Origin of the sequence: Streptomyces sp. CG4, assembly GCF_041080655.1 — a bacterium.
Classification (GTDB): domain Bacteria; phylum Actinomycetota; class Actinomycetes; order Streptomycetales; family Streptomycetaceae; genus Streptomyces.
In genome coordinates this window covers 2,807,299-2,864,969 of the sequence record NZ_CP163525.1, presented here as the reverse complement: position 1 = coordinate 2,864,969, position 57,671 = coordinate 2,807,299, and the positions used below count along the sequence as shown (strand labels likewise).

At 71.6% G+C, this 57,671-nt stretch carries 43 protein-coding genes and 2 pseudogenes (2 of these 45 only partly in view); 31 read left to right on the top strand and 14 right to left on the bottom strand.

Translation table 11 applies throughout. The features are described 5' to 3' along the window. Positions 1–816: the 5' portion of an SLC13 family permease gene (locus AB5L52_RS12860; protein ID WP_351024578.1), read on the bottom strand. Its footprint begins 465 nt before the window's first position; only the first 816 of its 1,281 coding nucleotides appear in the window; it begins with the start codon at positions 814–816; its stop codon lies beyond the left edge, outside the window. A 114-nt stretch (positions 817–930) separates the two neighbouring features. Here AB5L52_RS12860 and AB5L52_RS12855 point away from each other — a divergent pair, with 114 nt between their 5' ends. The 4 genes from AB5L52_RS12855 (at position 931) to AB5L52_RS12840 (ending at position 8,091) form a co-directional block, all read left to right on the top strand. Beyond that, positions 931–6,762 carry a TIR domain-containing protein gene (locus AB5L52_RS12855; protein WP_369364091.1) on the top strand — a complete coding sequence of 1,944 codons (5,832 nt, stop codon included), beginning with the start codon at positions 931–933 and terminating at the stop codon, positions 6,760–6,762. 55 nt (positions 6,763–6,817) lie between these two features. Next, on the top strand, positions 6,818–7,330 hold the full coding sequence (locus AB5L52_RS12850; RefSeq protein WP_369364089.1) for a hypothetical protein: 513 nt from the start codon (positions 6,818–6,820) through the stop codon (positions 7,328–7,330). Positions 7,331–7,402: 72 nt separating this feature from the next. Further along, on the top strand, positions 7,403–7,672 hold the full coding sequence (locus tag AB5L52_RS12845) for a hypothetical protein (protein WP_369364087.1): 270 nt from the start codon (positions 7,403–7,405) through the stop codon (positions 7,670–7,672). A 50-nt stretch (positions 7,673–7,722) separates the two neighbouring features. After that, the gene (locus AB5L52_RS12840; protein ID WP_369364085.1) at positions 7,723–8,091 is read left to right on the top strand and encodes a hypothetical protein; all 369 of its coding nucleotides are present in this window, start codon (positions 7,723–7,725) and stop codon (positions 8,089–8,091) included. Positions 8,092–8,266: 175 nt separating this feature from the next. Here the strand turns inward: AB5L52_RS12840 and AB5L52_RS12835 are convergent, their stop codons facing one another. Both AB5L52_RS12835 and AB5L52_RS12830 read right to left on the bottom strand, forming a co-directional pair. Then, positions 8,267–8,953 carry a glycerophosphodiester phosphodiesterase gene (locus tag AB5L52_RS12835; protein ID WP_369364084.1) on the bottom strand — a complete coding sequence of 229 codons (687 nt, stop codon included), beginning with the start codon at positions 8,951–8,953 and terminating at the stop codon, positions 8,267–8,269. 31 nt (positions 8,954–8,984) lie between these two features. After that, a complete protein-coding gene (locus AB5L52_RS12830; protein WP_369364082.1) occupies positions 8,985–10,052 on the bottom strand; it encodes an adenosine deaminase in 1,068 nt (355 codons plus the stop codon). A 155-nt stretch (positions 10,053–10,207) separates the two neighbouring features. On the opposite strand from AB5L52_RS12830, the gene AB5L52_RS12825 reads away from it, so the two are divergent. Next, positions 10,208–10,987, top strand: a complete 780-nt coding sequence (locus AB5L52_RS12825; protein ID WP_369364080.1) for a DUF4190 domain-containing protein — start codon at positions 10,208–10,210, stop codon at positions 10,985–10,987. Between the two features lie 42 nt (positions 10,988–11,029). Here AB5L52_RS12825 and AB5L52_RS12820 read toward each other — a convergent pair whose 3' ends face one another. Next, the gene (locus AB5L52_RS12820) at positions 11,030–11,596 is read right to left on the bottom strand and encodes an NADAR family protein (protein WP_369364078.1); all 567 of its coding nucleotides are present in this window, start codon (positions 11,594–11,596) and stop codon (positions 11,030–11,032) included. 209 nt (positions 11,597–11,805) lie between these two features. Here AB5L52_RS12820 and AB5L52_RS12815 point away from each other — a divergent pair, with 209 nt between their 5' ends. From AB5L52_RS12815 to AB5L52_RS12780, 8 genes are all read left to right on the top strand, one after another. Further along, positions 11,806–13,341: a gamma-aminobutyraldehyde dehydrogenase gene (locus tag AB5L52_RS12815; RefSeq protein WP_369364076.1), complete on the top strand. Its 1,536-nt coding sequence runs from the start codon at positions 11,806–11,808 to the stop codon at positions 13,339–13,341. Between the two features lie 105 nt (positions 13,342–13,446). Next, positions 13,447–14,694 carry a spermidine/putrescine ABC transporter substrate-binding protein gene (locus tag AB5L52_RS12810; protein ID WP_351766395.1) on the top strand — a complete coding sequence of 416 codons (1,248 nt, stop codon included), beginning with the start codon at positions 13,447–13,449 and terminating at the stop codon, positions 14,692–14,694. An 8-nt stretch (positions 14,695–14,702) separates the two neighbouring features. Continuing rightward, complete coding sequence (locus AB5L52_RS12805) at positions 14,703–15,872, top strand: ABC transporter ATP-binding protein (RefSeq protein WP_351024603.1); 1,170 nt, start codon at positions 14,703–14,705, stop codon at positions 15,870–15,872. Next, positions 15,872–16,801, top strand: coding sequence for an ABC transporter permease (locus AB5L52_RS12800; protein WP_351024606.1), 930 nt, complete (start codon positions 15,872–15,874; stop codon positions 16,799–16,801). Before AB5L52_RS12805 ends, AB5L52_RS12800 begins: the two co-directional genes overlap by 1 nt. Then, complete coding sequence (locus AB5L52_RS12795; RefSeq protein WP_351024609.1) at positions 16,802–17,602, top strand: ABC transporter permease; 801 nt, start codon at positions 16,802–16,804, stop codon at positions 17,600–17,602. It abuts the gene before it with no gap. A gap of 35 nt (positions 17,603–17,637) precedes the next feature. Next, positions 17,638–19,068 carry an NAD(P)/FAD-dependent oxidoreductase gene (locus tag AB5L52_RS12790; RefSeq protein WP_369364073.1) on the top strand — a complete coding sequence of 477 codons (1,431 nt, stop codon included), beginning with the start codon at positions 17,638–17,640 and terminating at the stop codon, positions 19,066–19,068. A 166-nt stretch (positions 19,069–19,234) separates the two neighbouring features. Then, positions 19,235–19,528 (top strand): hypothetical protein, encoded by a 294-nt coding sequence (locus AB5L52_RS12785; RefSeq protein ID WP_369364071.1) that lies wholly within the window; start codon positions 19,235–19,237, stop codon positions 19,526–19,528. 136 nt (positions 19,529–19,664) lie between these two features. Beyond that, entirely contained in the window at positions 19,665–20,111 is a 447-nt protein-coding gene (locus AB5L52_RS12780) for a hypothetical protein (RefSeq protein ID WP_351766403.1), read from the top strand. Positions 20,112–20,141: 30 nt separating this feature from the next. Here AB5L52_RS12780 and AB5L52_RS12775 read toward each other — a convergent pair whose 3' ends face one another. Together AB5L52_RS12775 and gabT are read right to left on the bottom strand one after the other, a co-directional pair. Then, positions 20,142–20,825 (bottom strand): phosphatase PAP2 family protein, encoded by a 684-nt coding sequence (locus AB5L52_RS12775; RefSeq protein WP_369368863.1) that lies wholly within the window; start codon positions 20,823–20,825, stop codon positions 20,142–20,144. A gap of 454 nt (positions 20,826–21,279) precedes the next feature. Continuing rightward, positions 21,280–22,614 (bottom strand): 4-aminobutyrate--2-oxoglutarate transaminase, encoded by a 1,335-nt coding sequence (gabT, locus tag AB5L52_RS12770; RefSeq protein ID WP_351024620.1) that lies wholly within the window; start codon positions 22,612–22,614, stop codon positions 21,280–21,282. 312 nt (positions 22,615–22,926) lie between these two features. On the opposite strand from gabT, the gene AB5L52_RS12765 reads away from it, so the two are divergent. From AB5L52_RS12765 to AB5L52_RS12750, 4 genes are all read left to right on the top strand, one after another. After that, positions 22,927–25,437, top strand: a complete 2,511-nt coding sequence (locus AB5L52_RS12765; protein ID WP_369364068.1) for an ATP/GTP-binding protein — start codon at positions 22,927–22,929, stop codon at positions 25,435–25,437. Positions 25,438–25,590: 153 nt separating this feature from the next. After that, the gene (locus AB5L52_RS12760) at positions 25,591–27,249 is read left to right on the top strand and encodes a PucR family transcriptional regulator (RefSeq protein WP_369364066.1); all 1,659 of its coding nucleotides are present in this window, start codon (positions 25,591–25,593) and stop codon (positions 27,247–27,249) included. Between the two features lie 138 nt (positions 27,250–27,387). Further along, the gene (locus AB5L52_RS12755; protein WP_351024629.1) at positions 27,388–28,836 is read left to right on the top strand and encodes an aldehyde dehydrogenase family protein; all 1,449 of its coding nucleotides are present in this window, start codon (positions 27,388–27,390) and stop codon (positions 28,834–28,836) included. Between the two features lie 256 nt (positions 28,837–29,092). Next, the gene (locus AB5L52_RS12750) at positions 29,093–30,460 is read left to right on the top strand and encodes a S8 family serine peptidase (protein ID WP_369364064.1); all 1,368 of its coding nucleotides are present in this window, start codon (positions 29,093–29,095) and stop codon (positions 30,458–30,460) included. 137 nt (positions 30,461–30,597) lie between these two features. On the opposite strand, the gene AB5L52_RS12745 is transcribed toward AB5L52_RS12750, so the two are convergent. Then, positions 30,598–33,441, bottom strand: coding sequence for a glycoside hydrolase family 3 C-terminal domain-containing protein (locus AB5L52_RS12745; protein WP_369364062.1), 2,844 nt, complete (start codon positions 33,439–33,441; stop codon positions 30,598–30,600). 300 nt (positions 33,442–33,741) lie between these two features. Here AB5L52_RS12745 and AB5L52_RS12740 point away from each other — a divergent pair. Further along, positions 33,742–33,867, top strand: a pseudogene (locus tag AB5L52_RS12740) (glycoside hydrolase family 95-like protein); the annotation flags it as partial. Between the two features lie 160 nt (positions 33,868–34,027). Here AB5L52_RS12740 and AB5L52_RS12735 read toward each other — a convergent pair. After that, a pseudogene (locus AB5L52_RS12735) lies at positions 34,028–36,077 on the bottom strand (TIM-barrel domain-containing protein). A gap of 85 nt (positions 36,078–36,162) precedes the next feature. Beyond that, positions 36,163–37,176, bottom strand: a complete 1,014-nt coding sequence (locus AB5L52_RS12730; protein ID WP_369364060.1) for a LacI family DNA-binding transcriptional regulator — start codon at positions 37,174–37,176, stop codon at positions 36,163–36,165. A gap of 332 nt (positions 37,177–37,508) precedes the next feature. Here AB5L52_RS12730 and AB5L52_RS12725 point away from each other — a divergent pair, with 332 nt between their 5' ends. Further along, entirely contained in the window at positions 37,509–39,446 is a 1,938-nt protein-coding gene (locus AB5L52_RS12725; protein ID WP_369364058.1) for an acyl-CoA dehydrogenase family protein, read from the top strand. Between the two features lie 33 nt (positions 39,447–39,479). Here AB5L52_RS12725 and AB5L52_RS12720 read toward each other — a convergent pair whose 3' ends face one another. After that, positions 39,480–39,956: a hypothetical protein gene (locus AB5L52_RS12720; protein WP_351766415.1), complete on the bottom strand. Its 477-nt coding sequence runs from the start codon at positions 39,954–39,956 to the stop codon at positions 39,480–39,482. 257 nt (positions 39,957–40,213) lie between these two features. Between AB5L52_RS12720 and dxr the strand changes: the two genes are divergently transcribed. The 4 genes from dxr to AB5L52_RS12700 all read left to right on the top strand — a co-directional run bounded on the left by dxr (position 40,214) and on the right by AB5L52_RS12700 (position 45,852). Beyond that, positions 40,214–41,485, top strand: a complete 1,272-nt coding sequence (gene dxr, locus AB5L52_RS12715; RefSeq protein ID WP_351024648.1) for a 1-deoxy-D-xylulose-5-phosphate reductoisomerase — start codon at positions 40,214–40,216, stop codon at positions 41,483–41,485. A gap of 8 nt (positions 41,486–41,493) precedes the next feature. Beyond that, complete coding sequence (locus AB5L52_RS12710) at positions 41,494–42,786, top strand: site-2 protease family protein (protein ID WP_351565102.1); 1,293 nt, start codon at positions 41,494–41,496, stop codon at positions 42,784–42,786. A gap of 169 nt (positions 42,787–42,955) precedes the next feature. After that, positions 42,956–44,113 carry a flavodoxin-dependent (E)-4-hydroxy-3-methylbut-2-enyl-diphosphate synthase gene (gene ispG, locus AB5L52_RS12705; protein ID WP_351024653.1) on the top strand — a complete coding sequence of 386 codons (1,158 nt, stop codon included), beginning with the start codon at positions 42,956–42,958 and terminating at the stop codon, positions 44,111–44,113. A gap of 890 nt (positions 44,114–45,003) precedes the next feature. Then, positions 45,004–45,852, top strand: coding sequence for a GNAT family N-acetyltransferase (locus AB5L52_RS12700; protein ID WP_369364055.1), 849 nt, complete (start codon positions 45,004–45,006; stop codon positions 45,850–45,852). 71 nt (positions 45,853–45,923) lie between these two features. On the opposite strand, the gene AB5L52_RS12695 is transcribed toward AB5L52_RS12700, so the two are convergent. Continuing rightward, entirely contained in the window at positions 45,924–46,967 is a 1,044-nt protein-coding gene (locus AB5L52_RS12695; protein ID WP_369364053.1) for a questin oxidase family protein, read from the bottom strand. Positions 46,968–47,097: 130 nt separating this feature from the next. Between AB5L52_RS12695 and AB5L52_RS12690 the strand changes: the two genes are divergently transcribed. Together AB5L52_RS12690 and AB5L52_RS12685 are read left to right on the top strand one after the other, a co-directional pair. Next, a complete protein-coding gene (locus AB5L52_RS12690; RefSeq protein WP_351024659.1) occupies positions 47,098–47,628 on the top strand; it encodes a GNAT family N-acetyltransferase in 531 nt (176 codons plus the stop codon). A 124-nt stretch (positions 47,629–47,752) separates the two neighbouring features. Next, the gene (locus AB5L52_RS12685) at positions 47,753–49,456 is read left to right on the top strand and encodes a proline--tRNA ligase (protein WP_351024662.1); all 1,704 of its coding nucleotides are present in this window, start codon (positions 47,753–47,755) and stop codon (positions 49,454–49,456) included. Positions 49,457–49,589: 133 nt separating this feature from the next. Here AB5L52_RS12685 and AB5L52_RS12680 read toward each other — a convergent pair whose 3' ends face one another. The 3 genes from AB5L52_RS12680 to AB5L52_RS12670 form a co-directional block, all read right to left on the bottom strand. Next, positions 49,590–50,489, bottom strand: coding sequence for an aminoglycoside phosphotransferase family protein (locus AB5L52_RS12680; protein ID WP_369364050.1), 900 nt, complete (start codon positions 50,487–50,489; stop codon positions 49,590–49,592). A 61-nt stretch (positions 50,490–50,550) separates the two neighbouring features. Further along, positions 50,551–51,054 carry a ferritin-like domain-containing protein gene (locus AB5L52_RS12675; protein ID WP_351024666.1) on the bottom strand — a complete coding sequence of 168 codons (504 nt, stop codon included), beginning with the start codon at positions 51,052–51,054 and terminating at the stop codon, positions 50,551–50,553. Further along, the gene (locus tag AB5L52_RS12670; protein WP_369364048.1) at positions 51,051–51,605 is read right to left on the bottom strand and encodes a hypothetical protein; all 555 of its coding nucleotides are present in this window, start codon (positions 51,603–51,605) and stop codon (positions 51,051–51,053) included. The genes AB5L52_RS12675 and AB5L52_RS12670 overlap by 4 nt, the downstream gene beginning before the upstream one ends. Positions 51,606–51,864: 259 nt before the next feature. Here AB5L52_RS12670 and rimP point away from each other — a divergent pair, with 259 nt between their 5' ends. The 6 genes from rimP to rbfA form a co-directional block, all read left to right on the top strand. Then, on the top strand, positions 51,865–52,383 hold the full coding sequence (gene rimP, locus AB5L52_RS12665) for a ribosome maturation factor RimP (protein ID WP_369364046.1): 519 nt from the start codon (positions 51,865–51,867) through the stop codon (positions 52,381–52,383). A 2-nt stretch (positions 52,384–52,385) separates the two neighbouring features. Further along, the gene (nusA, locus tag AB5L52_RS12660) at positions 52,386–53,372 is read left to right on the top strand and encodes a transcription termination factor NusA (protein ID WP_270081351.1); all 987 of its coding nucleotides are present in this window, start codon (positions 52,386–52,388) and stop codon (positions 53,370–53,372) included. Between the two features lie 101 nt (positions 53,373–53,473). Then, the gene (locus AB5L52_RS12655; protein ID WP_351024675.1) at positions 53,474–53,755 is read left to right on the top strand and encodes a YlxR family protein; all 282 of its coding nucleotides are present in this window, start codon (positions 53,474–53,476) and stop codon (positions 53,753–53,755) included. Positions 53,756–53,918: 163 nt separating this feature from the next. Then, positions 53,919–56,990, top strand: a complete 3,072-nt coding sequence (gene infB, locus AB5L52_RS12650; RefSeq protein ID WP_351024678.1) for a translation initiation factor IF-2 — start codon at positions 53,919–53,921, stop codon at positions 56,988–56,990. Positions 56,991–57,200: 210 nt separating this feature from the next. Then, positions 57,201–57,494 carry a DUF503 domain-containing protein gene (locus AB5L52_RS12645; RefSeq protein WP_067008837.1) on the top strand — a complete coding sequence of 98 codons (294 nt, stop codon included), beginning with the start codon at positions 57,201–57,203 and terminating at the stop codon, positions 57,492–57,494. A 40-nt stretch (positions 57,495–57,534) separates the two neighbouring features. Further along, positions 57,535–57,671 carry the start of a 30S ribosome-binding factor RbfA gene (gene rbfA / locus AB5L52_RS12640; protein ID WP_351024681.1) on the top strand. It continues 325 nt past the right edge of the window, so the window shows 137 of its 462 coding nt (coding positions 1–137); its start codon is at positions 57,535–57,537; the stop codon falls past the right edge of the window.

Genomic DNA, 57,671 nt, shown 5'->3' with positions numbered 1-57,671 from the left:
CACGGCGACCAGCGCGGCCGTCGCGGAGGCCATCCACAGCGGGACGTCGGCCACCAGGATGGCGATCAGGAAGCCGGCGCAGGCGAGCGCGCAGGCGCGGAAGAGCACCGGGTCGACGGGGCGGTGCACGGCGGGCGGCGCGTAGCGGTCGGCCGCGCCGGGGCGGACGTCCGCCGCGCGCGCCGCACCGGGGCCCGACACCGGCACGGCGGCCGGCAGACCGGACTCGTCGGCAACAGGCCCCCCACGCCTGCCCCGCCGCCAGAAGAACAGCCACAAACAAGCCATGGTCACGGCCAGCGCGGCGAGTTGCGGCGCCCACATGCGGCCCGCCAGGCCCAGCGGGGACAGGGCGACCCGGTTGGCGGCCAGCAGGTTCGTCAGGTTGGACACGGGCAGCAGGAGGCTCGCCGTGTTGGCCAGCCACACCGTGGTCATCGCCAGGGGTACCGGCGCGATGCCCACCCGGGAGGCGAGCGCCAGCATCACCGGGGTCAGCAGGACGGCCGTGGTGTCCAGGTTCAGGGCGATCGTCGTGACGGAAGCGAAGGCCACGCAGAGGAGGAACAGGAGCGGATAACTGCCCCGGCCCGCCCGCGCCACCCGGGCCGCCAGCACGTCGAACACCTCGGCCCTGCTGGTCAGTTCGGCCAGCACGATCACCGTGCCCAGGAAGCCCAGGAGCGGTGCGATGCGGGTCATCGCGGCGGAAGCGGAACCGGTGGGCAGCAACCCCGTGGCCACACACAGCAGTCCGGTCGCCAGCAGACCGATCGCCACCCGGTCGAGGACATGCAGACGCAAGAAGGCACGCACGGTGGGAAGGGTCGCACAGTTGTGCTCTTCTGTGACCGGGCCGCCACTCGGGAGGCTGTCGAACGCCTGGAAACGGCGGGTATCGGTCTCTCTTCTCACGGCATCATGAATACTATGGTGGCTCGACAGAACGCCCCGGGGGACACCGGGCCATTGGACTTCTTCATCAGCTACTCACCCGCCGACGAACGCTGGGCGTCCTGGATCGCCTGGACCCTGGAAGAGGCCGGGTACCGGACGGTTCTGCAGGCCTGGGACTTCGTGCCGGGCACGAACTTCGTCGACTTCATGGACCGCGGCGTGAGCGAGTCCGCCGCCGTCATCGCCGTACTCTCACGCAACTACGAACGCTCCCGGTACGGGCGCATGGAATGGCAGGCCGCGCTGCGCGCCGATCCGGACGCGCCGGAGCGGCGGCTGCTCACCGTACGGGTCGAGGACATCCCGGTGGAGGGGCTGCTGGCCACCATCACCTACGTCGACCTGGTGCCGGTCGCCGATCCGGCGGCGGCCCGTGAGCTGCTGCTCGCCCGGGTCCGGCAGGCCCTCGACGGGCGGGCCCGGCCCAGCCTCGCGCCCGGATATCCGGGCGGCGCGAACGGGCAGCCCGCCCCGGCCACCGCCCCGGCCGTCCCGAGTCCCGGGCGGCCGCTCGGCGGGCCCGGCTGGGCCGGGCGGCGCAGACCGGCCGCGGCGCCGTCGTATCCGCGGGTGTCCGCGGAGGTCCGGGAGCGGGAGGCGGTCACCGTGCTCCAGCTGGCCGGGCCCGCCTTCGGGCGGGGGCAGGACCCCGCCGAACTGCAGGCCGCGATCTGGGGCGACCTGGTCGAGCTGACCGACGCGGGGGCGCCCTCGCCCGACCTGCTGGTCGTCACCGGGGATCTCACCGCCTCGGGCAGCCGGCGCGAGTTCGAGCAGGCCCTCGCCTTTCTCACCGGGCTGCGGGCCCTGCTCGGGCTCGAACCGCACCGGGTCGCCCTCGTCCCCGGCGGTCAGGACGTCAACCAGGCCGCCTGTCAGGCCTACTTCAGCACCTGCGAGGCCGACGAGATGCCGCCCCGGCCGCCCTACTGGCCCAAGTGGCGGCACTTCGCCCGGCTGTTCCAGGAGCTGTACCAGGGGCTGGACGTCGTCTTCGACAGCGATCAGCCGTGGACCCTCTTTCCCGTGCCCGAACTGCACACCGTCGTCGCGGGGTTGAACTCGTCCATGGCCTACAGCCATCGGCCCGACGACCAGTACGGGGTGATCGGCCGGGAACAGGCCGCCTGGTTCGCGCAGGCGCTGCGGCCGCACGAGACCGAGGGATGGCTGCGGATCGGCGTCGTACGGCATGCGCCCGGTGCCGGCCGGCCCGCCGCCTCCGGCGTCCGCCGGGGCGGAGCGCCGGGCACCGCCGCCCTGGACGGCAGCGGTCCGCTGCGCGACACCGATGTGCTGACCCGGCTGACCGCGCCCCGGCTCCATCTGCTGCTGCACGGCCCGGCCGACGCCGGCGCGGCGCAGCCCGACCTGGCCACCGCCGCCGGCGAGGTGCCGGTGATCGGCACGGTCCGGCCCGGCGCGCACCAGCTGGTGCGGGTCAGCAGGGACGGGCTCGCCGTCTGGCAGGGGCCGGGGGAGCCGCGGCGGCGGCCGGCCCAGTGGCAACGGTCCGACCGGGCCTTCGCGCCCCTGCCGGGGGAAGCCCCCGATCCGGACCCCGTCGCCCCCGACCCCGAACCCCGCGCCGTACAGACCCCCGCCGAGATACTGCTCGCACGGGTCGCCGAAGTGTGCCGCACCCGGCACGAGGGCGCCCAGCTGCGCCCGGTGGACGGTCCGGTGCCCCAACTGCTCGTCACCTGGAGCCAGTCCGGCTTCGTCCGCCAGCAGCGCGTGGCCGTGCACACCGGCACCCCGACCGGCGAGGACGTCGACCGGTTCGTGGCCCTCGTGCACGCCGCCGACGCCGAGACCGAGGCCGAACTCGTCCACGACGGCCCGCCGCCCGCCCGCGAGCTGCGCGACGCGGCCCGCCGCCGGGGCGTCCGGGTGCGCAGCTTCACCGAGTTCCAGGGCCTGCTCGACCTGCGCGGCTACGTCCTGGCGCAGAGCGAGCGGCTGCGCACCGACTTCCGCTATCCCCCGGGCATGTACCTGCCGCAGCGGTACCGCGAGGTGGAACGCCTCGACGCCGAGGACCGCGACGGGCTCGTCGACGAGATGCTGCGGCTGCTCGACTCCGACCAGGGGCGCTTCCTGCTGCTCCTCGGCGACTTCGGGCACGGCAAGACCTTCGCGCTGCGCGAGCTGGCCCGTCGTATCCCCGGCGAACTGCCGCACCTCGTACCGCTGTTGATCGAGCTGAACGCCCTGGACCGGGCCTACTCGTTCGAAGGGCTCGTGGCCGGCCACCTCGCCGCCCACGGCGTCGACAACATCGACCTGCGTGCCTTCCGGTACATGCTCCAGCAGGGCCGGATCGTGCTGCTCTTCGACGGCTTCGACGAACTCGTCAACCAGGTCACCTACGACCGCGCCGCCGAACGCCTCCAGGTGCTGCTGGACTCCGCCGTGGACAGCGCCAAGATCGTGGTCTCCAGCCGCACCCAGCACTTCCGCTCCCAGGGCCAGGTGCTCACCGCGCTCGGCGAACGCGTCGGCCTGCTCCCGCACCGCCGGGTGCTGGCCGTCCAGGAGTTCACCCCGCAGCAGATCCGCGCCTACCTGGTCAACCGCTACGACGGCGACGAACGCGCCGCCGACCACCGGCTCCGGCTCCTCGACGCCATCCCCGACCTGCTCGCCCTGTGCCGCAACCCCCGGCTGCTCGGCTTCGTCGCCGACCTCGACGACGACCAGCTGCGCGCGGTCGCCGGCGCCGGTCGCGCCCTCAGCCCCGCCGGGCTGTACCAGGAAGTGCTCACCGCCTGGCTGAGCTTCGAGGCGCAGCGCGCCGGCGGCGGCCCCGGCCGGGCGCCCGGACTCTCCCTGGAGCAGCTGTGGGACGCGGTCACCGCACTCGCCCTGCGGCTGTGGGAGAGCGGCCAGGACTCACTGCGCCTGGACGAGCTGACCGACGTCGCCGAGACCCTCACCGGGCTCGCCGACACCCGGCTGTCGGCGCCGCAGACCGCACACGCCATCGGCTCCGGCAGCCTGCTGGTGCGCAGCGACGACGGCGTGTTCCGGTTCATCCACGGCTCGGTGGTGGAGTGGCTCGTCGCCCGCGAGTGCGCCCGCAGGCTCACCGACGGCGACAGCAGCCTGCTCGGCCGCCGCCAACTCAGCCAGCTGGCCGTCGAGTTCCTGTGCGACCTCGCCGACCACCGGATCTGCCAGGCCTGGGCCGAGCGGGAACTGTCCGGCCCGCCCGGGGACGGCTCACTGGACGCCGCCCACGCCAACGCGGTGAAGATCCTCAGCCGGCTCCGGGTGCCCGCCCACACCGATCTGCGCGGCGCCGCCCTCGCCGGGGAGGACCTGTCCCACCGCGACTTCTCCGGCGTCGACCTCACCCGCGCCGACCTCACCGACGCCCGGCTCGTCGGCGCCGGCCTCTCCGGCGCCGTCCTGCGCGGCGCCCGGCTGGTCGGCGCCCGGCTCGACGGCGCGGACCTCACCGGCGCCGACCTGCGCGGCGCCGACCTCAGACGGGCCCGGCTGATCGGCACCGACCTCACCGGCGCCCGCGTCGACGGCGGCCGGTGGCAGCGGGCCGCGCTGATCGCGGCGACCACCGGAGCCGTGGCGCGCGCTCCGGAACTGGCCGGTGCGGCCGTCGCCCCCGGCATGTCCGTCGACGCCGGCTTCCGGCCCTCCACCGTCGGTGTCCCCTACGGCTACGAGGCCCGCATCCGACTGCCCGAGCCCATCTCCTACAGCCCCGACGGGGAACTGCTCGCCGTGGGCAGCGAGGACGGCGGCGTCCTGGTCTGCGACGCCGGCACCGGCCTCCCGCTGCGCACCCTGCAGGGCCACACCGGCCGGGTCTACGCGGTCAAGTTCCGCGAACGCGTGCTGGCCACCGGCAGCTCCGACGGCACCGTACGGCTGTGGGACCCGGTCTCGGGCCGCTGCCTGCACCGGCTGGAGATCCACCGGAACGGCGTGTGGCCGGTGGCCCTCGACACCGACGGCGCACGCCTGGCCACCGGCGACGCCGACGGCGTCGTCACCGTCTGGGACACCGCCACGGGCACCCCGCTGCACCGGCTGCCCGGACACTCCGCGCCCGTCTACACCGTGGCGTTCGGGCCCGGCGACACCACTCTGGTCACCGGGGACGCCTCCACCGTCGTACGCCTGTGGGACCTGGCCACCGGGCGGCAGACCGGCGAGCTGCCCGGTCACCACGGCGTGGTGTACCGGGCGCGGTTCAGTCCGGACGGCACCCTGCTGGCCACCGCCGACCGGGGCGACGACGAGCGCGGCGGCACGGTGCGGGTGTGGGACTTCTCCACTGGGGCACTGCGCCACGAGCTGCCCGGACACTCCGGCCGCGTCTACACCCTGGACTTCCACCCCGGCGGCACCCTGCTGGTCAGCGGTGACACCCAGGGCGAGGTACGGCTGTGGGACCTGGCCACCGGCGGCTCCGCCGGGCTCCTCGGCGGCTGCCAAGGAGCCGTGTACCAGGTGCTGTTCGACCTCGACGGGGCCCTGCTCGCCGCCGGGGACAGCGCCGGGGTGGTCCGGCTGTGGCGGATCGACCCGGCGGCCGACCCGGTCGCCGTACCACTGAACCGGCAGCCCGCTGAGCACCGCGGCTCGGTGTGGGTGTGCAAGTTCCGCCCGCACGGCGACACACCCGCCCAGGGCCCCGGCGCGCTGCTGGTGACCGGCGGCAACGACGGCGTCGTACGGCTGTGGGAGCCCGCCACCGGACAGGGCAGGCGCATCCTGCGCGGCCACGGCCGGCGCATCGGCACCCTGTCCTTCAGCCCCGACGGCGCGATGCTGGCGGCCGGCGGCAACGACGGTGTCGTCCGGGTGTGGCACGCCGCCTCCGGCCGGCGGCTGCGCGAACTCACCGGCCAGAGCGACCGCCTGGTCTCCGCGGCCTTCGGCCCCGTCGGCCCCCTGCTGGCCACCGCCAGCAGCGACGGCGACATCTACCTGTGGAACGCGGCCACCGGCGAGTACCAGCGCGAACTCGACGTCGAGACCGACCATGTGTGGGCGGAGGCGTTCAGCGCCGACGGCAAACTCCTGGCCACCGCCAACGACGACGACACGGTACGGCTGTGGTACCGGACCACCGGAGCGCATGTCGCCACCATCACCGAGCACTTCGGGCGGGTGCGCGCGATCGCCTTCCGGCCCGACGGCGCGGTGCTGGCCACCGGCTGCGACGATCGCAAGGTGCGGATCGTGGAGATGGACGGCCACGGCATCACCGCCGAGCTCGACGGCCACTCCGACCGGGTGTACGCCGTCGCCTTCGCCCCCGACGGCTCCTGGCTGGCCAGCGCCTCCTGGGACGGTACGGCGGTGATCTGGCGGGACGGCGAGATCGACCACCGGCTGACCGGCCACACCGGCAAGCTCTGGACGGCGGCGGTGCATCCGTCAAGGGCCTTGCTGGCGACGGCGGGCGACGACCGTACCGTTCGTCTCTGGAACCCCGACACCGGTGAGGAGACGGCTCTTCTGACGGGCCACACCGGCCGAATCCTGGCCGTGGCCTTCAGCCCCGACGGCTCCCTGCTGGCCAGCGGCGGCGAAGACGGAACGGTACGGCTGTGGAACGTCCCCGCCGACACCCCGGCCACCCTGCGGGTCACCCTGGTCGGCATGCCCGGCGGCTGGGCAGCACTGTCCCCGTCCGGCGGCTACAAGCACGAGGGAGACGTCACCGGCGAGTTCTGGCACGCGGTCGGCATGTGCCGCTTCGAGCCCGGCGAGCTGGACGGGCATCTGCCCGGGGTGTGGCAGGTGCCGCTGGACGCTCCCCTGGGGTGAAGAGTGGGAGAGGGGTGGTTTTGAACGCGTTCAATTGTCGGCGTACGCTCATCCCATGAGCGACAGAGCCGCCCTGCTCAAGGGCATTCGCGTCTGGTTGGTCCTCTTTGTCGTGTGCCTCGTGCTCAGCGGGGCCACCGCCTTCCCCCTGGTCCACGAACTGCGCTGGACCGAGAGCGCGTTGGCCGCGCTGCACGTGCCCGACCACCTGCCGGGACTGACGGACTGGATCTCACGGGTGCGCGACGGGCTGGACACCGCCGACTCCGACTACCCCTTCCTCCTCTACGGCACCGACTGGCTGGCCTTCGCCCACATCGTCATCGCGGTCGCCTTCTACGGGCCGTACCGCGACCCCGTCCGCAACATCTGGGTCGTCGAGTTCGGGATGATCGCCTGCGCCGGCATCATCCCGCTCGCCCTCGTCTGCGGACCGATCCGGGGAATCCCGTTCTGGTGGAGCCTGATCGGCATGTCCTTCGGGGTCTTCGGCGTCGTCCCGCTGTATGTCGTACGGAAGAAGATCAAGCGGCTGGAGTCGCTGGGCTCCCCGGCTCTCGCCGCGTAAGAAACTGTTATCGGTGCCCCCTCCGCCCCGTCTCCTTGCGTCACCGGTTCCTCACGCACGGAGTCACCCCGCATGCCCAGCCCTGCCCACGAGCACGTCAACAAGCACCGTCCGAGCCGCCGGGGGCTCTTCACGCTCGGCGGCTCACTCGCGGCGGCCGGAGCGCTCGGGGGCGGGATCGCCGCGTTCACCGGTGCCGGGGCGGATGCCGCACCGGCCGGCTCGAAGAGGGCGAGCCGGGCCTTCGCCCACCCCGGGCTCCTGCACAACGCCGCCGACCTGCACCGCGCCAAGGTCCGGGTCGCCGCGGGCCGGGACCCCTGGCCGGCCGGCGGCGGCTGACCGCCAACCCGCACGCGCAGAGCACCTGGCAGGCCCGCCCGCAGGCCACCGTGTACCGCGGAGCGGGTTCCGGCCAGAACTACCGCACCCTCTACAACGACATCCACGCCGCCTTCGCCCGCTACAACCTCGGCAAGGACGTGCCCTTCACCCCGTACGGCCGGCGGTCCGGCACCGGACACGGCCGGTGGCGGGAGCAGAGCGTGCTCTCCGCCACGGCCCGTGGCGAGATCCGCCCGGTCTCGGAGATTCTGCACAACCACTACGCCCGCCGCCGCAGGCTCAGCCCCCCCGTATGTCACGGCCATGGCCGAGAAGGTGCGCGCGGAAGGCGGGGGCGGCGACTACGGGCCCCACAGCGGCGGCTACGACCAACTGGGCTTCGGCACGCTGCTCTACAGCAGGTGACGTACACGTGAGACACACACGGGAGACGGGAGCGATGGTGGCCGGGGGGGCGAACGGGACGGGCGGCACTGGCGCGACACCATCGCGGCGCGGATGTAGCGCTCCTGCGCGGCCCTCACCTCGTCGCCGGGCGGGAGAGGGCGCGGATGCCCAGGCCGGCGCGCCCCCGCCGGAGTCCGCCGGTTCCTAACGGCCGTTGCGCAGGGCGTGCAGGGTGTCGACCCGGTTGGTCGTGATCGAGTCGACGCCCAGGCCGAGCAGGCGGCTCATCGAGCGGCGGGTGTCCGGGGTCCAGACGGAGAGCAGGTGGCCGCCGTGCTGGACGCGGGCCGCGAGGTCCCGGTCGACCAGGGAGAAGCGGTAGTTGAGCCAGTGGGGGCGCACCGCGGCCAGCAGGGCGGGCCGGGGCGGGGCGAGGGTCGTCCAGGTCAGGGCGATCTCGGCGGCCGGGTCGGCGGCGCGGACGGCGAGCATGGCCTCGGCGCCCGCGCAGTAGTAGACCCGGTCGCCGGCCCCGCTCTGCCGGATCACGTCCACCACCCGGTCCGCCATGCGCCGGTCGACCCGCCCGCACAGGTCCACCATCACCCGGCTGTCTCCGATGGCCGCCAGCGCCTCCGCCAGCGTCGGCACGCCGCCCGCCGTGAGCCCGCGCACCTCCTCGGCGGACAGCGCGGCCAGCGGCCGGTCGACGTCCCACAGCCGCCGCAGCGTGTCGTCGTGCAGCAGCACGGGGATGCCGTCGCAAGTGAGCCGTACGTCGATCTCGACCGCGTCCGCGCCCCGGTCGAGCGCGGAACGCAGCGAGTCGATGGTGTTCTCACGGAAGCGGTAGGGGTCGCCGCGGTGGGCCACGGCGGTCACGGTCTGCATGACCCCCATTGTGGTGGGCGTACCGCCCGGGTCAGGAAGCGAGCCAGGTGCTGGTGTACGTGTCGATCTCCGCCGCGATCCGCGTCTTGCCGGCCGGGTCCAGGAACGAGGCCTCGACAGCGTTCTTGGCGAGGCCGGCGACGCCGCGTTCGTCCAGGCCGAGCAGCCGGGCGGCCACCGCGTACTCGTTGTTCAGGTCGGTGCCGAACATCGGCGGGTCGTCGGAGTTGATCGTGACCAGCACCCCGGCCCGCACGAACTCCTTGATCGGGTGCTCGTCCAGAGTGCGTACCGCGCGGGTGGCGATGTTAGAGGTCGGGCAGACCTCCAGCGGGATGCGCTGCTCGGCGAGGTGGGCGAGCAGCCTGGGGTCCCGCGCCGAGCTGGTGCCGTGCCCGATGCGCTCCGCGCGCAGCTCGTTCAGCGCGTCCCAGACCGTCTCCGGGCCGGTCGTCTCGCCGGCGTGCGGCACGGAGTGCAGACCGGCGGCGATGGCCCGGTCGAAGTACGGCTTGAACTGCGGTCGGGGCACGCCGATCTCGGGCCCGCCGAGTCCGAAGGAGACGAGTCCCTCCGGGCGGATCCGGTCGTCGGTGGCGAGCCGGGCCGTCTCCTCGGCGGACTCCAGGCCGGCCTCGCCCGGGATATCGAAGCACCAGCGCAGCACGGTCCCGAACTCGGCCTCGGCCGCCTTGCGGGCGTCCTCGATCGCCGCCATGAAGGCCAGCTCGTCGATGCCGCGCCGGGTGGAGGAGAACGGCGTGACGGTCAGCTCGGCGTAGCGCACCTGCTGCCGGGCCAGGTCGCGGGCCACCTCGAACGTCAGCAGCCGGATGTCCTCCGGGGTGCGGATCAGGTCGACGACCGACAGATACACGTCGATGAAGTGGGCGAAGTCGGTGAAGGTGAAGAACTCGGCCAGGGCCTCGGGGTCGGCGGGGACCTTGGAGTCGGGGTGGCGGGCGGCCAGCTCCGAGACGATGCGGGGGGAGGCGGAGCCGACATGGTGGACGTGCAGTTCCGCCTTGGGCAGCCCGGCGATGAAGGTCCGCAGATCGCGGTCGGCCGAGCCGCCGGCGGATACGGAACTGTCGGTCATGGGGTCCTCCCCGGGAAGGGCGCCCGCGGAGCGGGGTCCGTGGTGCGGGCGCGGTGATCGGCTGATCGGTTGCGCGAGATCATCGTAGGCCCCGACTCGCGCCGCCTTTGCCTGCCCTTAGCATGGCGACACAGTCAGCAGAGGGGTCCATCACCATGTCCGACCACGTGCCGCAGTCCACGCCACAGGAGAACCGGCCTGCCGGCACGAGCCCGACGGCACCGCCGGTGTCCCTGGACAAGGGGGCGGGGGAGCAGCCCGGCGCGGTGCAGGACGCGATACCCGGGTCCCGCCCGGACGCCGGCACGCGTGCCGACTCCGTCCACTACCAGCAGACCCTGACCTCGCTGCCCGCGACCCCGGCCGAACCCGCCGACGCCGTACGGCCGTCCTGGGCCCCGCCGACCGCCCACGCCACACCCCCGGCGGCGAACCCCTTCGCACCCCCGCCGGCCATGCCTCCCGCGGCCACGCCCCCCGCGAACCCGTACGCCCCGCCGGCCACGCAGCACGCGGGACCGGAGCCGGTGCCCCCGCCGCCCATCGCCCCGACCGGCCCCGGCCAGGTGCCGTACGGCTACCCGGGCACTGCGTCGGCGTACGCCTACCCGGGCCTGCAGCAGCAGCCGCCGTACGGCACCCCTTATCCGTCCGCCAACGGCTACGGCTGGCCCGGCATGCCGCTCATGCCGAGCAACGGCATGGGCACGGCCTCACTGGTGCTGGGCATCCTGTCGGCCGTCCTCTTCGTGCTCTGGCCGCTGGCCCTGATCATGGGCGTCCTCGCCATCATCTTCGGCATCCTGGGCCGCGCAAAGGCGAAGCGAGGCGAGGCCACCAACCCCGGCATGGCCCTGGCGGGCCTCATCTGCGGCGGCGCGGGCATCGCCATCGTCGCGGGCTTCATCGGCATCATCATCGCGGTCAACACCTGAAACAGCGGGCGCTGCAGCAAGCCCAAGGGCTGGACCGCTTCTCTAGACCGCTTCTTTCGCGGCCAAGATCTCACGCGCCTCCATGAGGGCGAACCCCAGCAGATTCGGCCCTCTCCACCGCTCCGGATCCGAAGCAGCCGCGTCGTCCGCCGCCAGCCCGATCCCCCACACCCGGTCGAGCGGGCTGGCCTCGACCAGCACACGATCGCCCGTGCTCAGCAGAAACGCGCGGAGCGCCCCGTCGGCCGCGAACTTCGCCACGCTGCCCTCGACCACGATCCCGAAGCGCTCCCGCTCCCATATCGCCTCGTCGAGGCCGCGCACCAGCCGCCCCGCCTTCTTCGCCTGGGCGGGATCCTTCGCGGCCAGGATCCGCCGCTCCGCCTCCGCGTCCTCGAAGAGCCGCGCCTTGCCCGCCATCATCCAGTGCTCGGCCGTCGCGTATTCCACCCCGTCGACCACGAAGGGCGACGGCCACCACTGGCTCAGACAGCTCGCGCCGATCCTGCCGTCCGGCCTCGGCCGGTGCCCCCAGAAGTGCAGGTACTTCACCTTCGCCCCGGCCCGGACCTCGCTGATCAGCGCTTCCACCCCGTCGATCTTTCCCATGCACGCGAGTCTGGCACGCACCACTGACACTCCGTCCGCCCTTTTCCGTCTCCACTCGACATCTGGTCGACAGATTCCGTCGCGTAACCAAAAGGCAACAACGGAATCACTTGTTGGAGTCCTATTGCTCTGTCAGGATCGGCACTCAAATCGAGCTGGAGCTACGCCACCCACCCCCCGGGACGGGGCGAACGGCGGAGGAGAGCGACATGCACAACCCGGGCACCGCCACCCCGGAACGATTTCCCGCCGAGGAGCGATTCGCCGACGGCGCGCAGTTCATCGCCGGCCGGCCGGCCAAGGGCACCTCGGGACGCACCCACGCCGTGGTCGACCCCGCCACCGGCGCCGAGGTGTACACCTATGAGCTGGCCGGCGCCGACGACGTCGACGCGGCCGTCACCGCCGCGCGCGAGGCCTTCCCGGGCTGGTCCTCGGCCACCCCGGGCGAGCGCTCCGACGCCCTGCACCGGTTCGCCGGCGTGCTCGCCGAGCGCGCCGAGGACTTCGCCCGCGCCGAGTCCCTGCAGTGCGGCAAGCCGCTGAAGCTGACCCGCGAGTTCGACGTACCGGGGACCGTCGACAACACCGCCTTCTTCGCGGGCGCCGCCCGGCATCTGCAGGGGCAGTCCGCCGGCGAGTACTCGGGCGACCACACGTCGTACATCCGGCGCGAGCCGATCGGTGTCGTCGGGTCCGTCGCGCCGTGGAACTACCCGCTGCAGATGGCGGCTTGGAAGATCCTCCCGGCGATCGCCGCGGGCAACACCATCGTGCTGAAGCCCGCCGAGCTGACCCCGCTCACCTCGCTGCTCTTCGCGCAGGCCGCCACGGACGCCGGTATCCCGGACGGGGTCGTCAACATCGTCACCGGGACCGGGAGGGAGGTCGGGGAGCGCCTCGTCGGGCACCCCGACGTGGCCATGACCTCCTTCACCGGGTCCACCGCCGTCGGCAAGCGCGTCGCCGAGGTCGCCACCGCCACCGTCAAGCGGCTGCATCTGGAGCTGGGTGGCAAGGCGCCCTTCGTCGTCTTCGACGACGCCGATCTGGAAGCCGCCGTCCACGGCGCGGTCGCCGGCGCGCTCATCAACACCGGCCAGGACTGCACGGCCGCCACGCGCGCGTACGTACAGCGACCGCTCTACGAGGCGTTCGTGGAGCGGACCGCCGCGCTGATGGAGACCGTGCGGCTCGGCGACCCGTTCGCTGACGGAACCGACCTCGGCCCGCTCATCTCGCACGTCCAGCGGGACCGGGTGGCGGGGTTCGTGGACCGGGCGCGCCGCTACGCGCGCGTGGTGACCGGCGGCGAGGCGCCCCGGGGCGACCTGGCGAAGGGCGCCTACTACCGGCCGACCCTGATCGCCGACGCCGCCCAGGACAGCGAGATCGTCCAGTCCGAGATCTTCGGCCCGGTACTGGTCGTACTGCCGTTCGGCGATGATGATGAGGGCATCCGGCTGGCCAACGACACCCCGTACGGCCTCGCCGCCTCCGCCTGGAGCAGCGATGTCTACCGGGCGAACCGCGCCACCCGCGACATCAAGGCGGGCTGTGTGTGGATCAACGACCACATCCCGATCATCAGCGAGATGCCGCACGGCGGGTACAAGGCCTCCGGCTTCGGCAAGGACATGTCGGCGTACTCCTTCGAGGAGTACACGCAGGTCAAGCACGTAATGTTCGACAATACGGCGGTGGCCCGGAAGGACTGGCACCGCACGATCTTCGGGGACCGGTAGCAACCGTCGTCCGGTGATGCCGGACATCTCGCACAGACGGCTGCTGCCGGGTCGACGATCCGGCCCCGACCAGGCCGACCCTCCCTCCGAAAGGGCACCACGCGCATGGAGCAGTACGAGCCCGACCGCCTGACGCCGGTCGAAGCCGCCGCCGTACGGCGCAGTCTCCGTAACGGCCGGGCCGCCATGACCCGTCGCTCGCTGCTGCGCGCCTCCGCGGGCGGCGCGCTGGCGGTCGGCGGCCTCGGGGCGCTCAGCGCCTGCGGGATCCCCGCGGCGAACAAGTCCCAGGGCGGCGTCTCCGCCGACGACCACTCGGCCACGGAGAAGGTCGTCAACTTCTCCAACTGGCCCGAGTACATCGACGTGGACGACAAGACCAAGCGTCACCCCACGCTCGACGGGTTCGCCCGGCGGTCCGGCATCCAGGTCAAGTACACCGAGGACATCAACGACAACGACGAGTTCTTCGGCAAGATCCAGCCGCAGCTCGCCGCCGGCCAGGACACCGGCCGTGACCTCATCGTCCTCACGGACTGGCTGGCCGCCCGCATGATCCGGCTGGGGTACGTCCAGAAACTGGACACCTCCGTCCTGCCGCACGCCTTCGCCAACCTGTCGGACCAGTTCCGCGCCCCCGACTGGGACCCGGGCCGCGCCTACTCGTACCCCTGGCAGGGCATCTCGACCGTCATCGCCTACAACAAGAAGGCGCTCGACGGCATCGAGGTGAAGTCGGTCTCCGACCTGCTCGACAACCCCAGGCTGAAGGGCCGTGTCGGCTTCCTGACCGAGATGCGCGACAGCATCGGCATGACCATGCTCGACATGGGCAAGGACCCGGCGAAGTTCACCGGCGACGACTTCGACGCGGTGATCGCCCGCCTGCAGAAGGCCGTCGACAAGGGCCAGATCCGCCGCTTCACCGGCAACGACTACACCTCGGACCTCGCCAAGGGCGACTTCGCCGCGTGCATAGCGTGGGGCGGCGACATCGTCCAGCTCCAGGCGGACAGCCCGGACGTCGGCTATGTCATCCCCGACAGCGGCTACATGACCTCGACCGACAACATGCTGATCCCCAACAAGGCGCGCCACAAGACGAACGCCGAGCGGCTCATCGACTACTTCTACGAGCCCGAGCCGGCCGCCGAGCTGGCCGCGTACATCAACTACGTGAGCCCCGTCGCGGGAGTGCAGCCCTTCCTTGCGAAGATCGACAAATCGGCGGCGAGCAACCCGCTGATCATTCCCGACAAGGCCATGCAGGCGAAGTCCCATGCCTTCCGCGCGCTGACGCAGCAGGAAGAGACCGCCTTCCAGCAGAAGTTCTCGAAGCTCACAGGGGCGTGACGACGACGATGACGACACCAGACAACAGCGGCGACGTCCGCCTCTCCGGTATCAGCAAGACCTACGCCAACGGCTTCACCGCCGTACAGCCGCTGGACCTGACCGTGCCGCAGGGCTCCTTCTTCGCCCTGCTCGGCGCCTCCGGATGCGGCAAGACCACCACCCTGCGCATGATCGCCGGTCTGGAGGAGCCCACGACGGGCGCCGTCCACCTCGGCGACCAGGAAGTGACCCACCTGCCGCCGTACAAGCGGCCGGTGAACACGGTCTTCCAGTCCTACGCCCTCTTCCCGCACCTCGACATCTTCGAGAACGTCGCCTTCGGCCTGCGCCGGCGCGGCATCAAGAGCGTGAAGAAGCAGGTGGAGGACATGCTGGAGCTGGTCCAGCTCGGCGAGCAGGCGCGCAAGAAGCCGCACCAGCTCTCCGGCGGCCAGCAGCAGCGTGTCGCCGTCGCCCGCGCCCTCATCAACCACCCGAAGGTGCTGCTGCTCGACGAGCCGCTCGGCGCCCTCGACCTCAAGCTGCGCCGTCAGATGCAGCTGGAGCTCAAGCGCATCCAGACCGAGGTCGGCATCACGTTCGTCCACGTCACGCACGACCAGGAGGAGGCCATGACCATGGCCGACACGGTCGCCGTGATGAACGCGGGCAGCGTCGAACAGCTCGGCTCGCCCACCGATCTGTACGAGAACCCGAACACCACCTTCGTCGCGAACTTCCTCGGCACCTCCAACCTCATCGAGGCCGAGGTCGACACGGAGAACGGCGCCGACATCGTCCTCAAGGCGGCCGGCGGCAAGCTCGTGCTGCCAAAGGCGCGATGTTCGGCGCCCACGAAGGCCGGGGGCAAGGTGCTGGTCGGCATCCGCCCCGAGAAGATCTCCCTCACCCACGCCGACGACGCCGGCGACATCCCCGAGGGCCGCAACCGACTCACCGGCAAGATCGCCGACGCGAGTTTCATCGGCGTCTCCACCCAGTACGTGATCGACAGCCCGGTCTGCGACGAGCTGGCGGTGTACGTCCAGAACATCGAGCGCGACGGCCGGCTGGTGCCCGGCGCCGACGTCGTCCTGCACTGGAGCCCGGCGCACACCTTCGGTCTGGACGCGACCCAGTCCCTGCTTGCTGGGACAGTGGGCTCCGCGGGCACCGAGGAAGAGGCGGCCGCCTGATGTCGACGCTCGCCGAGGCGCCCCCGCCGCTCGCTCCTCCCGCCGAGGAGAAGAAGCCGCCACGCAAGCGCGGCCGGTTCACGCCGTACTGGCTGCTGCTGCCCGGCATCCTGTGGCTGATCATCTTCTTCGCGCTGCCGATGATCTACCAGGCCTCCACCTCCGTACAGCAGGGCTCCCTGGAGCAGGGCTACAAGGTCACCTGGCACTTCGCGACCTACTGGGACGCGCTGTCCCAGTACTGGCCGCAGTTCCTGCGGTCCGTGTTCTACGCCGCCGCCGCGACCGTCCTGTGTCTGCTGCTCGGCTATCCGCTGGCCTATCTGATCGCCTTCCGCGCGGGCCGCTGGCGGAACCTGATCATGATCCTGGTGATCGCGCCGTTCTTCACCAGCTTCCTGATCCGCACCCTCGCCTGGAAGACGATCCTCGCCGACAACGGCCCGGTCGTGCACGCCCTGAACTCGCTGCACGTCCTGGACCTCACCAACTGGCTCGGCTGGACGGCCGGCGACCGCGTCCTCGCCACCCCGCTCGCGGTGGTGTGCGGACTGACGTACAACTTCCTGCCGTTCATGATCCTGCCGCTGTACACCTCGCTGGAGCGGATCGACGGACGGCTGCACGAGGCGGCCGGCGACCTGTACGCCAGGCCCTGGACCACCTTCCGCAAGGTGACCTTCCCGCTGTCCATGCCGGGCGTGGTCTCCGGCACGCTGCTGACCTTCATCCCGGCGGCCGGCGACTACGTCAACTCCGAACTCCTCGGCTCCACCGACACCCGCATGATCGGCAACGTCATCCAGACGCAGTTCCTGCGCATTCTGGACTATCCCACGGCCGCGGCCCTGTCCTTCATCCTCATGGCCGCCATCCTGGCCATGGTCACGATCTACATCCGCCGGTCCGGGACGGAGGATCTGGTCTAAATGCCCTTCGTCAACTGGCTCAAGCGCCATCTCGTCGTCATCGCGGGAATTCTGACACTCGCGTATCTGCTCCTGCCGAACGTCATCGTGACGGTGTTCTCCTTCAACAAGCCGAAGGGGCGCTTCAATTACGAGTGGCAGCAGTTCTCCCTGGACGCCTGGAAGCGGCCGTGCGGCGTCGCCGACATGTGCGGCTCACTGTCCATCAGCCTGCAGATCGCCGTCTGGGCGACGATCGGCGCCACGATCCTCGGCACGATGATCGCGTTCGCGCTGGTCCGCTACCGCTTCCGCGCCCGCGGTGCCGTCAACTCGCTGATCTTCCTGCCGATGGCGATGCCCGAGGTCGTCATGGCCGCCTCGCTGCTCACCCTGTTCCTCAACATGGGCGCCCAGCTGGGCTTCTACACGATCCTGATCGCCCACATCATGTTCTGCCTCAGCTTCGTCGTCACCGCGGTCAAGGCGCGTGTGATGTCGATGGACCCGCGCCTGGAGGAGGCCGCCCGGGACCTGTACGCCGGTCCCGTGCAGACCTTCCTGCGGGTCACCCTGCCGATCGCGGCACCCGGGATCGCCGCGGGCGCGCTGCTGTCCTTCGCGCTCTCCTTCGACGATTTCATCATCACCAATTTCAACGCGGGTTCGACCGTCACCTTCCCCATGTTCGTGTGGGGCTCGGCGCAGCGCGGCACACCCGTTCAGATCAATGTCATCGGTACGGCCATGTTCCTCGTCGCCGTCCTGTTCGTGCTGAGCTCGATGCTCATCAACAATCGCCGTAACAACCAAAAGGCATAAGCCTTTCAAGAAAGCCCTCGTAGGGAGTTGAAATCATGGCCCCAAGCGCCATGAGCCGTGGCAAAGACAACTGGATCGCCTCTCTCTCCGAAGCCCAGCCGGTCCCGTACTGGCTGGAAGACCCCGGCAAGCCCACCGCCGAGCCCGCCCTCACCGGCACCGACACCTGCGACCTGCTGGTCGTCGGCGGCGGCTACAGCGGGCTGTGGACCGCCCTGGGCGCCAAGGAGCGTGACCCGGGGCGCGACGTGGTGCTGCTGGAAGGCCGCGAGGTGGGCTGGGCCGCCTCCGGCCGCAACGGCGGCTTCTGTGCCGCCTCCCTCACTCACGGCCTGCCCAACGGCCTCGCCCGCTGGCCCGACGAGATCCAGCGACTGGAGGAGCTGGGCCGGCGCAACCTCGACGAGATCGAGGCCGCGATCGCCCGGCACGACATCGACTGCGACTTCGAGCGCACCGGTGAGATCGACGTCGCCACCGAGACCTACCAGGCCTGGGAACTGCGCGACTGGCACCGGGAGTTGACGGAGAAGGGGCTCGCGGACGGCATCGAGTTCCTGGACGCCGACGCGGTGCGCGCGCAGGTGAACTCGCCGACGTTCGAGGCGGGCCTGTGGGACCGCAGGGGCGTCGCCATGCTGCACCCCGCGAAGCTCGCCTGGGGCCTGAAGAAGGCCTGCCTGAAGCTCGGAGTGCGCGTCTACGAGCACACGCCCGCGCTGACCCTGAAGAACTACGGCGCCGGCATGTCCGTACGCACCCCGTACGGCTCGGTCCGCGCCCGCAGGGTCGCGCTCGGCACGAACATCTTCCCGAACCTGCTGCGCCGCGTGCGCTCCTACACCGTCCCGGTCTACGACTACGCGCTGATGACCGAGCCGCTGACCGCCGGGCAGCTGTCGGACATCGGCTGGAAGAACCGCCAGGGGCTCGGCGACTCGGCCAACCAGTTCCACTACTTCCGGCTGTCCGCCGACAACCGGATCCTGTGGGGCGGCTACGACGCGATCCACCACTACGGCGGCCGGGTGCGCGCCGAGTACGACGACCGGCCGGAGACGTACGCCAAGCTCGCGGGGCACTTCTTCACCTGCTTCCCGCAGCTGGAGGGCGTCCGCTTCACCCACGCCTGGGGCGGCGCGATCGACACCTGCTCACGCTTCTCGGCGTTCTTCGGCACGGCCCACCAGGGAAAGGTCGCGTACGCGGCCGGTTACACCGGCCTCGGCGTGGGCGCGACCCGCTTCGGCGCGGACGTGATGCTCGACCTGCTGGACGGGGAGCGCACCGAGCGGACGGAGCTGGAGATGGTCCGCAAGAAGCCGCTGCCGTTCCCGCCCGAGCCGTTCGCCTGGACCGGGATCGCCCTCACCAAGTGGTCCCTGGCCCGTGCGGACGCGCAGGGCGGCCGGCGCAATCTGTGGCTGCGCGCGATGGACCGGCTGGGGCTGGGTTTCGACAGCTGAGTCCCTTTCACGGGCTTTGCTGGATTTCGCGGCATTTACCCGACGCTTATGGCCGCGTCAAGCCACGAGATCTCGGAGCATGACCCCGCTCCCGCATTCCGGCGTACTGGAAGCACGGGCCTCACCGGGAGGCACCGGCTTCCACACGGAGTAGCAGGAGAAGATCATGACTCGCATCACCCGTAAGTGTGACGAATCCCGTTCCAAGCGCCGCAGGGCCCTGGCGACGGCGGTGGCCTCCGCCGCGGTCGTCGCCGGAGGCGTCATGCTCCCGGCCGCGGCCGCCTCGGCGGCGCCGCTGCACCAGGCGTCGACGGTGACCATGGCTCCCCGTCATGACCACCATGACCACGACCACGACCACTGGGGTCACCACCACAAGCACTATTACTGGGACGACTACCACCACTGCTGGGACTACTACTGGGACTACTACTGGGACTGGGACTACCAGTGGTAATCCGTAGCCGACACCGAAATGTGACCCAGGTCACCTGAAAGGCGGCGCGAAACTCGCGTAATGCCTCCGGAAGGCCTCCCTCTCTCCACCTGACGCGACCGCGCCGGACGGTCGGGTGAGAGAGGGAGGCCTTCTCATGACTGGGGCGAAGACGGCCGTCGAGTGGCTGGCATCCGTCGCACCGGATCCCGAGGCCTGCCGCTGGGAATGGGAGCGCAACCCCCTGGGGATCGCGCTGCTGCCCGTCGGCAGGGCCTGGGACGTACTGATCCTGCCGGGCGACCTCGGCCATCCGACCCTGGACGTGCTCGTCCGGGTGCTCGGCCAACCCGGCCCGGTACTCGTCGACTTCGGCGACAACCGGGTCGGCTTCTTCGTGCCGCCGGGCACCGCGGCCCGCTGGGTCGGCACCGGCATCCGTACCGCGGGACCCGGCACCTGGATCGTCGTACCGTATCCCGGCCGGGTGACCCGGGGGGTGCGCTGGCTGGTGCCACCGGACGGCTCGGGCACGCTGACCGATCCCGCGTTGCTGGAGCTGGCGATGCACGAGGCGGCGGCGCGGCTGGCCGGGGGCGGCTGAAGCCTCTTTGCCACGTGCCGCCCTGCGAGGTCACGAAGCCCCTGGACTGCCTGACGAAGAAGACGGACTGCGGCTCGTATCCGGCCCATGGGACCTGGCCGGCGCCGCGCGGTCCGATGACGCGGCCGGTGAACCGGGACCGCTGCGCGAACGGGGAGTTCCGGAAGAACCTCGACGCGTACTTCGGCCGATCACCAGGGACAGGCTGGTCAGCAGCACGGTGCACAGACACCAGCTGGCCGCCACGTCCAGCGGCCAGTGATAGCCGTGCCGGACCAGGCCGTACGACACCCCGAGGACCAGGGCCGTACAGACGGTGACCAGGCTTCGGCGGGCGGCGGTGGAGCGCAGCCACGGGAGCAGGAGCAGAGTCGCGGAGCCGTAGGCGACGGCCGCCGTGGCCGTGTGGCCGGAGGGGAAATAGCCGACGGCCGGGGGCACCACGGGGGTCCCCGGCCGGGCGGTCCAGTCCTTGAGCGGTACGACGATCGCCGGGACCAGCGCCATCAGGACGAACGCGGCGAGCGGTGGCAGCCACCAGCGGGGCGTGCCGCTGCTGCGGCCCCGCCACAGGACGTAGCCGAGGGCGACGAGGAGCACCGGCACGGCGACCTGGCCGTTCCCGAGGTCGGAGAGGAGCCCGGAGAACCGGTCCGGATGGACGAGGGCGCGGCTGAGGCGGGCGTCCAGGCGCAGCAGCGGGCCATGGGCCATGACCTGCCAGGTGCACAGGGCGAACAGCAGGGCCGGGAGAATCAGCAGCGGGGCGCGGCGGACAACGGTCGACACGGCGCCCAGCTTCGCAGACTTGCGGGGAGGGAAGGAGGTCGGCCGCCCCGGAACAGGGGGGGGTGGTTCCGAGGCGGCCGTCCGGATCGGAACGTCGCGCGCCCCGGGGGGTTTGGGGCGGCGACCGTCCGATCGGTGAGGAGATCCCGGAGCCGTCAGGCGCCGGTGATGTGCGCGAGGGCACGACCAGGTCGAAGCTGGGGAGGCCTCGCCCTGAAATCGCCCACAGTCCCCTGTGGACGGGGTGTATCTCTCATCTGGGTAGAACCTACGGCAGGCCGAGGCGCTTGGGCAGACGGAATCGCGTCCCGTCATCCACCTCCCACACGTTCTTCACACGGCCTGCCGTCGGTGCCGTTCAGAGGTGCGGATCGCTCGCTCAGATGCGCGCGAAGGCCTGCTCGATGATGTCGAGCCCCTCGCTCAGGAGGTCCTCGCCGATCACCAGCGGGGGCAGGAAGCGCAGCACGTTGCCGTAGGTGCCGCAGGTCAGGACCAGCACGCCCTCGGCGTGGCAGGCCTTGGCGAGCGCCGCGGTGGCCTCGGGGTTCGGCTCCTTGGTCGTACGGTCCTTGACCAGCTCGATGGCGATCATGGCGCCGCGCCCACGGACGTCGCCGATGATGTCGAACTTCTCGGCCATGGCGGTGAGGCGACCCTTCATGATCTCCTCGATGCGCTTGGCCTTGCCGTTGAGGTCGAGCTCCTTCATCGTCTCGATGGAACCGAGCGCGCCCGCGCAGGCGACCGGGTTACCGCCGTAGGTACCACCCAGGCCACCGGCGTGCGCGGCGTCCATGATCTCGGCGCGCCCGGTGACGGCGGCGAGCGGAAGCCCACCGGCGATGCCCTTGGCGGTCGTGATCAGGTCGGGCACGATCCCCTCGTCCTCGCAGGCGAACCACTGGCCCGTCCGGCAGAAGCCGGACTGGATCTCATCCGCCACGAAGACGATGCCGTTGTCGTTGGCGAACTTCACGATCTCCGGCAGGAAGCCCTTGGCCGGCTCGATGAAGCCGCCCTCGCCGAGCACGGGCTCGATGATGATCGCGGCGATGTTGTCCGCGCCGACCTGCTTGCTCATCTGGTCGATGGCCTGCTTGGCGGCCTCGGGACCGGCGTTCTCCGCCCCGGTCGGCCAGCGGTAGCCGTACGCCACCGGCACCCGGTACACCTCGGGCGCGAACGGCCCGAACCCGTGCTTGTACGGCATGTTCTTGGCGGTGAGCGCCATGGTGAGGTTGGTCCGCCCGTGGTACCCGTGGTCGAACACCACCACGGCCTGCCGCTTGGTGTAGGCACGAGCGATCTTGACGGCGTTCTCGACGGCCTCGGCGCCGGAGTTGAACAGCGCGGACTTCTTGGCGTGGTCACCCGGGGTCAGCTCGGCGAGCGCCTCCGCGACCTCCACGTACCCCTCGTACGGGGTGACCATGAAACAGGTGTGGGTGAAGTCGGCGAGCTGGGCGGCGGCGCGCCGTACGACGGCCTCGGCGGAGGCGCCGACGGAGGTCACGGCGATGCCGGAACCGAAGTCGATGAGCCGGTTGCCGTCGACGTCCTCGATGATCCCGCCACCGGCGCGCGCGGTGAAGACCGGCAGCACCGAGCCCACGCCCTGCGCGACCGCCGCGGTACGGCGGGCCTGCAGCTCCTGCGACTTCGGACCGGGGATGGCGGTGACGACGCGGCGCTCCTGCGGAAGTGCGGTCATGGGGGCTCCCTGATGATCTTGCGTACCGGGCGGTGATCTGGCGTCCCGGACGATTCCGGGCAGTGCGTTTTCGGCCGCATACCTATCTTTCTTCGCAGGCTAGGGCCGGGGGCGGGGGGTGGGCATGCTCCATGTGGGCGTTGTCGGGGAGAACGGTTGTCCGGAGTGGATATAGAGGAATCGGGAGGGCAGCGCGCCGGCGTGCGCACATCTCATCGTGCGCCTGGCCACGCAATCGCTGAACTCCCCTTGCGAGGGCATTAGATTGACTCGCTGATGGTGGACGGAGCGGCTGGTCAGGGGGCAAGGGCGATGGACAGCGACGGGACGCAGGACGCGCGGGGCACGCATGCTCACCCGGTGCCGCGCCCAGCGGAGCCGACGGACGTGCCCACGGCACCCCGGAACGGTCCCGCGACGCCGTACGGCGGCAAAGCGACGTCCTATGACGGCGGGGCGACGCCGTACGAGGCTCCCGCCGTGCCGCCACGGCCGACGCGGGCGCCGGAGGTGCCGCCGTCGGCCACACACCCCGGGTTCGCTCCCCACCCGTCGCATCCCCGCTCGCCCGTCGCCGACTGGCTCGATCAGCCGCGCCCGGCCGTCGAGCCCGGTATCTGGCGCTACGGCTACAGCGCGCCCAAGGCGGCACGCCAAGGCCAGCGCCTGGCGCCCGTCACCATCGTCGGCTTCGTCGTCCCGCTCGTGGCCGGACTCCTCCTGTGGTCACTGTGGCGGCACGGCAGCCTCCCCTACCAGTGGACCGTCCTCAAGCTGCTCACCCCCGACGGCTGGTGGTGGGCCGGCACCACGTCGCCCAAGGGGTACCAGGGCGCCGAGGTCAAGACGGTCGCCGACGGCGTGTTCTTCGCGATCCTCGTGTTCGCCATGGCACGCCTGGGCAGCTGGTCCGACGTCATCCGGCACCTCGTCACCCGACGCGCACAGCCCGCTGGGGCCCTCATCGCCGCCCTCGGTGCGCTGATCGCGCTGGCCTTCGTCTTCCCGAGTGCGTTCGGACTCGGCTGGGACGCGCTGCCCGTTCAGGACCCGTTGTTCTCGCTGATCGTCCTGCTCAACGGCGGCGACTACGGAGTGTTCGCGTCGAAGCTGGTCACGGACGGGCTGTACGCGCTCATCACCCTGCTGGTGCTGTGGCCGTTCGCCCGCGTCGGCGGCTGGTGGCCCCTGGCGAAGGAGGCGCTCGCCGCGCGGGCGCGGGCCAGGACGGCCGAGGCCGCACAACCTGCCGTCGACCGGCGGCCCTCGCAGTGGCCCGAGCTGCGCGAGGCCGGTCAGCATCAGGCGGCGGACGTGCTCGCCGCGGAGGTACACGCCGGCCGGATGAACGACGTGGACTGCGCCAGGGTCGGGCACATGTGGACCGTGGCGCGTGCCCGGGCCCGGCTCTCCTCCTTCACAGACACCGTCCTGCGCGAGGGCGGGGCCGCCTGGACCCATCCCTCCGGTGCGCGTGACCTGCCCGGCCGGGCCGCCCGGCACGACCTGGCCGCCGGGCAGGTGCGCGTCGGGCAGTGGGTGGCGGCGGAGCGCACCCCGCTCGCCTACGGTGGCGCCGGAGCGGCTCTCGCGCCGGACACCCTGGGCACCTCTCTGCTGGCCGTCGGGCCGTCGGGCTCCGGCAAGACACGCCACCTGATCCAGCCCGTCGTCGAGTCGCTCGGCCTGCAGGCGCTCGCCGGGCAGTGCGCCGTGGTCGCCGTGTGCGGGGCCGGCACTCCGCTCGGTCCCGATTCGGCCTACGACGTGGTCGTACGCCTCGGCGACCCGGCATCCGTGTACGACCTCGACCCGTACGCGGACACGGACGACCCTGACGAGGCGGCCGCCTTCCTGGCGGAGGGGCTGGTCGGCGACCTGGACACGGTGAGCGGTCAGCGAGCCGTCACCGCGCTCGCCCAGCTCCTCGGGCCCTACCGGGCGGCCTACGGAGGCTTCCCGACGCTGCCCGTACTGCGGGAGCTCCTGGAAGGAGAGTCCTCGGCGCTGGCCGCGTTGCGCGGTGCGCTCGCCGGGGACGAGTACGCCGCTCAGCGCCGCGAACTCGACGCGCGTGCCCGGCAGTCGGGTACTGCGGGCGATCCCGGGCCGGTCCTCGCCGACCGGCTCGCGGTGCTGGACCGGCCGGCGTTCGCCGAGTTCTTCGGCGGGGACGGCGGGAGCGCGCGGCCGTTCTCCCTGCGCGCCGTCGCCCACCATCCGCTGCGTGTCCGTATCGAGCTGCCCGACCGCGGCCACGAAGAGGCGGGCCGGATCATCACCCGGCTGGTGCTCGCTCAGTTCGGCGCCGTGGCGCAGACGGACGAACGGACGCACTTCACCTGCCTCGTCCTGGACGACGCCACCGGCGCGGTGACGACCGAGTCCGTCCGCCGCATCCAGCGCATGCGTTCCCGCAACGCGGGCGTGGTGCTGGCCCTGCGTACGGTCGGCGACGTCCCCGAGGCGCTGCACGGGCCGCTGTACGCGGCCGTCGGCTGCCGTATGGCGTTCTCCGGGGTGACCACGTGGGACGGCGGCAGGTTCGCGGAGGCCTGGGGCACGCAGTGGGTGGAGACCCGGGACGTGGCCCGGCACACCGTCTTCGCCGACCAGCCCATGACACGCGCCATCCATGCCCTGCGCAAGCTGGTGACCGGCAAGGCGGTGACGACGGAGGCCGTCACCGTCCGTCAGGTGGAGCGGGAGCGTTGGTCGGCTTCGGAGTTGGCTCATGGGGTGCCGGCCGGGCATGCGGTGTTGTCGTTGACGAGTGTGCGGGGGGAGCATGCGCCGCCGTTGCTGGTGGATTTGCGGGGGTGAGGGGCGGGCGCGGGGACCGTACGGTGAGGCAGAATCGGTGTAGGTCGTTCATACGGTTCGGCCAAAGATTGCAGTGATTGTCAGTGATTGTTTCGATCGCCACGGTCACCAAAGTCACCACGGTCACCGGAATTCCCTCGTCCTGAAGGCCTCATGCCCCCTACCCTCGCCTCGCTCGTCCACCACTCCGCGCTCAAGCTGACCGTGCGCGCGGGCGAGGATCGTCTCGACGTGCCCGTCCGCTGGGCCCATGTCAGCGAGCTGGCCGACCCCGTGCCGTACATGGAGGGCGGCGAGCTGCTGCTGATCACCGCGCTGAAGCTGGACGCGGAGGACCGGGAGGCCATGCGGCGGTATGTGAAGCGGCTGGTCGGGGCCGGTGTCGTCGGGCTCGGGTTCGCCGTGGGGGTGAATTACGAGGACATCCCCGAGGCGCTTGTGGAGGCTGCGCGGGAGGAAGGGCTGCCTCTGCTGGAGGTGCCGCGCCGCACGCCCTTCCTCGCCATCAGCAAGGCTGTCTCCGCCGCCATCGCCGCCGACCAGTACCGGGCCGTCACCGCGGGCTTCGCCGCCCAGCGCGAGCTGACCAAACAGGCCCTGAACGCCGGTCCCGAGGGGCTGCTCGGCGCGCTCGCCGCGCAGGTCGACGGATGGGCCGCCCTCTACGACGCCTCCGGCGCCGTCGTCGCCGCCGCGCCGGACTGGGCGGGGCGGCGTGCCGCCCGGCTGACCGCCGACGTCGAGCGGCTGTGGGAGCGGCCCGCACCCGCCTCCTCCGTCGTCGGCGGGCCCGAGCACGAAGACCGCGTCGAGCTGCACTCCCTCGGGACGGGACGACGGCCGCGCGCCGCGCTCGCCGTCGGCACGGCCGCTGCCCTCGGCACCGCCGAGCGGTACGCCGTGCACTCCGCCATCGCCCTGCTCACCCTCACCACCGAACGCTCCCGCTCCCTGCACGCGGCCGAACAGCGCCTCGGTACGGCGGTGCTGCGCATGCTGCTCGCCGGCGAGCCCGACCATGCCCGCGCCGTCGCCGGTGACCTGTACGGCGGGCTGCTCGACGCGCCGTTCCGGATGATCGTCGCCGAGTCGGTGTCCGGAACCGCCGCCCGGGTGCACGCGGACGCCCACGGCCACGTCGCCCAGCCGGTGTCCGGGGGAGCCGCCCTCGTCGCCGACGCCGGCGGTGATCCGCTGGGCGGGCTGGCGGAGAGTCTGGAGTCCGCCGCCGCGCGCTCCGGGGAGGCCGTGCTGGTCGTGCCGGACGGGGAGCGGCTGGTGGTGCTCGCCGCCGACGGGGGAGCGGCGGTGGCCGCCTGCACGCAGTACGCGGCGGCGCTGGAGGCGGCACGGGCGGCGCCCGAGCAAGCGGCGGGGGGCGAAGAGGAGGAGCTGGTCGTGGGGCTGTCCGCGCCGGCCGGGCCGATCGCCGCCGCGGCCGCCTACAAGCAGGCCGAGCAGGCGCTCTCCGTGGCGCGCCGGCGCGGGCGGGTGCTCGTGGAGCACGAGCAGCTGGCCGCGGGCTCCGTGCTGCCGTTGCTGGCCGACGACGCCGTGAAGGCGTTCGCCGACGGGTTGCTGCGGGCGCTGCACGAGCACGACGCGACGGGGCGGGGGGACCTGGTCGCCTCGCTGCGGGCGTGGCTGTCCCGGCACGGGCAGTGGGACGCGGCCGCCGCGGACCTCGGGGTGCACCGGCACACGCTGCGCTATCGGATGCGGCGCGTCGAGGAGATCCTGGGGCGCTCGCTGGACGATCCCGACGTACGGATGGAGCTGTGGCTCGCCCTGAAGGCGACCAGCGCCGAGTAGTCCAAGCCGAGTAGTCCAAACAGTAGTGCCTGGGCCGACTACTGCTACGACTCGGACAAACGACCCCCGGCCGCCCCCGCCCTACCGTGGACCACGAAAGCCAAGCACCCCCAACGCGGAAAGGCCGGGACTCACAAGATGACTTCCACCCACGCCTTCTGGCTCGCCGGCCGCCAGGTCACCGGCGAGGACACCTTCGACGTCACCTCCCCGTGGGACGGCCGGCTCGTCGGCAAGGCCAGTGTGCCGACCGACGCCCAGGTCGAGGAGGCCGTGGCCGCCGCGTACGCCGTGCGGGACGAGTTCGCCGCCACCCCGGCGCACGTGCGCGCCGCCGCGCTCGACCACGTCAGCAAGCGGCTGGTCGAGCGCACCGAGGAGATCGCCCAGCTGATCTCCGCCGAGAACGGCAAGCCGATCAAGTGGGCTCGAGGGGAAGTCGGCCGCGCCGTCTCCGTGTTCCGGTTCGCCGCCGAGGAGGCCCGCCGGTTCAACGGCGGTGAGGCCCAGCGGCTCGACACCGACCTCGGCGGCCAGGGGCGTCTCGCCCTCACCCGACGCTTCCCCAAGGGCGTCGTGCTCGGCATCGCGCCGTTCAACTTCCCGCTGAACCTGTGCGCCCACAAGATCGCCCCGGCGATCGCCGCCGGCGCCCCGATCATCCTCAAGCCGGCCCCGGCCACCCCGCTGTCCGGCCTGATCATCGGCGACCTGCTCGCCGAGACCGAGGGCCTGCCGGCCGGTTCCTGGAGCATCCTCCCGGTCGCCAACGACAAGATGCCCGCCCTCGTCCAGGACGAGCGGCTGCCGGTCATCTCCTTCACCGGTTCCGAGAAGGTCGGTTACGCGATCATGGACTCGGTGCCGCGCAAGCACTGCACGCTGGAGCTGGGTGGCAACGGCGCGGCCGTCGTGCTCGGCGACTTCGCCTCCGACGCCGACCTGGACTGGGCCGCGACCCGCATCGCGACCTTCTCCAACTACCAGGGCGGCCAGTCCTGCATCTCCGTGCAGCGCGTGATCGCCGACGCGTCGGTGTACGACCGCCTGCTGCCGCGCATCGTCGCCGCCGTCGAGGCCCAGGTCACCGGCGACCCGACCGACGCCAAGACGGACGTCGGCCCGCTGGTCAGCGAGGCCGCCGCGCAGCGCGTGGAGTCCTGGGTGAAGGAGGCGGTCGAGGCCGGCGCCACGCTGCTCACCGGTGGCGACCGCGACGGCGCCTCGTACGCGCCGACCGTCCTCACCGACGTACCGGCCGATGTCACCCTCTCCTGCGAGGAGGTCTTCGGGCCCGTCCTCACCGTGCAGAAGGTGGCGGGAGAGGCCGAGGCCTTCGCCGCCGTCAACTCCTCCAAGTACGGCCTCCAGGCAGGCGTGTTCACCCATGACCTGCAGGTCGCCTTCCGCGCCCACCGCGCCCTCGAGGTCGGCGGTGTGGTGATCGGCGACGTCCCGTCCTACCGCGCCGACCAGATGCCGTACGGCGGTGCCAAGCAGTCCGGTGTGGGCCGTGAGGGCGTCAAGTTCGCGATGGACGACTACACATACGAGCGCGTGCTGGTCCTGACCGGCCTCGCGCTCTGACCTGCCACGGACAGGTCAGCCGGAGACGGCCGCAGCCCACTGTGCGGGGGCTGCGGCCGTTTCTCTGTTTTCTCCCTCGTTTCTGCCTGTTTTCTGCTTGCTGGTAAAGGATTCGACATCGGCGGTTCAAGAGTGGTGCCCTAAGTCTTGATCTGTCCATGACTCACCCGATGGGATGCGCCTGACCACTTCGTCCGACTCGGGTGCGTCCTGCTCAGGACGGACCAGGACGGATCAGGACCACTCAGGGGACCACATGCACATAGCCCGTTCCGGGCGCGGCGTCGCGGCGTCCGCCGCCACCGTCGCGCTCGTCGCCGCCGCACTGGCGGCCACCTCCCAGGCCGGCGCCACGACCGCCGCGCCCGCCGGCGTACCGCACACCTTCGCGCGGCCGGCCGTGGCGGGGCACTCCCTGGTCCACGGCGTGGCCAGCCCGCTCCCCATCGAGCAGTGCCAGGCCAAGTGGCACATCAACTGCTACAACCCGCTGCAGTACCGCACCGCGTACAACCTGAACCCGCTGTACAAGAAGGGCATTACGGGCAAGGGGCGGACGATCGTCATCGTCGACTCCTTCGGCTCGCCGACCGTCCAGCACGACCTGGACGTCTACAGCAAGCAGTTCGGGCTGCCCAGCACCAAGGTCAACGTCGTCAAGTGGGGCAACGTCCCGCCCTTCGACCCGAAGAACTCGGACATGACGGGCTGGGCCGGCGAGACCACGCTGGACGTCGAGATGGCGCACGCCGTCGCGCCGGACGCCAAGATCGTGCTCGTGGAGACCGCGGTCGCCGAGACCGAGGGCACCACCGGTCTGCCGGAGATGATGTCCGCCGAGAAGTCCATGATCGACCACGGGGTCGGCGACGTCATCAGCCAGAGCTTCGGCGCCACCGAGAACACCTTCCCGGGCTTCGACAAGGGCGACTTCTCCAGCATCAAGAAGCTCCGGTACGCCTTCGAGGACGCCCAGCGCAAGCACGTGACGGTCCTCGCCTCGTCCGGTGACGGCGGCGCCACCGACGCCATGGCGGACGGCAAGACGTTCTACAAGTACCGCGTCAACTCCTGGCCGTCCTCCGACCCGTTGGTCACCTCCATCGGCGGCACCCAGCTGCACCTGAACGACAAGGGCCAGCGCGTCAAGCCGGACAGCGTCTACAACGACAACGGCGCGGGCGGCGGCGGCCAGTCCCACGTGTTCAACCGTCCGTCCTTCCAGGACGGCGTGAAGAACGTCGTCGGCGCCCGCCGCGGCACCCCGGACATCTCCATGGCCGCCGCGGTCAACGGCGGTGCCTGGGTGTACGGCAGCTACGACCCGACCGCCACCGGCTGGGACGTCTCCGGCGGCACCAGCGAGGCCAGCCCGCTCTTCTCGGGCATCGTCGCGCTCGCCGACCAGGCGGCAGGCCACCGCGTGGGCGACATCAACGCGGCCCTCTACACCCTGCTGAAGCAGAAGAACCCGGGCGTCGTCGACGTCAACGACGGCACGGACAACAGCTACCAGGGCGTCACGGGCTACAAGGCCGTCAACGGCTACGACATGGCCACCGGCGTCGGCACCCTGGACGCCCTCCGCTTCGTCCCGGCCCTCGGCAAGGCGAGCCACGGCTGACGAACGGGCGTAGGCACCACCACTGAGACGGCCCGGGTCCCCGACCCGGGCCGTCTCGCGTGTCCGCGGGGGAACGGGTCCGGCACCGCTGCCTGCCGGTGCCGGACCCGTTCCCGTCATCGGTCTCCTCCGGACCCTCAACCGGAGAAGCCGACGTGCGCGAGCCGCAGCGGGCCGCGCAGCCTGAGGCGGACGTCGTGCACACCCTCGGCGGCGAGGGCGGCGGTCAGGGTGGTGTAGGCGTAGACGTCGGCGGTGGGGGTGCCCGGCGTCAGCACGGCCAGCACCGGGCCGCCGTCCAGGGACAGTTCCACTGCCCCCTCGCCCGCCACCTGCGCCGTCACCTCGCGCACGCCCGTGCCGAAGTCACAGGCGCGGTAGACCAGTTCGGCCGTCCCGCCGTGCGCCGGTGTCACCGCGTCGCCCGCCGTCCTCGTCCGGTCCACGATCGCGACGCCCGACTGCTCGTCGAAGTCGGCTCCCGCCAGCCCGCGCCGGGCGACCGGGCGGGGGGACGCGGGCGCGCCGTCGAGGTGCACGGTCGTGCGCAGCCGGATGTCCTCGCTGGACGCGCCGATCAGCAGGTCGTACGGCCCTGGCTCCAGCCGTCGGCCGCCCTGCGCCACGTCCCAGAACTCCAGTGCGCTCAGCGGGACTTCGAACGCGACGTGTGCCGTCTCGCCGGGCCCGAGGGTGAGGCGGCGGTGGGCGAGCAGTTCGCGGCGCGGGCGGGGCACCGAAGGGTCCGCCGCCCGTCCGTACAGCTGCGCCACCTCGTCCGCCGTCCGGTCCCCGGTGTTCGTCACCGTGCACGACACGTGCACCGAGCCGGCCTCGGCACCGGCGCGGACATCGGCGTACGCGAAGGACGCGTACGACAGGCCGTGCCCGAAGGGGAAGAGCGGGCTGCCGTCGAAGTAGAGGTACGTCTGCCGGCTGCCCAGCACGTCGTAGTCGAACAGGTCCGGCAGGTCGGCGTCGGAGGCGTACCAGGTCTGAGGGAGCCGGCCGGCCGGACAGACGTCGCCGGCCAGGGTCCGGGCCAGGGCGGTACCCGCCGCCTGGCCGCCGTGCGCGGTCCACAGCACCGCGGGCAGCGGTGTCACGTCCACCGTGTACGGATAGGCCGAGGTCAGGACCAGCACGGTGTGCGGGTTCGCGGCGCGGGCCGCGCGCAGCAGCCGCTGCTGGTGCGCGGGCAGCTCCAGGGTCGTACGGTCCTCGGTCTCGCGGCCGTTGATGTGCGGGTCGTTGCCCGCGACCACCACGACCACGTCCGCGTGCTGCGCCGCCCGGGTCACCGCGTCCTCGCCCCGCTCGACCGTGATCACCTCGAAGACGTCACCGGAGCCCTCGGCCTCGGCAACCTTCAGGCCGTCGGCGGCGACTCGTACATGACGACCGGTGCCCAGATGCCTGAGGAGGTGACCGCCGCGGTGCGGTTCGAGGCGGAAGGTCTCCTGGACCACCCAGCCGCCCGGCTGGTCGGCCGAGGCGCGTACCCGGCCGTCCTCGGCGACCGACAGATAGCGGCCGTCGGGCGCGCGCAGGGTCAGCACGCCCTCGCCCCAGTCCATCAGCGCGAACTCGGTGCCGAAGGCGTCGGCGGTGAGCGGCGGCAGATCGGTGCGGCCGGCGAGCAGGGCCGGATCCAGGGCGCCCTCGGTGCCCCGCTCCTCGTCCGGCGCGTCGGTGACCGGCACATGCAGGAAGGTGCCGGCGGCGGTGCGCAGCCGGACGCGGTCCACGCCCTCCGCGAACTCCACGCGATCCGCGCCGAACCGCTCGTAGAGGCCCTCCAGGGGAGTGGAGCGGTGCAGCAGACTGCCGCTGTACCAGTCGAGTTTGCACTCGTCCGCGAGCAGGCCGACCACCGCGATCCGGGTGTCGGGGGCGAGGGGGAGCAGGTCGTCGTCGTTCTTCAGCAGCACGATCGCCTGCTCCGCCGCCTCCCGGGCGAGCGCGCGGTGCGCCGGGGTGTCGAACTCGGTGGTGCCGGCGTAGGGGTCGTAGCGCGGGTCGAACTCGCCGAGGCGGAAGCGGACCGAGAGCTGGCGGCGGACGGCCGTATCGATGTCGGCCTCGGTCAACAGGCCCTGCGCCAGCGCCCCCTGGACGCGGGCGACGATCCGCGAGCCGTCCGTGCCGTGGTCGGTGAAGCTGTCCACCCCCGCCAGCAGGGCGGCCGCGGTGGCCTCCTCGTGGGTGGCGAAGTAGTGCTCCGCGTCGACCAGGTTGGAGGGCGCGCCCGCGTCCGAGCAGACCAGCAGCTCCTCGTCGGTCCAGGTGCGCAGGTGCTCGCGCAGGAGCGGGGAGAGGTGGTTGGGGCGGCCGTTGACCAGGTTGTAGGCCGGCATCACCCCGGCCACCGCACCGGCCTCGACGGTCTCCTTGAAGGCGCGCAGATCGTACTCGTGCAGCACGCGCGGGCGGACGGAGGCGGACGAAGTGGCCCGGTCCGTCTCGTTGTTGTGGGCCAGCCAGTGCTTGAGGACGGGCGCCGTACGCCAGTACACCGGATGCTCGCCGCGCAGGCCGCGCGTGTACGCCGTGGCGATCGCCGAGGTCAGCTTCGGGTCCTCCGAGTACCCCTCCTCGTTGCGGCCCCACAGCGGATGCCGGAGCAGATTCACCGTCGGGGACCAGACGTTGAGGCCGACCCGCTCGTCCCGGGCCCGCATCGCCCGCGCCTCCTTGGACACCGCCTCGCCGACCCGCCGCACCAGCTCCGGGTTCCAGGTCGCGCCGAGCCCGACGGCCTGCGGGAACACCGTCGCCGGACCCATCCAGGCCACCCCGTGCAGCGCCTCCTGGCCGGTGCGGAAGGCGGCGATGCCCAGGCGTTCCACGGCGGGTGCGAACTGGTGCAGGAAGGAGACCTTCTCGTCCAGTGTGAGCCGTGCCAGCAGATCGTCGGCACGCTTCGCGAACGGCAGCTGCGGATCGCGGAACGGCAGGGCGGACGGCGGGTCTACGGTCACGAGCGGTTCCCCTTGCGGATGGAGCGACGACATGCTTTCGAAGCGCTTCGATGCTCGGTCGGCGAAGGCCGAGATGTCAAGGTACCGGGCGCGGAGAAGTTGCCCATCTGGCCGACATCGCAAGGATGGTAAGGCATACGTGGGGCGGCGCGGGGTGGCGCAGGAATCTTGGGTGCGACCCCTTGTGCGCGCCCAGGTGTTCACTTAACCTCGCAGCAACATCGAAGCGCTTCAACAGCCGTTGCGCCGTGTCCCGTGTCCGTTCGCCGAAGCGTGCTGGCCGCCGCCGCCCACCGCGCCCTGGAGCTGCTCGTGCAGTCCACCCCGGACCGCCTCGTGCTGCTGCCCGCCGTCCCGGACGCCTGCCCGTCCGGCGAACTCCGGGGCATCCGGACCCGGTTCGGCGCGGAGCTGGACCTCACCTGGGACGCGCACCACAAGTACGAGATCATTCTGGGTCAACAAGACCGGCGCCGTCGGCCCGCTCGGTAGCGCCCAGGGCACCGTCTCCCTCGGCGGCCCCACCTGGTCAGCAGCAGTTGCGCCCCACGCGGAACGAGGGGGCCGGTCCCCTTCGCGTGCTCGCTCACCCGGTGATCGGCAGCTCCGCGCCGTCCCGCAGGAACAGCGGGATGTGGTCCAGCGGCGCGTCCACCGTCACCGCCGTACCGCCCTCGTACGGCTCGCCCGTCCACGCGTCCGTCCAGCGCGCGCCCGCCGGGAGGTACGCCGTCCGGGCCGTCGCGCCCGCGGTCAGCACCGGGGCCGCCAGCAGGTCCCGGCCGAAGAGGTACGCGTCGTCCACCGACCACGCCGCCTCGTCGTCCGGGAACTCCAGGAACAGCGGGCGCAGCACCGGCAGCCCTTCCTCGTGGGCCTCGCGCATGACGTTCAGGATGTAGGGCCTGAGGCGCTCGCGCAGGTGCAGGTACTTCTCCAGGATCGCGCCGGCCTCCGTGCCGTAGGACCACACCTCGTTCGGGCCGCCGGTCATCTCCGGGCCCAGCGGCATGCCCGGGTCGCGGAAGCCGTGCAGCCGCATCAGCGGGGACAGCGCGCCGAACTGGAACCAGCGGATCATCACCTCGCGGTACGCCGGGTCCTGCGGGTCGCCGCCGTGGAACCCGCCGATGTCGGTGTTCCACCAGGGGATGCCGGACAGCGCGGTGTTGAGGCCGGCCGCGATCTGGCGGCGCAGGGTTGCGAAGTCGGTGCCGATGTCACCGGACCACAGGGCCGCGCCGTAGCGCTGACTGCCCGCCCACGCGGAGCGGTTGAGGCTGATCACCTCGTCGTCGCCCAGACCGGACGCCCGCAGGCCCTCGTGGAAGGTACGGGCGTTCTCGCGCGGGTAGAGATTGCCGACCCTCCAGACCCGGGCCCGCCCAGTAGCGCAGGTTCTCCGGGAAGCCCGGCTTCAGCTCCGGCTCGCAGGCGTCCAGCCAGAAGGCCGAGATGCCGTACGGGGCGAGGTAGTTGTCCCGGACACGGGACCACACGAACTCCCGCGCACCGGGGTTCGTGGCGTCGTAGAAGGCCACCTGGACCGGGGTGGCGACCTCCTTGTCCGGCCAGTCGGCGTGCGCCAGCGGGCCGTACTGGGTGCCGATGAAGTGGCCGCGCTGCTCCATGAGCCGGTGGTTCTCCGAGAGGGGGGACACCGACGGCCACACGGACACGACCAGCTTGACGCCCAGCTCGTCCAGCTCGCGGACCATCGCCGCGGGGTCGGGCCACTCCTTGGGGTCGAAGCGCCAGTCGCCGAGGTGGGTCCAGTGGAAGAAGTCGCACACGATCGCCGACAGGGGCAGTCCCCGGCGCTTGTACTCCCGGACCACGGCGAGGAGTTCGTCCTGGGTGCGGTAGCGCAGCTTGCACTGCCAGAAGCCGGCCGCCCAGTCCGGGAGCATCGGTGAACGGCCCGTCGCCGCACTGTAGTTGCGCTGGCCCTCGGCCGGAGTCCCGGCCGTGATCCAGTAGTCGATCTGCCGTGCCGAGTCCGCGACCCAGCGGGTGCCGTTGCCCGCCAGCTCCACCCGGCCGATCGCCGGGTTGTTCCACAGCAGGGTGTAGCCCCGGCTGGACACCAGCACCGGGACGCTCACCTCGGCGTTGCGCTGCACCAGGTCCAGCACCAGGCCCTTCTGGTCCAGACGCCCGTGCTGATGCTGCCCGAGGCCGTACAGCTTCTCGCCTTCGTAGGCGGCGAAGCGCTGCTCCAGGCGGTGCCGGCCGCCCCCGACCGCCGTGTACAGGCGCGGACCCGGCCACCAGAAGTGGGCCCGCTCCTCGGCGAGCAGCTCGCTGCGGTCCTCGGTGCGCAAAAAGCGGACCAGGCCCTCGGCGCTCACCTCGACGGTCAGCGCGCCGACCGTCAACCGCCCTGCCCCGGCACCGATCTCGACCGTGCCGTCCCGGGCGGGCGGGGCGTCGAGGAGCGCCCCCGGCAGCCCCTCCAGCACCGGGCCGCCGAGCCGGGCGCGCACCCGGACCGCGTCCGGACCCCAGGGCTCGAACCGCACCGTCTCCTGCCGGCCGCTCCACTCCAGCGCCCCGTCCCGCTCACGGAAGCTGCCGACGGTGGGGGAGGACTGGGCGAGACCGACCTTGGGCTGCGCGACGGCATGCTGATTCACGGCGTGCTCCTGGAGTGAGGAGTGCAGACAGGGACGCAGGCAGAGGGGTGCCCCGCATGGACGAGGCAGATGAGAAGTGGTGGTGTCAGGAGGCGGCCGGGGCCGGTCCCGTACTCGCCCGGACCGTCAGCTCGGGCGCGAGCAGCACGACCTCGTCGCTGCCCCGCCCGTCCAGCTTGGCCACCAGGTGCTCGACCGCGTACCGGCCCATCTCCTGTGCCGGGATCGCGACCGAGGTCAGCCGCACCGAGGCCTGGACGGCGACCTGGTCCGGGCAGATCGCGACCACGGACACGTCCTCCGGCACGGCCCGGCCCTGCTGGCGCAGCAGCGCGAGCAGCGGCTCCACCGCCGACTCGTTCTGCACCACGAACCCGGTCGTCGCCGGGCGCTCGTCGAAGATCCGGGCCAGGGTGAGGGCCAGCGCGTCGTACCCGCCCTCGCACGGGCGGTGCAGCACCCGGACGCCCGCCGCGCGGGCCCGGGAACGCAGTCCGTCGAGGGTGCGCTCGGCGAAACCGGTGTGCCGTTCATAGACGGCCGGAGCCTCGCCGATGACAGCGACATCACGGTGACCGAGCCCCGCCAGCTGCTCCACGCAGAGCGCGCCCGTCGCGCTCCAGTCCAGGTCCACGCAGGTCAGACCCGTTGTGTCGGCGGGCAGGCCGATCAGTACCGAGGGCTGGTCGGTCTCCCGCAGCAGCGGCAGCCGCTCGTCCTGCAGCTCGACGTCCATCAGGATCATCGCGTCGGCGAGGCCGCTGCCGGTCACCCGGCGCACCGCGTCGGGCCCTTCCTCTCCGGTGAGCAGCAGGACGTCGTAGCCGTGGAAGCGTGCCGTGGTGGCCACCGCGATGGCGATCTCCATCATCACCGGCACGTACATGTCGGTGCGCAGCGGGACCATCAGCGCGATGATGTTCGACCGTTTGCCGGCCAGGGCGCGGGCGCCGGCGTTCGGGTGGTAGCCCAGTTCCCGGATACTTTGCTCGACCCGGTGCCGGGTGGTCGCGGAGATGGACCGCTTGCCGCTGAGGACATAGCTCACCGTGCTCGCCGAGACTCCGGCGTGCTGGGCGACCTCGGCGAGGGTGACCATCCGTGCTCCAAGCTTCGTGAAGCGCTTCGACAACGCGCGCTGCTGACAAGGACGAGTGAGGGTGAGAGGGACACTAGCCTCAGCCGAGGCGGGGTGTCCAGAGGCCGTCGAAGCGCTTCGACACCTTTTCGCTCCTCAAGGGGGCTGACCGATATCTCGGACGTAACCGTCGAGAAGCAGTACACACCCGTGCGCCGGGGCTGTGGCAGGCTTTCGGCCGGATGGCCGCGCGAGGGGTGGTGGGGTGGGCCCGTTTCGGGTACGAACGATCCAGTAGCACTGGTCGGTAGTGAACGTCCCAGTCATCCTCTTTCGCGGCGAGGTGAGCCTCAATGTCCGCCCCCACCACTTCACGCACCACCGTCACCGAGCGCGAGGCGCGCCAGGTGGCGGAGGCCGCCCGGGAACAGGACTGGCGCAAGCCCAGCTTCGCCAAGGAACTGTTCCTCGGGCGCTTCCGGCTCGACCTCATCCACCCCCACCCGCTCCCGGACGACGAGTCCGTGCGGCGCGGCGAGGAGTTCCTCGCCGCACTGCGCGCGTTCTGCGAGAGCACCGTCGACGGGGCCCGCATCGAGCGCGAGGCCCGGATCCCCGACGAGGTCGTGGCGGGCCTGAAGGAACTCGGCGCCCTCGGCATGAAGATCGACCCCAAGTACGGCGGTCTCGGCCTCACCCAGCTCTACTACAACAAGGCCCTCGCCCTGGTCGGCTCCGTGAGCCCCGCCGTCGGCGCCCTCCTCTCCGCCCACCAGTCGATCGGCGTGCCGCAGCCGCTGAAGATGTTCGGCACCCAGGAGCAGAAGGACGCGTTCCTGCCGCGCTGCGCCCGCACCGACATCTCCGCCTTCCTGCTCACCGAGCCGGACGTCGGCTCCGACCCGGCACGGCTCGCGACCACCGCCGTACCCGACGGGGAGGACTACGTCCTCGACGGGGTGAAGCTGTGGACCACCAACGGCGTGGTCGCCGATCTGCTCGTCGTCATGGCCCGGGTGCCGAAGTCCGAGGGGCACAAGGGCGGCATCACCGCGTTCGTGGTGGAGGCGACGGCGCCGGGCATCACCGTCGAGAACCGCAACGCCTTCATGGGCCTGCGCGGCATCGAGAACGGCGTCACCCGCTTCCATCAGGTCCGGGTGCCCGCCGCGAACCGCATCGGGCCCGAGGGCGCGGGCCTGAAGATCGCGCTGACCACCCTCAACACCGGCCGGCTCTCGCTGCCCGCGATGTGCGCGGGCTCCGGCAAGTGGTGCCTGAAGATCGCCCGCGAGTGGTCGGCGGAGCGCGAGCAGTGGGGCAAGCCGGTGGCGCTGCACGAGGCCGTCGGCTCCAAGATCAGCTTCATCGCGGCCACCACCTTCGCCCTGGAGGCCGTCCTCGACCTCTCCTCGCAGATGGCCGACGAGGACCGCAACGACATCCGCATCGAGGCCGCCCTCGCCAAGCTCTACGGTTCCGAGATGGCCTGGAAGATGGCCGACGAACTGGTCCAGATCCGCGGCGGCCGCGGCTACGAGACGGCCGAGTCCCTGAAGGCGCGCGGCGAGCGGGCGGTCCCGGCCGAGCAGATGCTGCGCGATCTGCGCATCAACCGCATCTTCGAGGGCTCCACGGAGATCATGCACCTGCTGATCGCCCGCGAGGCCGTCGACGCCCACCTCTCCGTCGCCGGTGATCTCATCGACCCCGACAAGTCCCTGTCCGACAAGGCGAGGGCGGGCGCGCACGCGGGCGTCTTCTACGCCAAGTGGCTGCCGAAGCTGGTCGCCGGGCCGGGCCAACTCCCCCTGTCGTACGGCGAGTTCAGGCAGGACGTCGATCTGTCCGGACATCTGCGCCATGTCGAGCGCACCGCCCGCAAGCTGGCCCGCTCCACCTTCTACGCCATGTCCCGCTGGCAGGGCCGGATGGAGACCAAGCAGGGCTTCCTCGGGCGGATCGTGGACATCGGTGCCGAGCTGTTCGCGATGAGCGCGGCCTGTGTCCGCGCCGAACTGCTGCGCAGCCGGGGCGAACACGGCCGCGAGGCCTACCAGCTGGCCGACGCCTTCTGCCGGCAGGCCCGTATCCGCGTCGAGGAACTCTTCGACCGGCTGTGGACCAACACCGACGACCTCGACCGCAAGGTGGTCAAGGGCGTGCTGGGCGGGTCCTACACCTGGCTGGAGGAGGGCATCGTCGATCCCTCCGGGGACGGCCCGTGGATCGCCGACGCGACCCCCGGACCGTCCGCCCGGGAGAACGAACGCCGTCCTTACGGCGCCTGAGTCCCCCTGGTCCGGCCCACCGGGTGCCTGGGGTCAGTTGCCCCAGGTGCCCTGGTTCACGGCGCAGGTCCAGCCCGAGCCGCGCAGGGTGAACTTCACCTGGTAGGCGCGGGTGTTGAGCAGATGCGTCTGCACCCTCACGCCGAGGCTCGCCTTCTTGTTCAGCGTCCCCGTGCCCACGGTCACCGTCGTCGACGTCTTGTGGGTGACCTTGCCGCCCGTGGCCCTGGCCGAGCCGAAGCGGATGTTCTTCATGTCCGTGATGGTGAGCGAGACGTTCCTGAAGGCCTTCGTCGTGCTCAGGTTCTTGATGCCGAAGTACAGCCCCCCGTTGGTCACCCAGCCGTGCGAGTCGATGTAGAAGCGGCTCGGGTAGAACAGGTCGACCGGACAGCCGGCGCTCTGCGGCGCCTTGGCGGCGGCGAACGCGCCCCCGGCGAGACCGAGCTGAGCGGCGGTGAGCAGACCGGCCGTCGCCAGGACGGTCGCGGTCGCACGCATGCGGTTCATGATGGTGATTCCTCCCCCTATGTGGCCCTTCTTGGCGGGCGCCGACGAAAGGATGCCATGATCGGCGCCCGAAGGTGCACGTTTTCTGTGGATGCTCCCCGCCGTCCGGGCCGGGTGCCGAGCAGAGTATCGCTCACATGATCTTCACAGGTACTTCACGGCGAGAAAATTGCTTCATCCGCCGACGAAACCTGTTAACGCACCCGCCCGGGGGATGCCCTGTCCGGACCGTCACCGCTTGCGGCAACAATGGAGGGATGACCGACAGCCTCGCCCATCCGGCACCCCTCGCCGACCCGCACCTCGTCTACGACCCGGTCGCGGGTGACGGCCCCAAGGACGTGGTGATCCTCGGCTCCACCGGATCCATCGGCACCCAGGCCATCGACCTCGTGCTGCGCCACCCCGACCGCTTCCGGGTCACCGCCCTGTCCGCGAACGGCGGCCGGGTCGCCCTCCTGGCCGAGCAGGCGCACCGGCTGCGGGTGCGGACCGTGGCGGTCGCCCGCGAGGACGCCGTACCCGCCCTGCGCGAGGCACTCGCCGCCGAGTACGGCCCCGGGGAGCCGCTCCCCGAGATCCTCGCCGGCCCGGACGCGGCCACCCAGCTCGCCGCCTCCGACTGCCACACGGTGCTGAACGGCATCACCGGCTCCATCGGCCTCGCGCCCACCCTCGCCGCACTGCAGGCGGGCCGCACCCTCGCGCTCGCCAACAAGGAGTCCCTGATCGTCGGCGGGCCGCTGGTCAAGGGGCTGGCCAAGCCCGGCCAGATCATCCCGGTCGACTCCGAGCACGCCGCCCTCTTCCAGGCCCTCGCCGCCGGTACCCGCGCCGACGTGCGCAAACTCGTCGTCACCGCCTCCGGTGGCCCCTTCCGCGGCCGCACCGAGGCCGAGCTGGCGAACGTCACCGTCGAGGACGCCCTCGCCCACCCCACCTGGGCGATGGGCCCGGTGATCACGATCAACTCCGCGACCCTCGTCAACAAGGGCCTGGAGGTCATCGAGGCACACCTCCTCTACGACATTCCCTTCGACCGCATTGAGGTGGTCGTGCATCCCCAGTCGTATGTCCACTCGATGGTCGAGTTCACCGACGGATCCACGATCGCCCAGGCGACGCCCCCCGACATGCGCGGGCCCATCGCCATCGGTCTGGGCTGGCCCGAACGCGTTTCCGACGCCGCGCCCGCTTTCGACTGGAGCAAGGCCTCCACCTGGGAGTTCTTCCCCCTGGACAATGAGGCCTTCCCCTCGGTGAACCTCGCCCGGCACGTGGGGCAGCTCGCGGGGACCGCCCCGGCGGTGTTCAATGCGGCCAACGAGGAGTGCGTCGAGGCCTTCCTGGGCGGCGCGCTGCCCTTCAACGGGATCATGGAGACCGTCACCCGGGTCGTCGAGGAACACGGCACCCCGGACTCGGGAACTTCACTCACGGTGTCGGACGTCCTCGAAGCGGAGACCTGGGCCCGCGCCCGGGCTCGTGAACTGACTGCCACGACGGCGACCGCGGAGGCGCGTGCATGACGACCTTGATGTTCATCCTCGGCATAGTGGTCTTCGCGGTCGGCCTGCTCGTCTCGATCGCGTGGCACGAGCTGGGGCACCTGTCCACGGCCAAGCTCTTCGGCATCCGCGTCCCGCAGTACATGGTCGGCTTCGGCCCGACCATCTGGTCGCGGAAGAAGGGGGACACCGAGTACGGCATCAAGGCGGTCCCGCTCGGCGGCTACATCCGCATGATCGGGATGTTCCCGCCCGACGACCAGGGCCGGGTCTCAGCCCGCTCGACCTCCCCGTGGCGGGGCATGATCGAGGACGCCCGCTCGGCGGCCTTCGAGGAACTGCAGCCCGGTGACGAGACGCGCATGTTCTACACACGCAAGCCGTGGAAGCGCGTCATCGTGATGTTCGCGGGCCCGTTCATGAACCTGATCCTCGCGATCGGCCTGTTCTTCACCGTGCTCATGGGCTTCGGCATCCAGCAGCAGACCACCACCGTCGCCTCCGTCTCGCCCTGCGTCATCGCGCAGAGCGAGCACCGCGACAGCTGCAAGAAGTCCGACGCGCCCTCCCCGGCCCAGGCCGCCGGCATGCAGAAGCGCGACAAGATCGTCTCCTTCGACGGCAGGCCGACCAAGGACTGGAACACCCTGTCGGACCTGATCCGGGACAGCGCCGGGAAAACCGTCCCGATCGTCGTCGAGCGCGACGGCAGGCAGCTCACCCTGCACGCCACGATCGCCACCAACCTGGTCGCCAAGAAGGACTCCAGCGGGCAGTACGTCCAGGGCAAGTACGTCAAGGCCGGCTTCCTCGGCTTCGGCTCCGCCACCGGCGTCGTCCACCAGGACTTCGGCCAGTCGGTCACCTGGATGAGCGACCGGGTCGGCGACGCCGTCGACTCCCTCGCCGCCCTGCCCGGCAAGATCCCCGCGCTGTGGAACGCGGCCTTCGGCGACGGCCCGCGCGAACCCGACTCCCCGATGGGCATCGTCGGCGCCGCCCGGGTCACCGGCGAGATCGCCACCCTGGACATCCCCGCCTCCCAGCAGGTGGCGATGTTCGTGATGCTGCTCGCCGGCTTCAACCTCTCGCTGTTCCTGTTCAACATGCTCCCGCTGCTCCCGCTGGACGGCGGGCACATCGCGGGCGCCCTGTGGGAGGCGCTGCGGCGGAACGTGGCCCGGGTGCTCCGGCGCCCCGACCCGGGTCCGTTCGACGTGGCGAAGCTGATGCCGGTGGCGTACGTGGTGGCCGGGATCTTCGTCTGCTTCACCATCCTGGTGCTGATCGCGGACGTGGTTAACCCGGTGAAAATCTCGTAGCCATGTGACGTTCGAGGCGGCCCGGAATGCTGTGTTCCGGGCCGCCTTCTAATGGGTGGGTTTACGGGTGGGATGTGCTCGGGCCAAGGCCTGTGCCGTAATCTCGAAGCCTGGAGCCCGCCCGACGACGGGACCGGACCTAGATCCACGACTTGGGGTTGCACAGCAGATGACTGCGATTTCTCTCGGCATGCCGTCCGTTCCGACCAAGCTCGCCGAGCGCCGGAAGAGCCGGCAGATCCAGGTCGGAAGCGTGGCGGTCGGCGGAGACGCGCCGGTCTCGGTCCAGTCGATGACGACGACCCGTACGTCGGACATCGGCGCCACCCTGCAGCAGATCGCCGAGCTCACCGCGTCCGGCTGCCAGATCGTCCGCGTGGCCTGCCCCACCCAGGACGACGCCGACGCCCTCGCGACCATCGCCCGCAAGTCCCAGATCCCGGTCATCGCCGACATCCACTTCCAGCCCAAGTACGTCTTCGCCGCCATCGAGGCCGGCTGCGCCGCCGTCCGCGTCAACCCCGGCAACATCAAGCAGTTCGACGACAAGGTCAAGGAGATCGCCCAGGCGGCCCAGGACCACGGCACCCCGATCCGCATCGGTGTCAACGCGGGCTCCCTCGACAAGAGGCTGCTCCAGAAGTACGGCAAGGCGACGCCGGAGGCACTGGTCGAGTCGGCCCTGTGGGAGGCGTCCCTCTTCGAGGAGCACGGCTTCCGGGACATCAAGATCTCGGTCAAGCACAACGACCCGGTGATCATGATCGAGGCGTACAAGCAGCTTGCGGCGCAGTGCGACTACCCGCTCCACCTCGGCGTGACGGAGGCCGGCCCGGCGTTCCAGGGCACGATCAAGTCGGCCGTGGCCTTCGGCGCCCTGCTCTCCCAGGGCATCGGCGACACCATCCGCGTCTCCTTGTCGGCCCCGCCTGCCGAGGAGGTCAAGGTCGGCATCCAGATCCTGGAGTCGCTGAACCTGAAGCAGCGCGGCCTGGAGATCGTCTCCTGCCCGTCCTGCGGCCGCGCCCAGGTCGACGTCTACAAGCTCGCCGAAGAGGTCACCGCCGGCCTCACTGGCATGGAGGTCCCGCTGCGCGTCGCCGTCATGGGCTGCGTGGTGAACGGTCCGGGCGAGGCCCGCGAGGCCGACCTCGGTGTCGCCTCCGGCAACGGCAAGGGCCAGATCTTCGTCAAGGGCGAGGTCATCAAGACCGTCCCCGAGTCCAAGATCGTGGAGACCCTCATCGAGGAGGCCATGAAGCTGGCCGAGCAGATGGAGAAGGACGGCGTGACCTCCGGCGAACCGTCGGTGTCGGTGGCGGGCTGAGTCCGTACGCACCCTGGTCCGAGTCCCGTCACCATCTGATGGCGGGACTTTTCGGCGCCGGGTGGCGCCGTGCCCTGCGGGGGCGCGAGGAACTGCGTGAGCCGCCACAACGCACCTTCGCCAGCCGGCGAACCCGAGCCCTCCGAGCTGGAAGGGGCGCGGCCGAGGCTGGAAGGGGCGCGGCCGAGGCGTGGACGGTGTGACCTCCGGTGAGCTGTCGGTGTGGGTGGCCGGCTGAGTCCGTGCGCACCTTGGTCGGAGTCCCGTCACCGTCTGTTGGCGGGGCTCTTGGCGCTGGGCGGGGTCGTGTCCCGAGGGGGTGCGAGGGACTGCGCGAGTCGCCACAACGCACTTTCGCCCGTCGGCGAATCCCAGCCCTCCGGGTTGGAAGGGGCGCGGCCGAGGCGTGGACGGCGTGGCCTCCGGTGAGCTGTCGGTGTGGGTGGCCGGCTGAGTCCGTGCGCACCTTGGTCGGAGTCCCGTCACCGTCTGTTGGCGGGGCTCTTGGCGCTGGGCGGGGTCGTGTCCCGAGGGGGTGCGAGGGACTGCGTGAGCCGCCACAACGCACTTTCGCCCGCCGGCGAATCCCAGCCCTCCGAGCTGGAAGGGGCGCGGCCGAGGCGTAGACGGTGTGACCGCTGGTGAGCTGTCGGTGTCGGTGGCCGGCTGAGTCCGTGCGCACCTTGGTCGGAGTCCCGTCACCGTCTGTTGGCGGGGCTCTCGGCGCCGGGTGGCGCCGTGTCTCGAACGGAGGCGCGGGGAACTGCGCGAGCCGCCACAACCCACCCTCGCCCGCCGGTGAACCTCAGCCCCCGAGCTAGAAGGCGCACGGCCAAGGCAGCGCAGCTATAGTGCCGAGACCAGCAGAACCCCAGGGTGAGGTCCCGCACGTGTTGACCCAGACCAGCTCACGGGTGCTCGAACCGAGCGACCTCGACGCCGCGCTCGCCGTCCTCGACCGCGAGCCGGTCGCGAACGCCTTCGTGACCTCCAGGGTGCAGATCGCCGGCCTTGACCCGTGGCGCCTCGGCGGCGAGATGTGGGGCTGGTACGAGGACGGCATGCTCACATCCCTGTGCTACGCGGGCGCCAACCTGGTCCCGGTCTGCGCCACCCCGCGTGCCGTCCGCGCCTTCGCCGACCGCGCCCGCCGGGCCGGCCGCCGCTGCTCCTCCATCGTCGGCCCCGCCGAAGCCACCGCCGCGCTCTGGCGCCTGCTGGAGCCCCACTGGGGCCCCGCCCGCGAGGTCCGCACGCACCAGCCCCTGATGGTCACCGACCGCATGCCCGCCGACATCGCCCCGGACCCCTACGTCCGCCGCGTCCGCAAGGACGAGATGGAGACGATCATGCCGGCGTGCGTGGCGATGTTCACCGAGGAGGTCGGCGTCTCCCCGCTGGCCGGCGACGGCGGCCTGCTGTACCAGGCCCGCGTCGCCGAACTCGTCGGCTCCGGCCGCTCCTTCGCCCGCCTCGACGAGCACGGCAAGGTCGTCTTCAAGGCGGAGATCGGCGCGGCGACCCGCGAGGCCTGCCAGATCCAGGGCGTCTGGGTGGCCCCCGGATACCGGGGGAGAGGCCTGGCGGCCCCGGGGATGGCGGCCGTCCTGCGCTATGCGCTCGCCGATGTGGCGCCGGTGGTCAGCCTCTACGTGAACGACTTCAACACGGCGGCGAGAAGGACGTACCTGCGCGTCGGCTTCCAGGAGGTCGGCGCGTTCATGAGCGTGCTGTTCTAGCCACTCCTCGCGTCCACCGCCACTCCTCCCGTGCACCGCCACGCGTCCGGCCCGCCGTCACCGCGCCACCGCTACACGGTCAGCTCCTCGATCAGCCCGGCCGCGCGGACCACCGCCGCGAGCGCCTCGGGGCGGCCGGTGCGTGTGTGCACGTCCAGGCAGGTGTCGGCGAGCTTGATGACGTGCTCGTCGCCGTGCCGAGCCGCCAGTTCGAACACCTCCTCGGCCGATCCGGGAGCCGTGGGCAGGCTGCCCGGGGGAGCGGACGTCGCCGGGGCGTAGGCCGCCGTCACGGCCGCACTCGCCGCCCACGCCGCGTGCAGGCTCGGCACCCACTCGGTGCGGGGCAGCGCGGGCAGCGTGCGCAGCACGGCCATGGGCGCGGTCGCCGCGTGCACCAGCATCACCGGTGAGCCGTGCGCGTTCGGGAGGTAGTGCAGCGCCGCCGCCGTGGTCACCTCCGCCAGCAGATCGCGGGCCTGGCCGGCGTCGGCGGCCGGGCGCAGGGCGGCCAGCGCGGGGGGCCAGCCGGGCAGGCCGGAGAGCTGGCCGAGCCGGTGCGTGATGCCGGCGCTCTGGTCGGGGACCCGGGGTACGCCGGCCAGGGCGGCGGCGGGCTCGGCGGTTCCCGACGGGGCGGTGAGCGGGACCGGCTGCCAGCGCGCCGCCCAGTAGCCGAGGGCCTGGCCCAGCTCGGCCCGCCGGGGCTCGTCCTCGTGGTCCAGCAGGGCGTGCACGGCGTGGCCGGTACGGATCACCCCGTGCGTGGCGCCGGCCGCGATGCCGGGCAGCAGCCGCGGCCACCAGGTCTCCAGTACGGCGCGCCAGGGCCGCTCCCGGACCTCCCGCGCGAAGAACGCGAGCCAGTCGGCGAGCCGGTGCGCATCGCCGAGCGCCGCGCGCCAGTCGTCGGCGGTGACCGGCGTCAGACCGCGCGGCAGCTCGTCCAGCCGGTCCATGTAGCGGTCCAGCCAGCGATGGACATGGCGTGCCTGCCCGTGCCGGACCAGCGCCTCCACGGCCATGGGGCCGTGATTGCTCAGCCATCCTTCGAACTCCGGCCCGGTACGGTGCAGTCGGCCGTAGGCCTCGTCGAGCGTGCTGTCAGCGTCCATGACACAAGACGCTAGGCGAGCGCCGAGACGGCATCATCGGCCGCGGGGCCGATCCGGGTCCGTACGCAGGACCTAGGCCCCCGCCCTTCGCGCCGGTCCCGCCGCGGGCAGCCCCCTGTACGCTCCCCGCATGGACCTCGTGATCGGCCCCCTGGACCTCTCCGCCCACGTCGACGAGGCCTTGGCCGTCCAGGCCGTCGCCTTCGGGCTCGGCCCGGACGAAGTGGCCGTAAGGCGGCAGATCGTCCAGCGCCATATGGAGTACCAGGGTGCGCGGGCCCTCGGCGCGACCGTCGGCGGACGGCTCGTCGGATTCGTGTACGGCATGCCCAACTCCCGTACCCACTGGTGGTCGACGGTGGTGGAGCCGTACCTCCGCGCGGTCGGCAACGACTTCTGGCTGGACGACTCCTTCGTCATCACCGAGCTGCACGTCCACCCCGGCCACCAGAACCGCGGTATCGGCCGCCGCCTGATCACCACCCTCACGGACTCCGCCGCCGAACCCCGCTCGATCCTCTCCGCGATCGACACCGACAGCCCGGCCCGCGGCCTCTACCACTCCCTCGGCTATGTCGACCTCGCCCGCCAGGTCCACTTCCCGAGCGCACCGCGGCCGTACGCGGTGATGGGCGCCCCGCTGCCGCTGCGCCGTGGATGAAGCGGCGGACGAAGCCGCGTACAAAGCCGCGTACAAAGGCGCGGTCATATCCGATTTCCACCGGCACAGCCAGCCCGGCTAACCTCCTATGCCATCACCCTTACCCGGCAGGAGTACGAGAACCATGGCCAACGCACCGGTCCAGCGCATGTCCCAGTTGATGGCGAAGACGCTGCGCGACGACCCGGCGGACGCCGAGGTCCTCAGCCACAAGCTCCTCGTCCGCGCCGGCTACGTCCGCCGCACCGCCGCCGGCATCTGGAGCTGGCTGCCCCTCGGCAAGAAGGTCTTCTCCAACGTGGAGCGGATCGTGCGCGAGGAGATGGACGCCATCGGCGCCCAGGAGGTGCTGCTCCCCGCCCTCCTGCCCCGGGAGCCGTACGAGGCGACCGGCCGCTGGGACGAGTACGGCCAGGAGCTGTTCCGGCTCAAGGACCGCAAGGGCGGCGACTACCTCCTCGGCCCCACCCACGAGGAGATCTTCACCCTCCTGGTCAAGGACCAGTGCACGTCCTACAAGGACCTGCCGGTGATCCTCTACCAGATCCAGACCAAGTTCCGTGACGAGGCCCGGCCCCGGGCCGGCATCCTGCGCGGCCGTGAGTTCCAGATGAAGGACTCCTACTCCTTCGATCTGGCGGACGACGGCCTCGCCCAGTCCTACGCCCTGCACCGCGAGGCCTACCAGCGCATCTTCGAGCGCCTCGGCCTCGACTACCGCATCTGCGCGGCCACCGCCGGCGCCATGGGCGGCTCCAAGTCGGAGGAGTTCCTGGCCCCGGCCGAGGCCGGCGAGGACACCTTCGCGGACTGCCCGAACTGCGACTTCGCCGCCAACACGGAGGCGATCACGTACGAGCTGACGCCGGCCTGTGGCTCGGCCGTGCCCGCGCTCGAGGAGATCCCCACCCCCGACACCCCGACCATCGAGACCCTGGCCGCCTCCCTCGGCGTCCCGGCCTCCGCCACGCTGAAGAACCTCCTGGTCAAGGTGGACGGCGAGATCGTCGCCGTCGGCGTGCCCGGCGACCGCGAGGTCGACCTGGACAAGGTCGAGGCGCACTTCGCCCCGGCCACCGTCGAGATGGTCACCGAGGCCGACTTCGGCGGCCGGCCCGACCTGGTCCGTGGCTACGTCGGCCCGCAGGGCCTGGGCGAGAAGGTCCAGTACGTCGCCGACCCGCGTGTGGCCCCCGGCACCTCCTGGATCACCGGTGCCAACAAGGAGCACACGCACGCCAGGAACGTCGTCGCCGGCCGTGACTTCGAGGTCGACGCGTACGTGGACGTCGTCGTGGTGCAGGAGGGCGACCCCTGCCCGAAGTGCGGCACCGGCCTGAAGCTGGACCGCGCCATCGAGATCGGCCACATCTTCCAGCTGGGCCGCAAGTACGCCGACGCCCTCAAGCTCGACGTCCTCGGCCAGAACGGCAAGCCGGTCCGCGTCACCATGGGCTCCTACGGCATCGGCGTCTCGCGTGCCGTCGCCGCGCTCGCGGAGCAGACCGCCGACGAGCACGGCCTGTGCTGGCCCAAGGAGGTCGCCCCGGCCGACGTGCACGTCGTCGCCGCGGGCAAGGCCCTGCAGACCGAACTGGCCCTCGACGTCGCCGAGAAGCTGGCCGCCGCGGGCGTCCGCGTCCTGGTCGACGATCGGGCCGGCGTCTCCCCGGGCGTGAAGTTCACCGACGCCGAGCTGATCGGCGTCCCCCAGATCCTGGTCGCCGGCCGCCGCTCGGCCGAGGGCGTCCTGGAACTGAAGGACCGCAAGACCGGCGAGCGCGAGGAGCTGTCGGTCGAGGACGCGATCGCCCGCCTCACGGCCTGATCACGGGCGGTTCCCCGCGTCCCCGAAGGGGCGCGGGGAACACGCGCGACCAGCCACGGCGAGCCGGCGGTGAGCCGACGGCCCGCACCACCCCCAACCGCTCCGCACTCCGCACTGCTCCGCACCGCTCCGGCTAAAGCCACCCGGCGAACTCCAGCAAGAGTTCCCCGTCCTTCGGCCGCCCCACCCGAAGCGCCCGCACACCGGACTCCACCGCCCGGAACAGGGTCCATGCGCGCAACCGGTCCTGATCAACTTCCAGCGACTCCGACAGCCGCTTGATCCGCCGCCGGACGGCACCCGCACCCGACGGCGCGGCGATCAGGTCCTCCACCCGGTCCCGCACCAACCGCGCCAGATCGAAAGCGCACTCGCCGACCACCGGATCCGGCCCCACCGCAAGCCACGGCATCCGCTCCCCGGCCAGCACCTTGCTCTGCCGGAACGTCCCGTGCAGCAACCGCTGCTCGGGCGGCGCGGCCACCAGCTCCGCGCGGGCCGCAAGCGCCGCGTCGACCAAGGGGGCCACCCCGGGTTCGGTGTCCGCGCCCGCCCGCATCGCCGTCGCCTGCCGCCCGGTGCGCTCGGTGACGGTCTCGAAGACATGGTGCGCCGGCGGTTCCGTCCACAGCCGCCGCAGCGTCCCCGCCGCCTCCAGCAGCGCCTTCGCCTCGGGCAGCGAACGCACCGACACATCCGGGTGCAGCCGCTCCAGCAGCAGCGCCCCGTCCTCCGCACCGGCTTCCAGCAGCTGTACGGCGCCGAGTCCGCCCCAGTGCGCCAGCGCCGCCCGCTCGCTCTCCGGGCGGGCCCTGGGCGGGGCCAGCTTCAGCACGGCCGGGGTGCCGTCCGCCCGCCGTACCAGCACCACCAGGCTGCTGCGCCCGCCCGGCACCTGCACCCGCTCCACCGTCAACTCGCGCCTGGCGACGGCCTGTTCGGCGGTGGCCGGCAGCTGCGCCAGCCAGTCGTCCCCGGCCGGTGCCGTCTCACCGAGCGCCCGTACCAGGCGCGGCGGCGGTTCGAAAGCCATGCGCGAGTCGTTCCCTTCCAGTCCGGGGTTCTGTCGTACGGGCGCCTGCCGGATCACCGGGTCACGGCGTGGCCGAGGCGGCGGCCGACGGCGTGGTACCGGCCGCGCCCGTTCCCCCGTCGGCCCGCTCGGCGAGCCCAGGGAAGGCTACGCTCTGCCCGCTCCAGCGCAGCGCGCGCACCGCGGCCTCCCTGAGCGCCGCGGCCGCCGCGACGCGCCGCGCGCCCGTCGCCGCCCGCACCAAGTCGGCGTAGACGCCGGCCACCCGGTCCTCCAGCCGGGCCGCGAGCCGCAGGGCCGTGGCCGAGTCCGGCACCGGGAAAGGCAGCGCGTACGCGGCGTCCGCGGCGACCGGCTGCCCGCCCAGATCGCGGACCGCGCGGGTCAGTGCGTCCCGGCTCGCCCGGTGGGCGTCGTACGCCGTCCGTGCCTCGGTCCGGCGCGCCGCTGCGATCCGCCCGCCGACGACGCCGTACCCGTACACCGCCGCGTGCTCCGCCGCCAGTGCCGCCTGCAGCGCGGTCAGCTCGGCCGCCTTCACCTCGCCCTGCGCCCTGCCGCTCACTTCGCCCCCTCCGTCAGCAGGTAGGCGTGCGCGGCGCCGGCCGCCGCCACCGACGCCAGCAGCCGCGCCAGCTCGCCCGGCACCTCCAGCAGGTCCTTGGCGCGCCAGTCGGCGAGGGCGCGTTCGGCGCCGGCCAGGTCGGCGAGCGCGGCCTTCTCGCCGGCCGGGACGGCCGGAGCGGCAGCCGCGGAGGCCGCGGAGGCCGAGGACTTCGCGGCCGTCGGCGTGGGCGTGGCCGTGGGGGTGACGGTGGCGGTGGGCGTCGTGCCGTCCGTGAACGCCCGTACGTGCGCCGCGACCTGGGCGCGCAGGGGCCGCAGCCGCCCGGCCAGCCGCGGATGCGCGGCGAGGACGGCGTCGTACCGCTCCAGCAGGGTCCGGCTGTCCCGCGCCGCACGCGCGCGTGCCTGGTCCGTCACCGACGAGCCGCCGCTGTCACGGGAGTCCGGATCGGCCGAGCAGCCCGCCAGCAGGGCGGCGCCGGCGGCCGAGACGAGCAAGGATCTTCTGCGCGGACCCGAGGGGGTGCGCGGCGGCGGAGGGTACGGCACTGCAGACGTCCTCGGGAACTCGTACGGAGGGAAAACCGGGGGGAGACCGGAAGGCGGGCGGCACGCCCGTGATCACCGTACCCGCGCACCCGTCCCACGCCACTCACCGGCACCGTTCGCCCCGGCAGGCCCCCTCGCCTGCACGGCGATCGTCCCGAGTTGTCCACAGGTGGACGGCAACACTCCCCGCGACCGGATACCCTTTGACCAGACACGCGACCCATCCCACAACAGCACACGCGGCCGAGGAGTCACCCGGATGAGCACCACCCAGAGCGAGAGGCTGCGAGAGCTGCTCGAACCGCTCGTCACCTCCCAGGGGCTGGATCTCGAAGAGATCGCCGTGGACTCCGTCGGACGCAAGCGGGTGCTGCGCGTGGTCGTCGACTCCGACACCGGAGCGGATCTGGACGCCATCGCCGATGTGAGCCGTGCGCTCTCGGCGAAGCTCGACGAGACCAACGCGATGGGCGACGCGGCGTACGACCTGGAGGTCGGCACCCCCGGCGCGGAGCGCCTCCTCACCGAGCAGCGGCACTTCGTGCGCGCCACCGACCGGCTCGTGAAGTTCCAGCTGACCGAGGGCGGCGAGCTGGTCGCGCGGATCCTGACGGTCGACGACGAGGGCCTGGACGTCGAGGTCCCCGGAGTCAAGGGCCGCAAGGCGACCGCCCGCAGGCTCGGCTTCCCGGAGATCGCCAAGGCGCGCGTGCAGGTCGAGTTCAACCGCAAGGACGACAAGGTCGAGAAGGACCTGAAGGAAGAGGAGGAGGCGTAGCCGTGGACATCGACATGAGTGCCCTGAGGGGCTTGGTTCGGGAGAAGGAGATCTCCTTCGACCTGCTGGTCGAGGCGATCGAGTCGGCCCTCCTCATCGCCTACCACCGCACCGAGGGAAGCCGCCGACACGCGCGCGTGGAGCTCAACCGGGAGACCGGGCATGTGACCGTGTGGGCGAAGGAGGACCCCGAGGACCTCGAGGAGGGCCAGGAGGCCCGCGAGTTCGACGACACTCCCTCAGGCTTCGGCCGGATCGCCGCCACCACCGCCAAGCAGGTGATCCTGCAGCGGCTGCGCGACGCCGAGGACGACGCGACCCTCGGTGAGTACGCGGGCCGCGAGGGCGACATCGTCACCGGCGTGGTCCAGCAGGGCCGCGACCCGAAGAACGTGCTCGTGGACATCGGCAAGCTGGAGGCCATCCTGCCGGTGCAGGAGCAGGTGCCGGGCGAGACCTACCCGCACGGCATGCGGCTGCGCTCGTACGTCGTCCGGGTGGCCAAGGGTGTCCGCGGCCCGTCCGTGACCCTCTCCCGCACGCACCCCAACCTGGTGAAGAAGCTCTTCGCCCTGGAGGTGCCGGAGATCGCCGACGGCTCGGTGGAGATCGCCGCGATCGCCCGGGAGGCCGGTCACCGCACCAAGATCGCCGTTCGGTCCACCCGTTCGGGCCTGAACGCCAAGGGCGCCTGCATCGGCCCGATGGGCGGCCGGGTGCGCAATGTGATGGGCGAGCTGAACGGCGAGAAGATCGACATCGTCGACTGGTCGGACGACCCGGCCGAGATGGTGGCGAACGCCCTGTCACCCGCTCGGGTGAGCAAGGTGGAGGTCGTCGACCTCGCCTCCCGCTCCGCCCGGGTGACCGTGCCGGACTACCAGCTGTCGCTCGCGATCGGCAAGGAGGGGCAGAACGCCCGCCTCGCCGCCCGCCTCACCGGCTGGCGCATCGACATCCGGCCCGACACCGAGCAGGCCGGGGAATAGATCTCGGCCGCGCGACGCTGAGATCACGTCAGGCTGCATGCGGCAACTGTTCGACTTCTCCCCCAAAGGGGTGAGGTCGCTACGGGGAGGTAGACTTAAGGGTGTCTGGCCGGACGTATGCCCGCGCATGCCCTGAGCGCACCTGTGTGGGGTGCAGGCAGCGAGCGGCCAAGGACGAGCTGCTGCGGACCGTAGCGGATCAGGAACGGTGCGTTCCCGATCCACGCGGTACGCTGCCCGGCCGGGGTGCGTATGTACACCCCGACCCCGTCTGTATCGACCAGGCGGTACGCCGCCGGGCGTTCCCGCGGGCGCTGCGCGTCCCGGGACCGCTCGACATAAAGGCGTTGCGCCGGTACGTCGAGCAGGCAGACAGTGGCTGAGCAGGCAACACCGTAAGAAAGCGTGCCGTACGGAACCCCGTGCGGCCTGGTACCTCGCGAGTCGAAAGCAGGTCGAGATTGCGATGAGCACTCGATGAGTACGCGATGAGTACGCCCATGAACTAGCGACGGTCCGGCTTCACCCGGACCTCAGAGGAGCGAAGTGGCTAAGGTCCGGGTCTACGAACTCGCCAAGGAGTTCGGTGTGGAGAGCAAGGTCGTCATGGCCAAGCTCCAGGAACTCGGTGAATTCGTCCGTTCGGCGTCTTCGACCATCGAAGCGCCGGTTGTACGCAAGCTGACTGACGCCTTCCAGGGCGGCGGCAGCGGCAAGTCCGCCGCGAAGCCCGCCCCGCGCAAGGCTGCCCCCAAGCCCGCCGCGCCGTCTCCGGCGCAGGCGGCTCGTCCGGCTCCGGCTGCCCCGAGGCCGGCTGCCCCCAAGCCTCCGACGGCGCCCGCTGCCCAGCAGCCGGCCGCCCCGTCGGCTCCCTCGGCGCCCGCGCCGGCCCCGGGCCCGCGTCCGGGTCCGAAGCCCGCGCCGCGTCCGGCTCCGGCCGCCCCGGAGTTCACCGCTCCGCCGGCCGCCGCCGCCCAGACCCCGCAGGCCCCGGCCGCGCAGGGTCCGGCCGCGCAGGGTCCGCGTCCCGGCGCCCGCCCCGGCGCGCCGAAGCCCGGTGGTCGTCCCGGCGGCTCCGGCCAGGGCCAGGCGGCCCGTCCGGGCCAGGGTCCGCGTCCCGGTCAGGCCCCGCGTCCGGGTGCCCGTCCGGCCGGTCCGCGCCCGGGCAACAACCCCTTCACGTCCGGTGGCTCCACCGGCATGGCCCGCCCGCAGGCCCCGCGCCCGCAGGGCGGCGCCCGTCCCGGCCCCGGCGGCCCCGGCGGCGGTCCCCGTCCGCAGGCGCCCGGCGCCCAGGGCGGCGGTCCGCGTCCCCAGGCTCCCGGCGGTTCCCGCCCGAGCCCGTCCGGCATGCCCCGGCCGCAGGGCGGCGGTCCGCGTCCCGGCCCGGCCGGTCCGCGTCCGAACCCCGGCATGATGCCGCAGCGTCCCGCTGCCGGCCCGCGTCCCGGCCCCGGTGGCGGCGGTCGCGGTCCCGGCGGTGCGGGTCGTCCCGGCGGCGGCGGTCGTCCCGGTGGCGGCGGCTTCGCCGGTCGTCCCGGTGGTGGCGGTGGCGCTCGTCCGGGCGGTGGCGGCGGTTTCGCCGGTCGTCCCGGCGGCGGTGGCGGCGGCTTCGGCGGCGGTCCCGGCGCCGGCGGCGGTGGCCGTCCCGGCTTCGGTGGCCGTCCCGGCGGTCCCGGTGGCCGCGGTGGCACGCAGGGTGCCTTCGGCCGTCCCGGTGGTCCCGCGCGTCGTGGCCGCAAGTCGAAGCGGCAGCGTCGCCAGGAGTACGAGGCCATGCAGGCCCCGAGCGTCGGCGGCGTGATGCTGCCGCGCGGCAACGGCGAGACCATCCGTCTCTCCCGCGGCGCGTCGCTCACGGACTTCGCGGAGAAGATCAACGCCAACCCGGCGTCCCTCGTCGCGGTCATGATGAACCTCGGCGAGATGGTCACGGCCACGCAGTCCGTCTCCGACGAGACGCTGCAGCTCCTCGCCGACGAGATGAACTACGCGGTTCAGATCGTCAGCCCCGAGGAGGAGGACCGCGAGCTGCTCGAGTCCTTCGACATCGAGTTCGGCGAGGACGAGGGCGACGAGGAGGACCTGGTGGTCCGTCCGCCGGTCGTCACCGTCATGGGCCACGTCGACCACGGCAAGACCCGACTGCTGGACGCCATCCGCAAGACGAACGTCATCGCGGGCGAGGCCGGCGGCATCACCCAGCACATCGGTGCCTACCAGGTCGCGACCGAGGTCAACGAAGAAGAGCGCAAGATCACCTTCATCGACACCCCGGGTCACGAGGCGTTCACCGCCATGCGTGCCCGTGGTGCGAAGTCGACCGACATCGCGATCCTGGTCGTCGCGGCCAACGACGGCGTCATGCCGCAGACGGTCGAGGCGCTCAACCACGCCAAGGCGGCCGACGTCCCGATCGTCGTCGCGGTCAACAAGATCGACGTCGAGGGCGCCGACCCGACCAAGGTGCGCGGTCAGCTGACCGAGTACGGCCTGGTGGCCGAGGAGTACGGCGGCGACACGATGTTCGTCGACATCTCCGCCAAGCAGGGTCTGCACATCGACAACCTCCTCGAGGCCGTGGTCCTCACCGCGGACGCCTCGCTCGACCTGCGGGCCAACCCGGCCCAGGACGCGCAGGGCATCTCGATCGAGTCCCGCCTCGACCGCGGCCGCGGTGCCGTGGCGACGGTCCTCGTCCAGCGAGGCACGCTGCGGGTCGGCGACACGATGGTGGTCGGCGACGCGTACGGCCGCGTCCGGGCGATGCTCGACGACAACGGCAACAACGTGGCCGAGGCCGGCCCGTCGACGCCGGTCCAGGTCCTGGGCCTGACCAACGTCCCGGGTGCGGGCGACAACTTCCTGGTGGTGGACGAGGACCGTACGGCCCGTCAGATCGCCGAGAAGCGCGCCGCCCGCGAGCGGAACGCGGCCTTCGCCAAGCGCACGCGCCGCGTCTCGCTGGAGGACCTGGACAAGGTGCTCAAGGCCGGCGAGGTCCAGCAGCTGAACCTGATCATCAAGGGTGACGCTTCCGGATCCGTCGAGGCCCTTGAGTCCTCCCTGCTCCAGCTGGACGTCGGCGAAGAGGTCGACATCCGCGTCCTGCACCGCGGTGTCGGTGCGGTCACGGAGTCGGACATCAACCTGGCCACGGGCTCCGACGCCATCGTGATCGGCTTCAACGTCCGTGCGGCAGGCCGCGCGGCCCAGATGGCCGAGCGCGAGGGCGTGGACGTCCGGTACTACTCGGTCATCTACCAGGCGATCGAGGAGATCGAGGCGGCCCTCAAGGGCATGCTCAAGCCGGAGTACGAGGAGGTCGAGCTCGGTACGGCGGAGATCCGCGAGGTCTTCAAGTCGTCCAAGCTGGGCAACATCGCCGGTGTCCTCATCCGGTCCGGCGAGGTGCGCCGCAACACCAAGGCCCGCCTCATCCGCGACGGCAAGGTGGTCGCGGAGAACCTCAACATCGAGGGCCTGCGTCGCTTCAAGGACGACGTCACCGAGATCCGCGAAGGCTTCGAGGGCGGTATCAACCTCGGCAACTTCAACGACATCAAGGTGGACGACGTCATCGCGACGTACGAGATGCGGGAGAAGCCGCGGGCGTAATGGCCAACGGTGCCTGAAGCTGGCCGGCGGGATCTCGGTCCTGCCGGCCAGCTCGCCGTTCCTGGGGGCGGAGCCCCCAGGCAGGACCGCGGTCCACGGTGCCGAAACCCTGTCGAGTCACCGGCAGGTACGCGGTACCGTTCTTGATGTCCCCGGCCACACGGACCCGGGGCCATCGATCCCGTACCGGCGGGTGAACCGGCTACACACATGTACGTGGGGACTCTGTCCTTCGACCTGCTCCTCGGCGACGTCCACTCGCTGAAGGAGAAGCGCTCCGTCGTCCGCCCGATCGTCGCCGAACTCCAGCGGAAGTACGCCGTGAGCGCGGCCGAGGTGGACCACATGGACCTCCACCGGCGAGCGATCATCGGCCTGGCCATGGTCTCCGGCGACGCGGCGCACCTCACCGACGTACTGGACCGGTGTGAACGGCTGGTCGCCGGCCGCCCCGAAGTGGAGCTGCTGTCCGTGCGGCGGCGCTTCCACGGCGACGACGACTGACCACAGAACGCAAGAAGAAGAAAGAACGGGAGACGGACCAGTGGCCGACAACGCGCGGGCGAAAAGGCTGGCGGACCTCATCCGGGAGGTGGTGGCCCAGAAGCTGCAGCGTGGGATCAAGGACCCGCGGCTCGGCTCGCACGTCACCATCACGGACACCCGGGTCACGGGTGACCT

Coding starts and splice junctions, on each gene's coding strand:
- AB5L52_RS12685 (WP_351024662.1), top strand. CDS start 47,753: ATGGCCAACGCACCGGTCCAGCGCATGTCCCAGTTGATGGCGAAGACG.
- AB5L52_RS12645 (WP_067008837.1), top strand. CDS start 57,201: ATGTACGTGGGGACTCTGTCCTTCGACCTGCTCCTCGGCGACGTCCAC.
- AB5L52_RS12775 (WP_369368863.1), bottom strand. CDS start 20,825: ATGGCCCATGGCCCGCTGCTGCGCCTGGACGCCCGCCTCAGCCGCGCC.
- AB5L52_RS12725 (WP_369364058.1), top strand. CDS start 37,509: ATGTCCGCCCCCACCACTTCACGCACCACCGTCACCGAGCGCGAGGCG.
- AB5L52_RS12850 (WP_369364089.1), top strand. CDS start 6,818: ATGAGCGACAGAGCCGCCCTGCTCAAGGGCATTCGCGTCTGGTTGGTC.
- AB5L52_RS12695 (WP_369364053.1), bottom strand. CDS start 46,967: ATGGACGCTGACAGCACGCTCGACGAGGCCTACGGCCGACTGCACCGT.
- AB5L52_RS12765 (WP_369364068.1), top strand. CDS start 22,927: ATGGACAGCGACGGGACGCAGGACGCGCGGGGCACGCATGCTCACCCG.
- dxr (WP_351024648.1), top strand. CDS start 40,214: ATGACCGACAGCCTCGCCCATCCGGCACCCCTCGCCGACCCGCACCTC.
- AB5L52_RS12680 (WP_369364050.1), bottom strand. CDS start 50,489: ATGGCTTTCGAACCGCCGCCGCGCCTGGTACGGGCGCTCGGTGAGACG.
- ispG (WP_351024653.1), top strand. CDS start 42,956: ATGACTGCGATTTCTCTCGGCATGCCGTCCGTTCCGACCAAGCTCGCC.
- AB5L52_RS12710 (WP_351565102.1), top strand. CDS start 41,494: ATGTTCATCCTCGGCATAGTGGTCTTCGCGGTCGGCCTGCTCGTCTCG.
- AB5L52_RS12815 (WP_369364076.1), top strand. CDS start 11,806: ATGCACAACCCGGGCACCGCCACCCCGGAACGATTTCCCGCCGAGGAG.
- AB5L52_RS12845 (WP_369364087.1), top strand. CDS start 7,403: ATGCCCAGCCCTGCCCACGAGCACGTCAACAAGCACCGTCCGAGCCGC.
- AB5L52_RS12855 (WP_369364091.1), top strand. CDS start 931: ATGGTGGCTCGACAGAACGCCCCGGGGGACACCGGGCCATTGGACTTC.
- AB5L52_RS12720 (WP_351766415.1), bottom strand. CDS start 39,956: ATGAACCGCATGCGTGCGACCGCGACCGTCCTGGCGACGGCCGGTCTG.
- AB5L52_RS12785 (WP_369364071.1), top strand. CDS start 19,235: ATGACTCGCATCACCCGTAAGTGTGACGAATCCCGTTCCAAGCGCCGC.
- AB5L52_RS12690 (WP_351024659.1), top strand. CDS start 47,098: ATGGACCTCGTGATCGGCCCCCTGGACCTCTCCGCCCACGTCGACGAG.
- AB5L52_RS12730 (WP_369364060.1), bottom strand. CDS start 37,176: ATGGTCACCCTCGCCGAGGTCGCCCAGCACGCCGGAGTCTCGGCGAGC.
- AB5L52_RS12780 (WP_351766403.1), top strand. CDS start 19,665: ATGACTGGGGCGAAGACGGCCGTCGAGTGGCTGGCATCCGTCGCACCG.
- AB5L52_RS12810 (WP_351766395.1), top strand. CDS start 13,447: ATGGAGCAGTACGAGCCCGACCGCCTGACGCCGGTCGAAGCCGCCGCC.
- AB5L52_RS12800 (WP_351024606.1), top strand. CDS start 15,872: ATGTCGACGCTCGCCGAGGCGCCCCCGCCGCTCGCTCCTCCCGCCGAG.
- AB5L52_RS12760 (WP_369364066.1), top strand. CDS start 25,591: ATGCCCCCTACCCTCGCCTCGCTCGTCCACCACTCCGCGCTCAAGCTG.
- gabT (WP_351024620.1), bottom strand. CDS start 22,614: ATGACCGCACTTCCGCAGGAGCGCCGCGTCGTCACCGCCATCCCCGGT.
- AB5L52_RS12825 (WP_369364080.1), top strand. CDS start 10,208: ATGTCCGACCACGTGCCGCAGTCCACGCCACAGGAGAACCGGCCTGCC.
- AB5L52_RS12755 (WP_351024629.1), top strand. CDS start 27,388: ATGACTTCCACCCACGCCTTCTGGCTCGCCGGCCGCCAGGTCACCGGC.
- AB5L52_RS12830 (WP_369364082.1), bottom strand. CDS start 10,052: ATGACCGACAGTTCCGTATCCGCCGGCGGCTCGGCCGACCGCGATCTG.
- rimP (WP_369364046.1), top strand. CDS start 51,865: ATGAGCACCACCCAGAGCGAGAGGCTGCGAGAGCTGCTCGAACCGCTC.
- AB5L52_RS12835 (WP_369364084.1), bottom strand. CDS start 8,953: ATGCAGACCGTGACCGCCGTGGCCCACCGCGGCGACCCCTACCGCTTC.
- AB5L52_RS12820 (WP_369364078.1), bottom strand. CDS start 11,596: ATGGGAAAGATCGACGGGGTGGAAGCGCTGATCAGCGAGGTCCGGGCC.
- AB5L52_RS12750 (WP_369364064.1), top strand. CDS start 29,093: ATGCACATAGCCCGTTCCGGGCGCGGCGTCGCGGCGTCCGCCGCCACC.
- AB5L52_RS12805 (WP_351024603.1), top strand. CDS start 14,703: ATGACGACACCAGACAACAGCGGCGACGTCCGCCTCTCCGGTATCAGC.
- AB5L52_RS12790 (WP_369364073.1), top strand. CDS start 17,638: ATGGCCCCAAGCGCCATGAGCCGTGGCAAAGACAACTGGATCGCCTCT.
- AB5L52_RS12795 (WP_351024609.1), top strand. CDS start 16,802: ATGCCCTTCGTCAACTGGCTCAAGCGCCATCTCGTCGTCATCGCGGGA.